Source organism: Novosphingobium sp. YAF33 (genome assembly GCF_052113265.1).
Taxonomy (GTDB): domain Bacteria; phylum Pseudomonadota; class Alphaproteobacteria; order Sphingomonadales; family Sphingomonadaceae; genus Novosphingobium.
This window is the reverse complement of record NZ_JBFRCW010000001.1, coordinates 621,078-676,785: the sequence shown is the minus strand read 5'-3', so window position 1 is coordinate 676,785 and position 55,708 is coordinate 621,078. Positions and strand designations below refer to the sequence as shown.

53 protein-coding genes and 1 tRNA gene (2 of these 54 only partly in view) are annotated in these 55,708 nt (G+C 67.2%); 31 read left to right on the top strand and 23 right to left on the bottom strand.

Features of this window, described 5'->3' with window-relative positions; genetic code table 11:
- Positions 1-276, bottom strand: partial view of an alkyl hydroperoxide reductase subunit C gene (ahpC, locus tag AB4Z00_RS03130; RefSeq protein WP_442044921.1) — the 5' portion only. Its footprint begins 291 nt before the window's first position; the window shows 276 of its 567 coding nt (coding positions 1-276); it begins with the start codon at positions 274-276; its stop codon lies beyond the left edge, outside the window.
- Positions 277-474: 198 nt separating this feature from the next.
- On the opposite strand from ahpC, the gene AB4Z00_RS03125 reads away from it, so the two are divergent.
- The gene (locus AB4Z00_RS03125) at positions 475-849 is read left to right on the top strand and encodes a hypothetical protein (RefSeq protein ID WP_132268277.1); all 375 of its coding nucleotides are present in this window, start codon (positions 475-477) and stop codon (positions 847-849) included.
- Positions 850-923: 74 nt separating this feature from the next.
- Here the strand turns inward: AB4Z00_RS03125 and AB4Z00_RS03120 are convergent, their stop codons facing one another.
- The 13 genes from AB4Z00_RS03120 to flgB form a co-directional block, all read right to left on the bottom strand.
- Positions 924-1,703, bottom strand: coding sequence for a flagellar motor protein MotB (locus AB4Z00_RS03120; RefSeq protein ID WP_132268739.1), 780 nt, complete (start codon positions 1,701-1,703; stop codon positions 924-926).
- Between the two features lie 52 nt (positions 1,704-1,755).
- Positions 1,756-2,619, bottom strand: coding sequence for a flagellar motor stator protein MotA (gene motA, locus AB4Z00_RS03115; protein WP_134093918.1), 864 nt, complete (start codon positions 2,617-2,619; stop codon positions 1,756-1,758).
- A 79-nt stretch (positions 2,620-2,698) separates the two neighbouring features.
- Positions 2,699-3,622 (bottom strand): flagellin N-terminal helical domain-containing protein, encoded by a 924-nt coding sequence (locus tag AB4Z00_RS03110; protein ID WP_442044920.1) that lies wholly within the window; start codon positions 3,620-3,622, stop codon positions 2,699-2,701.
- 7 nt (positions 3,623-3,629) lie between these two features.
- Complete coding sequence (flgK, locus tag AB4Z00_RS03105; RefSeq protein WP_442044919.1) at positions 3,630-4,967, bottom strand: flagellar hook-associated protein FlgK; 1,338 nt, start codon at positions 4,965-4,967, stop codon at positions 3,630-3,632.
- A 3-nt stretch (positions 4,968-4,970) separates the two neighbouring features.
- On the bottom strand, positions 4,971-5,390 hold the full coding sequence (locus tag AB4Z00_RS03100) for a rod-binding protein (RefSeq protein WP_442044918.1): 420 nt from the start codon (positions 5,388-5,390) through the stop codon (positions 4,971-4,973).
- A complete protein-coding gene (locus tag AB4Z00_RS03095; protein WP_134093921.1) occupies positions 5,387-6,541 on the bottom strand; it encodes a flagellar basal body P-ring protein FlgI in 1,155 nt (384 codons plus the stop codon). The genes AB4Z00_RS03100 and AB4Z00_RS03095 overlap by 4 nt, the downstream gene beginning before the upstream one ends.
- Positions 6,541-7,212, bottom strand: a complete 672-nt coding sequence (locus AB4Z00_RS03090; RefSeq protein WP_132268289.1) for a flagellar basal body L-ring protein FlgH — start codon at positions 7,210-7,212, stop codon at positions 6,541-6,543. The genes AB4Z00_RS03095 and AB4Z00_RS03090 overlap by 1 nt, the downstream gene beginning before the upstream one ends.
- Positions 7,213-7,217: 5 nt before the next feature.
- Complete coding sequence (gene flgG / locus AB4Z00_RS03085; RefSeq protein WP_132268291.1) at positions 7,218-8,006, bottom strand: flagellar basal-body rod protein FlgG; 789 nt, start codon at positions 8,004-8,006, stop codon at positions 7,218-7,220.
- Between the two features lie 13 nt (positions 8,007-8,019).
- Complete coding sequence (locus tag AB4Z00_RS03080; RefSeq protein WP_442044917.1) at positions 8,020-8,778, bottom strand: flagellar basal body rod protein FlgF; 759 nt, start codon at positions 8,776-8,778, stop codon at positions 8,020-8,022.
- A gap of 11 nt (positions 8,779-8,789) precedes the next feature.
- Entirely contained in the window at positions 8,790-9,602 is an 813-nt protein-coding gene (locus tag AB4Z00_RS03075; RefSeq protein WP_134093924.1) for a flagellar hook-basal body complex protein, read from the bottom strand.
- A gap of 22 nt (positions 9,603-9,624) precedes the next feature.
- Entirely contained in the window at positions 9,625-10,002 is a 378-nt protein-coding gene (locus AB4Z00_RS03070) for a flagellar hook assembly protein FlgD (protein ID WP_442044916.1), read from the bottom strand.
- The gene (gene flgC / locus AB4Z00_RS03065) at positions 9,999-10,412 is read right to left on the bottom strand and encodes a flagellar basal body rod protein FlgC (protein WP_132268297.1); all 414 of its coding nucleotides are present in this window, start codon (positions 10,410-10,412) and stop codon (positions 9,999-10,001) included. The genes AB4Z00_RS03070 and flgC overlap by 4 nt, the downstream gene beginning before the upstream one ends.
- 2 nt (positions 10,413-10,414) lie before the next feature.
- Positions 10,415-10,777: a flagellar basal body rod protein FlgB gene (gene flgB, locus AB4Z00_RS03060; RefSeq protein ID WP_132268299.1), complete on the bottom strand. Its 363-nt coding sequence runs from the start codon at positions 10,775-10,777 to the stop codon at positions 10,415-10,417.
- A gap of 213 nt (positions 10,778-10,990) precedes the next feature.
- On the opposite strand from flgB, the gene AB4Z00_RS03055 reads away from it, so the two are divergent.
- From AB4Z00_RS03055 to AB4Z00_RS03020, 8 genes are all read left to right on the top strand, one after another.
- Positions 10,991-11,659 carry a MotA/TolQ/ExbB proton channel family protein gene (locus AB4Z00_RS03055; protein WP_132268301.1) on the top strand — a complete coding sequence of 223 codons (669 nt, stop codon included), beginning with the start codon at positions 10,991-10,993 and terminating at the stop codon, positions 11,657-11,659.
- Positions 11,656-12,183 carry a hypothetical protein gene (locus tag AB4Z00_RS03050; protein ID WP_442044915.1) on the top strand — a complete coding sequence of 176 codons (528 nt, stop codon included), beginning with the start codon at positions 11,656-11,658 and terminating at the stop codon, positions 12,181-12,183. The genes AB4Z00_RS03055 and AB4Z00_RS03050 overlap by 4 nt, the downstream gene beginning before the upstream one ends.
- Positions 12,180-12,734, top strand: coding sequence for a flagella basal body P-ring formation protein FlgA (locus AB4Z00_RS03045; protein ID WP_442044914.1), 555 nt, complete (start codon positions 12,180-12,182; stop codon positions 12,732-12,734). Before AB4Z00_RS03050 ends, AB4Z00_RS03045 begins: the two co-directional genes overlap by 4 nt.
- A gap of 111 nt (positions 12,735-12,845) precedes the next feature.
- Positions 12,846-13,145, top strand: coding sequence for a flagellar biosynthesis anti-sigma factor FlgM (locus AB4Z00_RS03040; RefSeq protein WP_132268304.1), 300 nt, complete (start codon positions 12,846-12,848; stop codon positions 13,143-13,145).
- An 8-nt stretch (positions 13,146-13,153) separates the two neighbouring features.
- Positions 13,154-13,579 carry a flagellar protein FlgN gene (locus AB4Z00_RS03035; RefSeq protein ID WP_442044913.1) on the top strand — a complete coding sequence of 142 codons (426 nt, stop codon included), beginning with the start codon at positions 13,154-13,156 and terminating at the stop codon, positions 13,577-13,579.
- A 109-nt stretch (positions 13,580-13,688) separates the two neighbouring features.
- Positions 13,689-14,615, top strand: coding sequence for a lytic transglycosylase domain-containing protein (locus AB4Z00_RS03030; protein WP_442044912.1), 927 nt, complete (start codon positions 13,689-13,691; stop codon positions 14,613-14,615).
- A complete protein-coding gene (locus AB4Z00_RS03025) occupies positions 14,612-16,744 on the top strand; it encodes a flagellar biosynthesis protein FlhA (RefSeq protein WP_442044911.1) in 2,133 nt (710 codons plus the stop codon). Before AB4Z00_RS03030 ends, AB4Z00_RS03025 begins: the two co-directional genes overlap by 4 nt.
- Positions 16,741-17,499: a sigma-70 family RNA polymerase sigma factor gene (locus AB4Z00_RS03020; protein ID WP_442044910.1), complete on the top strand. Its 759-nt coding sequence runs from the start codon at positions 16,741-16,743 to the stop codon at positions 17,497-17,499. The genes AB4Z00_RS03025 and AB4Z00_RS03020 overlap by 4 nt, the downstream gene beginning before the upstream one ends.
- 228 nt (positions 17,500-17,727) lie before the next feature.
- On the opposite strand, the gene AB4Z00_RS03015 is transcribed toward AB4Z00_RS03020, so the two are convergent.
- The 3 genes from AB4Z00_RS03015 to AB4Z00_RS03005 form a co-directional block, all read right to left on the bottom strand.
- The gene (locus AB4Z00_RS03015; protein ID WP_442044909.1) at positions 17,728-18,582 is read right to left on the bottom strand and encodes an SMP-30/gluconolactonase/LRE family protein; all 855 of its coding nucleotides are present in this window, start codon (positions 18,580-18,582) and stop codon (positions 17,728-17,730) included.
- Between the two features lie 128 nt (positions 18,583-18,710).
- A complete protein-coding gene (locus AB4Z00_RS03010; protein ID WP_134093930.1) occupies positions 18,711-20,510 on the bottom strand; it encodes an IlvD/Edd family dehydratase in 1,800 nt (599 codons plus the stop codon).
- A 22-nt stretch (positions 20,511-20,532) separates the two neighbouring features.
- Entirely contained in the window at positions 20,533-21,657 is a 1,125-nt protein-coding gene (locus AB4Z00_RS03005) for an aldose epimerase family protein (protein WP_442045067.1), read from the bottom strand.
- 191 nt (positions 21,658-21,848) lie between these two features.
- Here AB4Z00_RS03005 and AB4Z00_RS03000 point away from each other — a divergent pair, with 191 nt between their 5' ends.
- Positions 21,849-23,165, top strand: a complete 1,317-nt coding sequence (locus tag AB4Z00_RS03000; protein WP_132268314.1) for a sugar MFS transporter — start codon at positions 21,849-21,851, stop codon at positions 23,163-23,165.
- 115 nt (positions 23,166-23,280) lie between these two features.
- Here the strand turns inward: AB4Z00_RS03000 and AB4Z00_RS02995 are convergent, their stop codons facing one another.
- Positions 23,281-24,021, bottom strand: coding sequence for a FadR/GntR family transcriptional regulator (locus AB4Z00_RS02995; RefSeq protein ID WP_442044908.1), 741 nt, complete (start codon positions 24,019-24,021; stop codon positions 23,281-23,283).
- A 130-nt stretch (positions 24,022-24,151) separates the two neighbouring features.
- Here AB4Z00_RS02995 and AB4Z00_RS02990 point away from each other — a divergent pair, with 130 nt between their 5' ends.
- The 11 genes from AB4Z00_RS02990 to AB4Z00_RS02940 all read left to right on the top strand — a co-directional run bounded on the left by AB4Z00_RS02990 (position 24,152) and on the right by AB4Z00_RS02940 (position 38,948).
- Positions 24,152-25,681 (top strand): aldehyde dehydrogenase (NADP(+)), encoded by a 1,530-nt coding sequence (locus AB4Z00_RS02990; RefSeq protein WP_442044907.1) that lies wholly within the window; start codon positions 24,152-24,154, stop codon positions 25,679-25,681.
- Positions 25,682-25,745: 64 nt separating this feature from the next.
- Positions 25,746-26,750 (top strand): AraD1 family protein, encoded by a 1,005-nt coding sequence (gene araD1, locus AB4Z00_RS02985; protein WP_132268320.1) that lies wholly within the window; start codon positions 25,746-25,748, stop codon positions 26,748-26,750.
- A 3-nt stretch (positions 26,751-26,753) separates the two neighbouring features.
- The gene (locus AB4Z00_RS02980; RefSeq protein WP_132268321.1) at positions 26,754-27,680 is read left to right on the top strand and encodes a Gfo/Idh/MocA family protein; all 927 of its coding nucleotides are present in this window, start codon (positions 26,754-26,756) and stop codon (positions 27,678-27,680) included.
- Positions 27,681-27,703: 23 nt separating this feature from the next.
- A complete protein-coding gene (locus AB4Z00_RS02975; RefSeq protein WP_442044906.1) occupies positions 27,704-29,269 on the top strand; it encodes an alpha-N-arabinofuranosidase in 1,566 nt (521 codons plus the stop codon).
- The gene (locus AB4Z00_RS02970; RefSeq protein WP_442044905.1) at positions 29,266-30,177 is read left to right on the top strand and encodes a 2-dehydro-3-deoxygalactonokinase; all 912 of its coding nucleotides are present in this window, start codon (positions 29,266-29,268) and stop codon (positions 30,175-30,177) included. Before AB4Z00_RS02975 ends, AB4Z00_RS02970 begins: the two co-directional genes overlap by 4 nt.
- Positions 30,174-30,806 carry a 2-dehydro-3-deoxy-6-phosphogalactonate aldolase gene (locus tag AB4Z00_RS02965; protein ID WP_442044904.1) on the top strand — a complete coding sequence of 211 codons (633 nt, stop codon included), beginning with the start codon at positions 30,174-30,176 and terminating at the stop codon, positions 30,804-30,806. Before AB4Z00_RS02970 ends, AB4Z00_RS02965 begins: the two co-directional genes overlap by 4 nt.
- Positions 30,807-30,826: 20 nt before the next feature.
- Positions 30,827-31,852, top strand: a complete 1,026-nt coding sequence (locus tag AB4Z00_RS02960; RefSeq protein WP_442044903.1) for an arabinan endo-1,5-alpha-L-arabinosidase — start codon at positions 30,827-30,829, stop codon at positions 31,850-31,852.
- Positions 31,853-31,954: 102 nt separating this feature from the next.
- The gene (locus tag AB4Z00_RS02955; RefSeq protein WP_134093938.1) at positions 31,955-33,385 is read left to right on the top strand and encodes a glycoside hydrolase family 43 protein; all 1,431 of its coding nucleotides are present in this window, start codon (positions 31,955-31,957) and stop codon (positions 33,383-33,385) included.
- A gap of 193 nt (positions 33,386-33,578) precedes the next feature.
- Complete coding sequence (locus AB4Z00_RS02950; protein WP_134093939.1) at positions 33,579-36,407, top strand: TonB-dependent receptor; 2,829 nt, start codon at positions 33,579-33,581, stop codon at positions 36,405-36,407.
- Between the two features lie 288 nt (positions 36,408-36,695).
- Positions 36,696-38,663 carry an MGH1-like glycoside hydrolase domain-containing protein gene (locus AB4Z00_RS02945; RefSeq protein WP_442044902.1) on the top strand — a complete coding sequence of 656 codons (1,968 nt, stop codon included), beginning with the start codon at positions 36,696-36,698 and terminating at the stop codon, positions 38,661-38,663.
- A 129-nt stretch (positions 38,664-38,792) separates the two neighbouring features.
- On the top strand, positions 38,793-38,948 hold the full coding sequence (locus AB4Z00_RS02940; protein ID WP_442044901.1) for a hypothetical protein: 156 nt from the start codon (positions 38,793-38,795) through the stop codon (positions 38,946-38,948).
- 21 nt (positions 38,949-38,969) lie between these two features.
- Here AB4Z00_RS02940 and AB4Z00_RS02935 read toward each other — a convergent pair whose 3' ends face one another.
- Positions 38,970-41,060, bottom strand: a complete 2,091-nt coding sequence (locus AB4Z00_RS02935; protein WP_442044900.1) for a protein-disulfide reductase DsbD family protein — start codon at positions 41,058-41,060, stop codon at positions 38,970-38,972.
- A gap of 97 nt (positions 41,061-41,157) precedes the next feature.
- Here AB4Z00_RS02935 and AB4Z00_RS02930 point away from each other — a divergent pair, with 97 nt between their 5' ends.
- On the top strand, positions 41,158-42,849 hold the full coding sequence (locus AB4Z00_RS02930) for an alkaline phosphatase family protein (RefSeq protein ID WP_442044899.1): 1,692 nt from the start codon (positions 41,158-41,160) through the stop codon (positions 42,847-42,849).
- Positions 42,846-44,090 carry an FAD-dependent monooxygenase gene (locus AB4Z00_RS02925; protein ID WP_132268341.1) on the top strand — a complete coding sequence of 415 codons (1,245 nt, stop codon included), beginning with the start codon at positions 42,846-42,848 and terminating at the stop codon, positions 44,088-44,090. Before AB4Z00_RS02930 ends, AB4Z00_RS02925 begins: the two co-directional genes overlap by 4 nt.
- A gap of 183 nt (positions 44,091-44,273) precedes the next feature.
- Here the strand turns inward: AB4Z00_RS02925 and AB4Z00_RS02920 are convergent, their stop codons facing one another.
- From AB4Z00_RS02920 to hemC, 3 genes are read right to left on the bottom strand one after another with little or no spacing between them, the layout of a single operon-like run.
- The gene (locus tag AB4Z00_RS02920; RefSeq protein WP_132268343.1) at positions 44,274-45,224 is read right to left on the bottom strand and encodes a hypothetical protein; all 951 of its coding nucleotides are present in this window, start codon (positions 45,222-45,224) and stop codon (positions 44,274-44,276) included.
- A 19-nt stretch (positions 45,225-45,243) separates the two neighbouring features.
- Positions 45,244-45,951: a uroporphyrinogen-III synthase gene (locus tag AB4Z00_RS02915; RefSeq protein WP_442044898.1), complete on the bottom strand. Its 708-nt coding sequence runs from the start codon at positions 45,949-45,951 to the stop codon at positions 45,244-45,246.
- A 7-nt stretch (positions 45,952-45,958) separates the two neighbouring features.
- Positions 45,959-46,903, bottom strand: coding sequence for a hydroxymethylbilane synthase (gene hemC / locus AB4Z00_RS02910; protein WP_442044897.1), 945 nt, complete (start codon positions 46,901-46,903; stop codon positions 45,959-45,961).
- A gap of 60 nt (positions 46,904-46,963) precedes the next feature.
- On the opposite strand from hemC, the gene tsaD reads away from it, so the two are divergent.
- The 5 genes from tsaD to AB4Z00_RS02885 all read left to right on the top strand — a co-directional run bounded on the left by tsaD (position 46,964) and on the right by AB4Z00_RS02885 (position 52,174).
- Entirely contained in the window at positions 46,964-47,998 is a 1,035-nt protein-coding gene (tsaD, locus tag AB4Z00_RS02905) for a tRNA (adenosine(37)-N6)-threonylcarbamoyltransferase complex transferase subunit TsaD (protein ID WP_134093945.1), read from the top strand.
- On the top strand, positions 47,995-49,011 hold the full coding sequence (locus tag AB4Z00_RS02900; protein ID WP_442044896.1) for an NAD(P)H-dependent glycerol-3-phosphate dehydrogenase: 1,017 nt from the start codon (positions 47,995-47,997) through the stop codon (positions 49,009-49,011). The genes tsaD and AB4Z00_RS02900 overlap by 4 nt, the downstream gene beginning before the upstream one ends.
- The gene (locus AB4Z00_RS02895) at positions 49,008-50,531 is read left to right on the top strand and encodes a lipopolysaccharide biosynthesis protein (protein WP_243654366.1); all 1,524 of its coding nucleotides are present in this window, start codon (positions 49,008-49,010) and stop codon (positions 50,529-50,531) included. The genes AB4Z00_RS02900 and AB4Z00_RS02895 overlap by 4 nt, the downstream gene beginning before the upstream one ends.
- Before the next feature lie 86 nt (positions 50,532-50,617).
- Complete coding sequence (locus AB4Z00_RS02890; protein ID WP_132268351.1) at positions 50,618-51,340, top strand: OmpA family protein; 723 nt, start codon at positions 50,618-50,620, stop codon at positions 51,338-51,340.
- A 216-nt stretch (positions 51,341-51,556) separates the two neighbouring features.
- Positions 51,557-52,174, top strand: a complete 618-nt coding sequence (locus AB4Z00_RS02885; protein WP_442045066.1) for a hypothetical protein — start codon at positions 51,557-51,559, stop codon at positions 52,172-52,174.
- Between the two features lie 94 nt (positions 52,175-52,268).
- Here AB4Z00_RS02885 and AB4Z00_RS02880 read toward each other — a convergent pair whose 3' ends face one another.
- A complete protein-coding gene (locus AB4Z00_RS02880; RefSeq protein ID WP_442044895.1) occupies positions 52,269-53,213 on the bottom strand; it encodes a complex I NDUFA9 subunit family protein in 945 nt (314 codons plus the stop codon).
- Positions 53,214-53,470: 257 nt separating this feature from the next.
- On the opposite strand from AB4Z00_RS02880, the gene AB4Z00_RS02875 reads away from it, so the two are divergent.
- The 3 genes from AB4Z00_RS02875 to AB4Z00_RS02865 all read left to right on the top strand — a co-directional run.
- Positions 53,471-53,557: transfer RNA gene (locus AB4Z00_RS02875), tRNA-Leu, on the top strand.
- Between the two features lie 419 nt (positions 53,558-53,976).
- Positions 53,977-55,473, top strand: coding sequence for a lipopolysaccharide biosynthesis protein (locus AB4Z00_RS02870; protein ID WP_134093948.1), 1,497 nt, complete (start codon positions 53,977-53,979; stop codon positions 55,471-55,473).
- A 170-nt stretch (positions 55,474-55,643) separates the two neighbouring features.
- Positions 55,644-55,708: the 5' portion of an FdhF/YdeP family oxidoreductase gene (locus AB4Z00_RS02865; RefSeq protein WP_134093949.1), read on the top strand. It continues 2,182 nt past the right edge of the window; 65 of the gene's 2,247 nt are visible here — the first part of the coding sequence; its start codon is at positions 55,644-55,646; the stop codon falls past the right edge of the window.

The window sequence follows — 55,708 nt, the reverse complement described above, 5'->3', positions numbered from 1 at the left end:
CTTGYCGATCTTGTCCGAGGTGTCGTGCCAGGCCTTGTGGCTGAAGTGCGTGTCGGTCGAAACGCCGAAGACTTCGACGCCAAGGCCCTGAAGGGTTTCGTACTGCTCGCCGAGGTCTTCCAGCTCGGTGGGGCAGACGAAGGTGAAGTCAGCGGGGTAGAAGAAGAACACGGCCCACTTGCCGGCGATGTCTGCTTCGGTGACGTCGAAGAAGTCCTTGCCTGCCTGGAAAGCGGTGTTCTTGAACGGCTTGATCTGGCTGCCGACGATACCCATGGATATGATCTCCCTCGATTGGGTGTTGAAGTTCGAGGAGGGAGATAGGGCCCTCGTGTGACGATGTGTAGGGCGTTGATCCGATTGGCTTGATCGGATTGACCGATCAGTGGCGGTGGACTGAACGTTTCTGTCGATAAAACGCGCAAGGTGCCGAAATCTCGTGCGACCGGGCAGCAGATCGGGCAACAGCGGCCCATGAAAACGATACGACTTGCGCTGCTGCTGGCAGCCTGCGCGTCGCTCGCGGGATGTGACGGCTGGCCGACCTCGCTGGACAATCGCGCCTCCGGCAACCTGACGTTCCGCTATCATCACCGCCTTTACGACCAGTGGTCGGGCTGGGCGCCGGTGCTTCGGGGAAATGCCGTGCTGCTCGCCCGCGAGCACCGCATGCGCGACATTTCCGGGCTGGAGATCACTCAGGGCGGGCTGACCTATCGCTACGGCACCCGTGCCCTTGCGCCGGTGCACGGCCTCTGCGCCGGGAGTTCGAGCTGCGCGCTGGTCTATCGCGGCGCCGGCCGGCTGGAGGCGCGCACCGCGCCGCTACCCGACGCGCAGATGCGCTAGGGGGCTCTGCGCTTCGGCCGTCGCTTCTGCGCTTCGCTTCGGCAGGTTCCGACCTCCATCCGGTTTCGAACCCGTCAATCCGCCAGCGTGATGGAAATGCGCCGGTTTCTGGGGTCGTGCGGGTCGGCGGGGATCAGCAGTTCGGTATCGGCCACGCCCTCGATCCGTTTGAACCGCGCGCTTTCCACGCCGTCGCGGATCAGTTGCTGGCGGGTGGTCTCGGCGCGGCCGGCCGAGAGCGACCAGTTGTTGCCCGGAATGCCCTGCCTGTAGGGCAAGGCGTCAGTATGGCCCCGGATCGTCAGCGCGCCCCGATCCGGCCCGATGGCCTCGGCAATGGCCGACAGCAGCTCGCCGGCCTGGGGCGTCAGGATCGTGGTGCCCAACCGGAACATCGAGAAATCGGCATCGTCCACCATGTCGATCCGCACGCCCTGGGTGGTGTCCACCATGCGGACCTGCCGGGCAAGGCGGCGCAGGCGCTCGGAGGAGGCGAGCTTCTTCTGCAGCGCCTCCTTCGCCCGCGCGGTGCGCTTGACCTTGGAGCCGCCCTCCTTGGGGCCGCCGGTCGCATCGCGCGGGATGGTGAGGGTCTTGGTGCCGGTCTGCCCTGACTTGAAGGGATAGTTGTCGACTTCGGTGAGCGACCCGCCCCCCAGCACCCCGCGGCCCGAACCGGCGCTGCCCTGCTTGGTCTTGACGAGCGTGGGCGTGAAATAGTCGGCAATGCCGCGCCGCTGCTTCTCGGTGGTGGCGCCCAGGATCCAGAGCAGCAGGAAGAACGCCATCATCGCCGTCACGAAATCGGCATAGGCGACCTTCCAGGCGCCGCCGTGGTGGCCGGCCGCGACCATCGTGATCTTCTTGACGATGATCGGGCGGGGCGGCTCCGGCTTCTTGGCCACGTCAGCGTCCCCTCATCGCATCGAGCAGTTCGGCTAGCCCGGGGCGGAAGGCATGGCCCAGGCCGGAGCGGGCCGATTCCACCACCAGCGGCTGCGGCCAGCCGTGAAGCGAGGCGATGATCACCTGCTTCACCGCCTGGAAGATCTGCTCGTCCTGCTCCAGCACCTGCTTCAGCCGCCCGGCCAGCGGCGCGACGATGCCATAGGCCAGGAGCACGCCCATGAACGTCCCGACCAGCGCGGAACCGATCATCGCGCCCAGGATCGAGGGCGGCTTGTCGATCGAGCCCATGGTCTTCACCACGCCGAGCACGGCCGCGACGATACCCAGCGCCGGCAGTGCATCGGCAAGGCCCTGAAGCGCGTGTTGCGGCTCGTGAATCTCGTGGAAATGAGTCTTCATGGCATTGTCCATCACGTCCTCCACCGCGTGCACTTCCAGCGTGCCGGACGAAACGACGATCAGTGTCAGCGTGTCGCAGATCAGGTGGACGAGCGGATCGTTTGCCAGAAGGCGCGGAAATTCGGCGAAGAGGGAGGAGGCCTTGGGGTCGTTGACATGGCTTTCCAGCGCCACGGGGCCTTCGGAACGCAGGATCTTCATCAGCCGGGTGGTGAGGATGATCGCGTCGATATGGTCCTGCCGGTTATGGCGCGGGCCCTTGAACACTTTCTTCAGCCCGCCGCCGAGGCCCTTGATCTCGTGCATCGAATTGCCGGTGACGATCGCCCCGACCGCCGCGCCGCCGATGATGAGCATCTCGTGCGGAATGGCCTCCATCACCGGACCGAGTGCGCCGCCGGTGATCGCGAAGCCGCCGAAGACCATCACCAGCAGAATGACGACGCCGATGATCACGAACATCTGGATAGTCCCCCGTATGTCAGGCGGTCCCCGCGGCGCGCGGGTGACGCGGCCTGGGAACCTTGCGTGCCAGGCGTTCTCAGCCGAGCTGGTCGAAGAGGTTCAGCGACGCGAGCCGGGTGAAGCTGGCCTGGCTGGCCTCCAGCACGGTCATCGTTTCCTGCAGCTGGGCGAGGGTGGTCGCCAGGTCGGTGCCGCCCAGGTCGGTCTCTTCCGAGGCGCGCAGTTCCGACAGGTTCACGCGGCGGTCGTCGGTCACCTCGATCCATGCCAGTCGGGTGCCGATCACGGTCTGGCCGGTGGAAAGGGTGTCCAGCCCGGTCTTGAGGTCTGCCAGGGCACTGCCCGCCGCACCGGCCGGATCGGTGGAGGCGCCCTGCAGTGCTTCCGCGAGCGTTTTGACCACCGCCATCAGGTCGGTGGCGCTGCCGTCGGCCGCGTTGAACGACAGGAAGGCGGGGCCGGTCATCGAGCGGGTGACGCTCTGCCCGTTGCCCAGCGGCAGTTCGGCCGCGCCGGGCGTGCCGACGTAGACGGCCTTGCCCGTGGCATCGAGCGAATAGGCGTCTCCCGCGCTTTCGCCGCCGAACAGGGCATGGCCGTTCGAATCCCGTGCATTCGCCAGGGAAACGAGGTTGCCGAAGATCTGGTCCAGTTCCTGCCCGATCGAGGCGCGCTGGGTATCGGTAAGCGTGGCGTTCGATGCCTCGGTGGCCAGTTCCTGCGCGCGTATCAGGGCGTCCGCCATGTCGGTCATCGCCGAATCGGCCAGCGAGAGATCGGCGTTGGCGCGGTTGGCATTGGTCTGGTCGATGCCCGAGAGCTTCTCCTGCCGCGCCAGGGCGCGCAGGCGGGAGGCGGCTACGGGATTGTCCGAGGAACGCTCCAGCTTGCTGCCGCTCGACATCTGCGACTGGTAGGTCTCGGCCTGCGTGCGCAAGTCCTTCATGTCGCGGCGGGCGCGTTCGAAGAAGGCGCTGGTGCTGGTGGATACGATCGACATTGCGTGATTACCTGATGGCGAGGATGGAATCGAAGATATCGGCGGCGACCTGCATGACCCGGCCCGAAGCCTGATAGGCCTGCTGGAAACGGGTGAGGTTGATCGCTTCCTCGTCGAGGTCGACGCCGGCCTGGGCCTGGAGCGCGACTTTGGCGGTGCCGGCGATGGATTCGAGCGCGTCACGGGTCACGGTGCGTCCGGCCACGGCGCTGGAGATGCCGAACAGCAGGGTGTCCATCGCCCCGGCCGGATCGGCACTGTCCAGCGCGCCGCGCATGGCGACGAGATTGGCGGCGTCGCGGCTGTTCGCACCCGATCCGGCGGGAGCGGTGGCGATCTGGCTGCCGCTGGCGAGGGCGACTTTCATCTCGGCGGCGCCGCTGCCCGCGAAGATCGGCTGCCCGTTCGCGCCGGCGAGATCGGCCCCGCCGGCCTGCGCCGCGTTCATCGTCGCGATCACCCCCGAGGCAATGGCGTCAAGCTGCTGGCGCACGCCCGAAAGTTCGGTGAGCGCCTGTCCCTTGCCCGCCAGCGCGCCCGAGGACAGCGTCGCGGCGGCGCTGCCGAGCATGAAGGACATCGTGCCGTCGCCCGCGGTGGCCATCGTCATGGCCGCGGCGTTGCCGCCGCTCACCAGGCTGGGGCCGCCGGATCCTCCGATCCGCACTTGCACAGTGCCGTCCGAGGCGAAGCTGGTGGCGATGTCGACTTGTCCGCTCAGCGTCTCCAGCAGCGAATCGCGCTGGTCGAGCAGGCTGGTCCGGTCGCTCGACGCGTCGGACGCGCGGGCGAGCCGCAAGTTGACGCGGGCGAGTTCCCGGGCCGTGGTGTTGACCGAATCGACGCCGTCCTGCGCCTCGAAGCGAAGCCCATCGCCCACCGCGTCCAGGCTGGAGGCGGCGGTGTTGAAGGTCTGCGCCAGCGTGCGGCCCTGCTCCAGCGCCGCGGCGCGCAGCGACCCGTCGGTGGGATCCGAAAGGAGCTGCTTGAGGGAGGCTTCGAAGCCGACGATGGCATCGTAGACGCCGGTCTGCTCCACGGCGCTTTCGATGTTCTCCAGGCCCTGCACTTCGGCGCCGGCCCGCGCCGCGTCGGAACCGGTGCGGCGCACTTCCGACTGGCGGAACATGTCCGCATTGCGCACGATCCCGCTGACGCGCACGCCCGCAAGGTTGATCGCGCCGGGCGAGGAGGCGACCGAATTGACCGCCAGTTCCGACAGCGAGACGCTGCGCCGGACGTAGCCTTCGGACGAAGCATTGGCGATGTTCTGCGCCGTTACGTCCAGCGCGGCGCGGGCGGCGCGCGTGCCGGAGCGGGCAATGGTGATGAGATCGGCGGCCATGGCTTACTTCGTGTCCTTTCCGGTCCCGTCGCCCCGGGGGGTGTGACTGGCCGTTTGACTGGTCGTTTGACTGGCCGCTTGACTGGTGGTCTTGCCGGTCGTTTCGGAACTCTCGCCCGTGGCCGCCCCGGTGGTTTCGGGCGGCACGAACTGCGCCATCTGCTGCTCGATGATCCTGGCCAGGCCCAGCACGCCGCTTTGCGCGGTGACGTCGGCGAAGTGCTCGTCCTGCATCTGGTTGAAGGTGTCGAGCGCCTGCCCGCCCAGCAACTGTTCGCCGCCGAAGTGGGTCTTGCGGGCCTCGGCCAGCATCTGCCGCACGAAGACGGCCTCGAACTGCCTGGCGGTGACGGCCAGCTTCTCGCGGTCGGTGGCGCCGGGCTTGATGGCCATGCCGGGCAGGTTGCTGAGGATCGTGCTCATATCACTACCATTTCCGCTTTGAGGGCGCCGGCCTGCTTCAGGGCCTCCAGGATCGCCACGAGGTCCGATGGCGTGACGCCGAGCATGTTGAGGGCATCGACCACCCGCGAGAGCGAGGCGCCGCCCTTGAACAGCGCGACCGAGCGCTTTTCCTCGTCCGTGCTGATCGAGGAGTGCTGCTCCACTTCGGTCCGGCCCCGGCTGAAAGGCGCGGGCTGGACCACGCTGGGGTTTTCCTGGATGCGCACGGTCAGCTTGCCGTGGCTGATCGCCGCGGGTGAGAGGCGTACCGCCGAGTTGATGACCACGGTGCCGGTGCGGCTGTTGACGATGACGCGCGCCGGGGTTTCGGCCGGGTCCACGTCGATCATCTCGATCGCGGCCATCATCGAGGCGCGGGTATCCGGATCGGCCGGCAGGCGCAGCGCGACGGTGACGCCGTCTTCCACGGTCGCCGTGCCCGGAAGGCGACCGTTGATGGCGTCGCGCACGCGGGCGGCGGTCAGGAAGTCGGAAGTGAAGAGGTTCCAGCGCAGCGTGTCGCCGCTGTCGAAGCCGGTGGCGACCGCGCGTTCGACGCTGGCTCCCTCGGCGATGCGGCCCACCGTCGGGATGTTGATGGTGACGTTGGAGCCGTCGCGTGCCGAGACGCCCAGCCCGCCGACCGCCAGGTTGCCCTGCGCCATCGCATAGATCTGCCCGTCCGCCCCGTAGAGCGGGGTGAGGATCAGCGCCCCGCCGCGCAGGCTCTTGGCCTTGCCGATGGTCGAGACGGTCACGTCGATGCGCTGGCCCGGCTTGGAGAAGGCGGGCAGGTCCGCAGTGACCATGACGGCGGCGGCGTTCTTGAGCCCCGGCGAGATGCCCGGGGGCAGGGTCAGGCCCATGCGGCCGGAAACGCCCTTCATCGCCTGGGTCGTATACTCCAGATTGTCGTCGCCCGTGCCCGGCAGGCCCACGACGACGCCGTAGCCGGTCAGCTGGTTGCTGCGCACGCCCTGGAACTGGCCCAGATCGCGCACGCGCTCGGCATGGGCATGGATCGGCGCCAGGAACAGGATCAGTGCCCCCAGCGCTGCGGCGAGCAGCGTGGGCAGCCAGCGCGCGGCAGGTGAGGCCGGGGCCGAACGGGAGGCGGGCGGACGAGGCATCAGAACGGCGAGATCATGTTGAAGAACTGGCCGAGCCAGCCTTGGCGGCCGCTGCGCATGATCGCGCCCTTGCCGGTATATTCGATCCTGGCGTCGGCGACGCGGGTCGAGGCGACCTGGTTGTCCTCGTCGATGTCGGCAAGGCGCACGATGCCCGAGAACCGGACCCATTCGTCTCCCTGGCTGACGAGCATCTTCTTTTCTCCTCTTACGAGCGCGGTCCCGTTGGGGCGCAGTTCGGCAATGGTCACGGACAGGGTCGCGCTCAGGGAACTGGTCTGCGACGCGCTGCCCTGACCATTGAACGTCGAGGACGAGCTGGCATTAAGGGCATTGGGGTTGAGGAATGACAGCGGCCCCGATGCGGGCGGGGTGATCGATGCCCCACCGCCCTTCTGGCTCTTGGAGCCGGCGGTCTTGGCGGCGCTGGTCGATTCGACGAGCAGGATCGTCAGGGGATCGCCCACGCGCGCGGCGCGGGTGCCGCCGTAGAGCGGTGCGTAACCGGCGGAAACGCTGAAGATCCCGCCGGTCGCCGGCCCCGGCAGGGCAGCGGGCGGCGCGGGCAGGGTCGGCTCGAAGCCCGAGGGCTTCGGCGGCTTCTTCGCCAGCGCTGCCGGCGCGGCGAGAGCCATGAGCGCCGTTCCGGCCAGGAGGATCTTGCGGATCATGGCCGTCAGAGCGTCTGGTTCGCGTTGCGCAGCATCTCGTCGACGGCGGAGACCATCTTCGAATTGATCTCGTAGGCGCGCTGGGTCTCGATCATGTCGACCAGCTCCTCGACGATATTGACGTTCGAGCCTTCGAGCATGCCTTGCCGGATATGCCCGCGGCCTTCCTCACCCGCGATGCCGAGCTGGACCGGACCGCTGGCGGCGGTTTCCTTGAGGAAGTTATCCGAAGTGGCCTGGAGCGCGGTGGGGTTGGTGAAGCTGGCGATCGTGAGCTGGCCGAGCTGGCTGGGGTCCGACTGGCCGGGCACTTGCGCCGAAACGGTGCCGTCCTCCGAGACGGTGATGGTCGTCGCGCCTTCGGGTACCGTGATCGAGGGCTGCACGGGATAGCCCTGCGACGTCACCAGTTCGCCCTGCGGCGAGCGCGTGAAGTTGCCTGCGCGGGTATAGGCCAGCTCGCCGCCGGGCAGGGAAACCTGGAAGTAGCCGTCGCCGTCCAGCGCAAGGTCGAAGCTGTTGCCGGTGGCCTGGAGCGAGCCCTGCGTCTCCATCCGGGTGGTGGACTGCACGGCCACGCCGGTGCCGAGGTTGAGCCCGGTGGCGTACGTGGTCTCGCTGGAGGACTGGGCGCCGGCCACGCGCGCGTCTTGGTAGGCGAGCGTCGCGAAGTTGGCGCGGTCCTTCTTGAAGGCGGTGGTGCTGACGTTGGCCAGGTTGTTGGCGATCACGCGCATGCGCGTGTCCTGCGCCTCCAGCCCGGTACGGGCGACCTGCAAAGCGGAAGTGGGCATTGTCGGGGTTTCCTCAGCTATCGATGCGCATCAGGCGCACGCTGCCCTCGTCGAGCTGGCGGGCGGTCTCGACGAGCTTGGTTCGCATGTCGAAAAGGCGCTGGGCCGAGATCATCTCGGTCAGCACTTCCGACGGACTGACGTTCGATCCCTCCAGCGCGCCGGGGATCACTTGCGCATTCTCGTCGTCCGGCAGCACGCCGCCGGGCTGCGCGCCGGTTCCCATCACGCGGAACAGGCCGGTGAGATCCTTGGCGATCCGCGATCCGGTGGGATCGACCAGCTTGAGCCGGTCCACCCGCTGCGGCGGTTCGCCCGGCGCGGCGGGATCGGTGACGAGAATGCCGCCGTCCTGCGCGATGGTGACGGCAGCGCCCGGCGGCAGCGTGATCGGGCCGTTCTCGCCCAGCACCGGCCGGCCTTCTCCGTTCTGAAGCAGGCCCGTCACCGTCACCGACAAGTCGCCGCGCCGGGTATAGGCCTCCGCGCCATCGTCCGCCTGGACCGCCAGCATGGCATCGCCCTGCATGGCGACATCGAGCGGCTGGCCGGTGCGGGTCACCGTCCCGGCCTTCATCGAGGCGCCGCTCACTTCGGTGCCCGAAAGCGCGCGCACTTCGAGCTGCGGCCCTTCCAGCGTGTTCGGCGTGGCCTGCAGGATCTCGGCGCGGAAGCCGATGGTCTGGGAATTGGCCATGTTGCTGGCGATGACGCGCTCGCGGTTGAGCGAGGCGTTCATCCCCGAGACGGCGGTGTAGATCAGACGGTCCATGGCGGCTGCGATCAGGTCCGCAGGTTGATGATGGTCTGCGAGATCTGGGAGGCGGTATCCACGGCCTTGGCATTGGCCTGGAAATTGCGCTGGGCGGTGATCAGGCTGACCAGCTCCTCGGAAATATCGACGTTGGACCGTTCTATCGAACCCGAAAGCAGGCTGCCGTAGAGACCGGCGCCCGGCTGGCCGTACGTCGCGTCTCCCGAGCGGCCGGTGGCCGACCACGAGGCGTCGCCCAGCTGCTTGAGCCCGGTGGGGGCCATGAAGGAGGCGAGGGCGACCACGCCGACCACGCCGTTCGAGCCATCGGCATAAGTCGCGACGACCTGGCCCGTGCTTTCGATGGTGACGCCGGCGAATTCCGAACCGGCTGCGTTGGTCGGCGGGATCTGGGCCGACTGCGGCGTGGTGCCGGAGATCGTGCCGCCGGCATCGACCGGGAAGATCTGCAACCGCGCACCTTGCGCGTTATGGATGAAGCCGTCTCCATCCACCGCGAAGGATCCCGCGCGGGTATACTGGACCGCGCCCGAAACCGGCGAAGTGACGGTGAAGAACCCCTCGCCATTGATCGCCACGTCGAGCGCCGAGCCGGTCTGCTCCATCGCGCCCAGGCCGAAATCCTGCTTGATCGAGGCGACGCGCGCGCCGATCCCGGTGGTCAGCGAAGGGTCGGTCAGGATCGACGACGAGACGATGTCGGCGAAGGCGGTGTTGCTCTTCTTGAAGCCCGAGGTCTCGGCATTGGCGATATTGTTCGAGATGACGTTGAGGTCGGTCTGGGCGTTCTTGAGCCCGGTAAGCGAAGTGTAGAAGGACATCGTATTCTCCTGGAAAGGGGGATCAGGCGGCGTTCTGGCCGGTGCCTGTGGGGGTTTCGGTATCCGTGGTGCCTGCGGCGACGGTCCTGGCCGTGCCGCCGGTTCCCAGGGCCGCGATCGCCTCTTGCGTGGCGGTCTGCGCGCTCACGAGCGTGTCGAGCTTGGACGAGATGGTCTTGAGCGTGTCCGCCATCTCGGTCGTCCCGGCGAGCGACGAGAACTGCGCCATCTGCGCAAGCATCTGCGTCTGGTCGACCGGGCTGAAGGGGTCCTGCTGCTTCATCTGGGCCATCATCAGCTTCAGGAAATCGCCCTGATCGAGATCGCCCAGCGAGGTCTTGCCGCTGGCGCCGGTGGTCTTGTTGGCCGAAGTGGCGGCCGCGGTGTTGATAACGGTCATTTCAGCCTCATCGTATCGAGCATCAGCTGCTTCGCGGTGGAGAGGGCCTCGACCAGGTTCTGGTACTGGCGCGAGGCTTCGAGCATTTCGACCATCTCCGCGTTCTCATCGACGGGAGCGGTCCAGACATCGCCGTTGGCATCGGCCAGCGGATGATCGGGTTCATGCCGGCGCACGGCGGCGCCTTGTTCGCGCATCACCCCCTGGACCGAAACCGAGGCCAGGCCGCTGGCCTGGTCGAGGTCTTCGGCGAAGACGGTGCGGATCGGCTTGTAGGCCCCGTCCTCGCTGCCCGAGACGGAGCCTGCATTGGCCAAGTTGGAGGCCGCCGCGTTCATCCGTACGAGCTGCGCGGACATGCCGCGCTGGGCGAGGGTGAACATGGTCATCGGTTCGTGGGCGCCGGGCATCGTCACTCGCCCTTCAGGGCGCGGGTGACGGTATCGACCCGGCCGCGGATGAATTGCAGCGTGGCCGAATAGCCCACCGCGTTCTCGGAAAAGGCGAGCTGCTCGTTCTGCAGCTCCACCGTATTGCCATCGAGCGAAGGCATCACCGGCACGCGGTAGAGCATGGCGCCATTGGCGGCCTCTTCCACGCCGGTGCCATGCTCGCCGCCGTTCCGGGCAGCGTTGCGCAGGGCGGCGGTGAAGTCGATGTCGCGGGCCTTGTATCCGGGCGTCGCGGCATTGGCGATGTTCGAGGCGATCAGGCCCATGCGCTGCGAGCGTAGCTCCAGCGCCGCGGCGTGGATCCCGAACAGGTCTTGTGACATGGTGATCTGGCTCCGGCGAGTGGTTCGCCGCCTTCATCGCAAGGGGTGTGCCAATCGATGTAACCGGCGGATTTCTCTCGTTTCGAGCATCCGGGCCGCGCCCATCGCAGCCAGGCGGGCGGCAAATGCTTGCCGTTTGGGCGGCAAACCGGGTCCGGGGCTGAAACTTGCCGCCGGCTACCGTTCTCCGGGTGCAAAGGAGAAGCGCCCGTCATGCAGCCCGAACATCTACTGGACCCCGCCAGCGCGCTCATCGTGCTCGGCGGGACTTGTCTTGCCACTGTCCTGCGCTGCGGCAGCGGCGATTGCCTCACGGCCTTGACGGCGGTGGGTGCGTTGCTGCTCCACCGCCCCTTCGACCCGGAGCACGCCCGTGCGGAACTGGCCGTGCAAGTGCAGGAAATCCGGCAGGACGGCGTGATCCGCTCCCGCCCCGCGCCCACCGGCGATGCTGAATTCGACGAGGCCACCGCGTTGCTGATCGGCAGCCGCTCGCTCGGCGCGCTCCAGCTGGCCCATGCCGCGCACAAGCGCCGCCGCGTGGAGCGCAGCCAGTCCGCGGTCCGGACGTTCATCCAGGCAGGCGACCTCGCGCCGGTCTTCGGCCTTGCGGGAACGCTGGTCGCGCTCAACCAGCTGCCGCCGCTCGACCAGCCGGGCGGAGACTTTTCCGTGGCCATTTCCATGGCGGTGCTGACGACGCTTTACGGGTTGCTGCTGGGGAACCTGTTCTTCACGCCCCTGGCACGCGTGGTGGCGCGGCGCGCCGCCGATGAGGAGCGGGACCGGCAGACGGTGATCGACTGGCTGGAGGCGCAAGTGGCCGATGCCATGCCGCGCATGGAGCACCCCGTGCGCGAGACGTCGGGCGCCAGGTCTTGAGCGCGCGGGTTGCGGCAAGCTGGCAGACCTCGCTGGCGGACCTTTCGCTGATCCTGTTCATGATCGCGGCTGCGGCGCTCAGCCGTCAGGAGAACGACCGCCGGCAGGACATTGATCGCAGGCAGGCCATTGATCGCGGGCAGGACAGTGACCGCAGACAGGAACTGGTCAAGCCTGCCGACGCACCTGCTCCGGCCGCGCCGCTTGCCGTCTATCTGGCGACGCCCGATGCCCCGCCGCTGGGCGCGTGGCTGGCCCGGCAGGCGGCGGACCCTCGCCAGCGGCTGACCGTGACGACATTCTACGGCCCCACGCCCACCGCGCTTCCTGCCGCGCTGGCCGAAGCCGCGCGCCTTGCGCGGGCAGCGGGCGGCATGGGCCTGCGGGCAAGGGTGGTGGCGGAGCCGGGGCGGGGACCGGCGCGGGTGGCGCTCGCTTTCGACGATCCGGCCCTGCCCGAGCCGGTGGCACGGAGCTTGCTGGAAAGCAGGCCTGTATCTTCCGAAGGAATCTCCGCGCCATGAATCCGACCCCAGCGTTGTCCCGTCTCCTGTTGATGGCCGCCGCTGCCGTTGTCTGTGCCAGTGCCGCGGCGGATCCCGGTGCGGCGGGCGCCTTTGCCGATCTCGATGCGATCGACCGCCAGGTGGCCGCTTTCACCGGCGCTGCCGCGGGCGAGGAAGGCGGCGCGGCGACGCCGGTCGATCGGCGTCTGCGTCTCCAGCCATGCCGCTCGGTCGTCTCTCTGGCCTGGCGCACGGCCACGCAGGACAGCGTGGTGGTCCATTGCGGCGATGCCGGAGGCTGGCGTCTCTTCGTGCCGGTGCGCCGCGCCGGGCCGGTGGCTTCCGCTTCGTCGACCTGGGCGGTGCGGCGCGGGGATGCCGTGGCGATCTCGGTCGAGGGTGAGGGCTTCTCGGTCTCCCAGCCCGGAGAGGCACTGGAAGGCGGTGCGGTCGGCGCCTGGATACGGGTGCGCACCGCGGCGGTCGGCAAGGGTTTCGGCGGGGCGCGGGAGGAGGAGATGCGCGCCCTGATCGTGCGGCCTGGCCTCGTTTCCCTACCGCTGCCTTAACCGAACTGCCCGGCCTTTCAGCCGGGCTTTCGGTAAAATCCCGCCCGAGACCCTTAACGCTTTCCGGTCGGCGCCGTCCTTGAGGGAAAGGACATCGCAAGGAGCCAGACCATGCCCCCCATCGAAATGGGATCCACCAGCGCCCTGGGCGCCATCAACGCCCGGCTCGCGCGCGCCGTCGGCAAGCCGGAAAGCGCTGCGAATGCCGGGGTGACGAGCCTTTCGGCCTGGGCGGAGAGCCCGACCGTGGAAGCGTCTGCGGCGCTCGACCCCGGCACCGCCCCCGTCGATGCCGAGCGCGTCGCCATGATCCGCAAGGCGGTGGAGAACGGCACTTACCCGGTAATCCCCACCCAGATCGCCGATGCCATGATCGCGGCCGGCGTCCTGCTGCGGAGCCACGGCGAATGACCCCCCGGATGACAGCGGAAACGGTGCCGGGGTCGGGACCGGGAACGGGCGGCGCCGAAGAAGTCGACCTGCACGACAGCTTGCGGCAGATGCTTGCCGTTCTCGAAGCGGAGCGGCAAGCGCTTGCCGGGCTCGACCTCGACGCCATCGTCGGTACCACGCGCGACAAGGACCGGCTCTGCGCCGCGCTCGACGTGGCCGGCCAGATCGATCCGCTTGGCGATCTCGACGAGGAATGCCGGGGCATGCTGGAAACGGCACGGCGCCTCAACGAAGTGAACCGGCAGGTCCGCAACATCATCGCGGCCAATGTCGCGCGCCGTCTCAATACCTTGACCGGAGCGCCGCAGCTCTACCGCGCGGGGGGCAACTATGCGCTGGTCGCCCGCACCGGCGGCGGCCGGAGAGCCGAAAGCGCTGTCGGCCGGGTCTGAGCCGTCTGGCTGAGTGCTGCCCGCGTCTGTCCGGTCGGGGCGGATCGGAGCCATCTGGCACGGTGCTTGCTGAACATTCTTCCGAACCAACCGGATCGGGAGCATCAGTTTGAGCGAGGCACGGAGTACGGATATCGGCGCGGGCGTCAATGTCGGCGGCCAGGGTAATGGAGCAGGAGTGCGCGCTGCGATCGCGCGCGCCGCGCAGGCCACGGGCGTCGATTTCCAGTACCTCATGGCGCAGGCGCGGCTGGAATCGAGCCTCGATCCCGGCGCCCATGCCTCCACCTCCAGCGCGGCGGGGCTGTTTCAATTCACCAACGGCACCTGGCTGAACACGCTGGGCCGCCACGCGGCGGACCACGGCATGGCCTGGGTCCAGCAGGCGATCAGCGGCGGCGGTCTCTCCAACCCCGGCACGCGCGCCCAGATCATGGGCCTGCGCTACGATGCCGACGCTTCCGCGCTCATGGCGGCCGAACTGGCCAATGACAACAAGGCCGACCTGACGGCGCGGCTGGGCCGCGAGCCGGACTCCACCGAGCTTTACCTGGCGCACTTCCTCGGTTCGGCAGGGGCCGGGCAGTTTCTCAGCGCGCTTGCGGCCGATCCTTCGCAGAGCGCGGCGGCCATCCTGCCCAGTGCGGCGGCGGCGAACCGCGGGATCTTCTACCAGGGCGGCGCAGCCCGCAGCCTGGGCGGGGTGATGGACCTCATGCGCGGCAAGATGGCCGGCGCGATGGGTGGGGCATTGGAGAACCGGTACGATGCCGGGAGCACCGGCTGGCCGACTTCGCCGCAGCTCGCTTACGAAGCCGTGGCCGAGGACATGCCGATGGGCCCGATCGCCCGCGAATTTCGCGCGGCGGCAGCGGAAGCCCCTGCCGGGCATGGAGGCCGCGCCCCCGCCATCCCGCCATCCCCGCCGCGCACATCGATGGCCGATACGCTGCAAGGCATGTTCGGCGCGGCAGGCACCAGCGCGCCCGCTCATGTCCGCGCGGCCTATGCCCGGCTGGCGGGGCTGGGCCTATGAACCAGCTTCTGCGCCGCTTCGGCGATCTCGGCACGATGGCGCTGCCGGCGGGAATACTCACGCTCATCGTGCTGATGATCGTGCCGGTTCCGGCTTTCGTGCTCGACGTGTCCTTCGTGCTCAACATCGCGCTCTCGCTGGCGATCCTCATGGCGGCGATGAATGCGGAAAAGCCGCTCGACTTCTCGTCCTTCCCCTCGGTCCTGCTCTTCGCCACGCTGCTGCGCCTGGCGCTCAACGTCGCCTCGACCCGCGTGGTGCTGGTCCACGGCCACGAAGGCGAGGCCGCGGCGGGCGTGGTCATCGAATCCTTCGGCAAGTTCCTGATCGGCGGAAACTTCGCCGTCGGCATCTTCGTGTTCCTGATCCTGATGATCATCAACCTGGTGGTCGTGACCAAGGGCGCGGGACGCGTTTCGGAAGTGTCCGCGCGCTTCACGCTCGATGCGCTGCCGGGCAAGCAGATGGCGATCGATGCCGACCTCGCGGCCGGGCTGATGACCGCTGACGAAGCCAAGGCCCGGCGCCGCGAAGTGGCCACCGAGGCGGACTTCTACGGTTCGATGGATGGCTCCAGCAAGTTCGTGAAAGGCGATGCCATCGCCGCGTTGCTGATCCTGGGTGTCAATATCGTCGCGGGCTTCTGCCTCGGCATGATCAGCCACGGCCTGTCCGCCACCGAGGCCGCGCAGACCTACATCACCCTGGCCATCGGCGATGCGCTGGTGGCGCAAGTGCCCTCGCTGCTGCTGTCGATCGCCGCCGCCGTCATCGTCACCCGCGTCTCCGACAGCAGGGACCTGGCCGGGCAGATCGGCGGCCAGTTCGCCAATCCGCGCACATGGCTGCCGGTCGGCGTGGTGCTGGCGGCGATCGGCCTGATCCCCGCCATGCCGCAGACCGTCTTCCTCCCGGCGGCGGCGCTGGCCTTCTGGCTCTGGCACGCGCTGCGCAAGCGGCAGGCCATGCCCGAGCCGGTCCTCGAAGCCCCACCCATGGCGGACCCCTCGCGGATCGCCCTGGAGGACGTTTCCGACCATACCCTCGTCACTATCGAGCTGGGCTACGGGTTGGTCCAGCTGGTGGACGAACGCCGCGGCGCGCCGCTGGTCAGCCGTGTCACCGGCGTGCGCAAGCAGCTCAGCCAGTCGTTCGGCTTCATCGTCCCGCAGTTCCGCGTGCGCGATGCGCTGGACATGCCGCCGCACGACTATCGCATCGCCCTTGGCGGAGTGACGCTGGGCAGCGCCACGATCCGCGCCGACCGGGTGCTGGCCATCGACGCGGGCGAGGCGCGCGCCAACCATGGCCTGCGCGGAGAAGCGACGCGCGATCCCAGCTTCGGCTGCCCGGCGCTCTGGATCGACCCCGCCGCGCGCGACCATGCCACGGCCGAAGGCTTCCTGACCGTCGATGCCGGTACGGTGATCGCCACTCACCTCAACCAGCTCCTGTCCGAGCGGGCGCACGACCTGCTCGGCCCGGACGAGGTGAAGGCGCTGCTCGAAGGCATCAGGGCGCATTCGGCCGGGCTGGTCGAGACTATCCATCCCCAGCCGCTCTCGCTCGCCGCGATCACCCGGCTTCTGCGCGCGCTGCTGGAAGACGGCATCCCCATCGCCCATCCCCTGCCGATCCTCGCCAGCCTGAGCCGCGCGGTGCAGCAGACGGTCGATCACGAACGGCTGGTGGAACTGATGCGGGCCGATCTGGGGGCGCTGATCGTCGGCCGCGTCTGCCCGCCGCATGAGCGCCTGCCGGTAATCACGCTCGATGCCGGGCTGGAGGCGGCGATCGTTCAGGGCATGATCGATCCCGTCACCGGCCAGCCGGTGATCGAGCCGGACCTTGCCCGCATGATCGGCGAGCGGATCGCCATGCTCTGCGAGGAACGCGGGCCGGGCGAAGTGCCGCTGGCGCTGGTGGTCCAGCCCCGCGCCCGCCGTGCGCTCTCCGCGCTGCTGCGCCTGCGCGCGCCGACCTGCCTGGTGCTCTCCATCGCCGAACTGCCCCAGACCCAGCCCATAGAAGTGGTGGACGTGGTCGGCGCCGCCCAGCCCGAGCGCATGGTGCCCGGCCTCCCCCACCCCGATTCCCATCACGATCAAGCTGAAAGCATGGCCGCATGAAGCAGGACCAGACTTCCTTCCACAAGACATCCAGCCGTATCGCCGGGGCCTACCAGGGCGACGTTGGCGACCGCGTCCGCCGGTTTCTGCCGATGGTCCGCCGCCTTGCCTGGCATGTCCATGGCAGCGGGCACGGCGCCGGGCGGCCGGGCATCGAGCTGGAGGACCTGATACAGGCCGGCCTCGTGGCGCTCACCGAATGCGCGCAGAAGCATCAGGGACCGACCGAGGACGGCTTCGCGGCTTATGCCAAGATGCGGGTGCGGGGGGCCATGGTCGACCTGATCCGCCGCGCCGTGCCGATGTCGCGCGGGGCGAGCGAGCGGCGGCGCCAGCTTGCCGCCAAGGAAACCGAGCTGCGCGGCACGCTGGGCCGCGATCCCCGCCCGCACGAGCTGGCCGCGGCCATGGGTATCGACGAGGGCGACCTTGCCGTCCTGCGTGGATCCAGCCAACCGCTTCGCTTCGAGGCCATAGACGAAGTCTATTCGGACCAGAACATGGCTTTCGCCGACGAGCGGCCCGACAGTCACGCGCTCCTGGCCGACGAGGAACTGCGCGGCGCGGTGGTGGAAGCGCTCACCGACCTGCCGGACCGGCTGAAACTGGTGGTGCAGCTCTACTTCGTGGAGGAGCTGAACCTGGCCGAGATCGCGCAAGTGCTGCAAGTCTCGATCCCGCGCGTACACCAGCTGAAGGCGCAGGCGCTGGCGAAGCTGCGCGAAAGCCTGAAGGGTGTGGCAGATCTCGTGTGACGAGGCGCCGGATGCGCTGGTTCCGCTCCAGGCATGCTCTTTCCGTTCGTCGCCCGCGAGGAGGCGAAACTTCCCTCTGTTCGCCGCCCATGAGGAGGCGAACCTCCTTCCCTTCGTCATTGCGAGGAGGCGAAGCCGCCGAAGCAATCCAGAGCGGCTCTGCGCGGCTCTGGATTGCTTCGCTGCGCTCGCAATGACGAACGTATGGGGGCAATCCGCCCCCGTCGGTTATCCGAGATAGATGCCCGAGGGATTGCCGGTAACGCCGGATTCCACCTCGAACAGCGCCCCGTCGAATTCGGATTCCGGCAGGCCCTTGGATGCCGAAGTCACGAACATGCGGTCCAGCTTCTCGCCCGCGAAAGCGATGTTGGTGATACGCTTTGCGGGCAGTTCGATCGAGCGCTCGCGGGTGCCGTCGGGGGCGAAGCGGCTGATCTTGCCGCCGTCCCAATGGGCGGTCCAGAGATAGCCTTCGGCGTCGGTGGTCATGCCGTCGGGATAGCCGTCTTCCTCGGAAAAGCGGATGAATTCCTCGCGCGAGTGAGCGCCGGTTTCATCCAGGGCGAAGCGGTAGATCACGCGCAGCGCCGAGTCCGCGTGGTAGAGCCACTGGCCGCAGGGCGAGAAGGCCGGACCGTTGGGCACGGTGTAGTCGCTGTCGATCACCTGCCATTCGCCCGCGGGCGAGAGGCGGTAGAGCGAGCCGGAGACGTTCTCCTCGGCCATGTCCATCGTGCCGCACCAGATCGCGCCGTGGCGGTCGGCCTTGCCGTCGTTCATGCGGTTGCCGGGCAGGTGCGGTTCGGGATCGTTGCGCTCCGAGATGGTCAGCGGGTCGAGCGTGATATTGGCAACGCCGTCCTGGAAGCCGCCGATCAGGCCGCCTTCGGCACGCGGGGCGACCCAGCCGAGACGGGCGGGCATGTCCCAGCGAGTCACGGTGTTATCGTCCAGCCTGAGACGGTTGAGGGCAGGGGCGAGGATGTCGACCCAGTAGAAGGCATTGTCGCGCGCGCACCAGAGCGCGCCTTCGCCGAGGGTATCGCGCACGTCGCGATCGATCTTGCGCCAAAGCGTCATGAAACTCTCCCTAACAGTAAATCGGCCCCCGCCCCGTCCTTTCCCTTGGGGGGGCAGGCAGGGACGAGGGCCGAAAGGTCATCCGACGGCTAGATCGGACAGGATGTCGATCTTAGTGGCTATCGCCCTTAGTGGTTGTCCCTGGGCAGGCCCATTGTCTGGGCGATGCGCTGGTACTTCTCGGCGCCTTCGAGGATCGCGCCGGTGTCCATCTGGCCGACGACCGAGCGCTGGATTTCCTGCCACGGCGTCTGCGAGGCCGGGTAGGGGTATCCGCCCTTGGCTTCCAGAGCGGCACGGCGCGCGGCCAGTTCCTCGTCGGAGATCAGCACGTCGACGCGGCCCTTCTTGAGGTCCATGCGCACGCGGTCACCCGATTCCAGCAGGGCGAGGCCGCCCATGGCTGCGGCTTCAGGCGAAGCGTTGAGGATCGAGGGGCTGCCCGAGGTGCCCGACTGGCGGCCGTCACCGATGCACGGCAGCGAGTGCACGCCTTCGGTGATGAGGTACGAAGGCGGACGCATGTTCACTACTTCCGCCGCGCCCGGATAGCCGATCGGACCGGCGCCGCGCATGAACAGCAGGGTCTGGGGGGTGATGCCAGTGGCCGGATCGTCGATGCGGTGATGGTAGTCTTCCGGACCGTCGAACACCACGGCCTGGCCTTCGAAGGCGTCGAGGTCGTCGGGGTTCGAGAGATAGCGGTCGCGGAATTCCTTGGAGATCACGCTGGTCTTCATGATCGCGGCGTCGAACAGGTTGCCCGACAGGACCAGGAAGCCGGCTTCCTCGACCAGCGGCTGGTCGAAGGGCTTGATGACCTTCTCGTCCTCGATCGTGGCGTCGCGGCAGTTGTCGCCCATGGTCTGGCCGTTCACCGTCATCGCGCCCTCGTGAATGAGGCCCTGCTTGATCAGCTGCGCGACCACGGCGGGGACGCCGCCGGCACGGTAGTAGTCTTCGCCCAGGTATTCGCCGGCGGGCTGGAGGTTCACCAGCAGCGGGATCTTGTGGCCGATGCGCTCCCAGTCCTTCAGCGGCAGATCGACGCCGATGTGGCGGGCGATCGCGGCAAGGTGGATCGGGGCGTTGGTCGAACCGCCGATGGCGGCGTTGACGGCGATGGCGTTATGGAAGGCGTCCAGCGTCATGATGTCGGAGGGCTTGAGGTCCTCGTGCACCATGTCGACGATGCGCTTGCCGGTGCGCCATGCGCATTCCTGGCGGTCGCGGTAAGGCGCGGGGATCGCGGCCGAGCCGGGCAGCATCATGCCAAGGGCTTCGGCGAGCGAGTTCATCGTCGTCGCCGTGCCCATGGTGTTGCAGTAGCCGGTGGACGGTGCCGACGAGGCGACGAGCTTGATGAAGCCGTCGGCGTCGAGTTCGCCGGCAGCCATCATCTCGCGGCCCTTCCACACGATCGTGCCCGAACCGGTGCGCTCGCCCTTGTGCCAGCCGTTGAGCATCGGGCCGACCGAAAGCGCGATCGCCGGGATGTTCACGGTGGCGGCGGCCATGAGCAGCGCCGGGGTGGTCTTGTCGCAGCCGGTGGTCAGCACCACGCCGTCGAGCGGGTAGCCGTAGATCGCTTCGACCAGGCCGAGGTAGGCCAGGTTGCGGTCGAGACCGGCGGTCGGGCGCTTGCCGGTTTCCTGGATCGGGTGGACCGGGAATTCCAGCGCGATGCCGCCGGCTTCGCGAATGCCTTCGCGAATGCGCTCGGCCAGCACGATGTGGTGGCGGTTGCAGGGCGACAGGTCGCTGCCGGTCTGGGCGATACCGATGATCGGCTTGCCCGAGCGAAGCTCTTCAAGGCTGATGCCGAAGTTCAGGTAGCGCTCCAGATAGAGCGAGGTCATGTCGATGTTGTCGGGATTGTCGAACCAGGCGCGCGAGCGCAGCTTCGGTGCAGTCTTGTTGTCGGTCATGGGCGATCGTTTCTTTTCGAGGTCAGCGCGAAGAAGTGGAAACGCGGTAGATCATGACATGCTTGTAGGGCTTGCCGGGATCGACGCGGGTGGACGGGAAGTTCGCGTGGTTCGGCGAGTCCGGGAACTTCTGCGGTTCCAGTGCGATGCCGTCGCCCATGCGGTAGAGGTGGCCGTTCTTGCCGATGAACGTACCGTCGAGGAAGTTGCCCGCATAGAACTGCACGCCGGGTTCGGTCGTCAGCAGTTCCAGCACGCGGCCGGACGCCGGGTCTTCCAGGCGCGCGGCCAGTTCGGGGGTCTTGGTCACGCCCTTGTCGAGCGCGAAGTTGTGGTCGTAGCCGCGGCCCATGACGATCTGCTCGTCCTTGCCGTCGCGAATGCCTTCACCGACCAGGCGGCCCTTGCGGAAGTCGAACACGGTGCCGGAAACGTCGCGCAGTTCGCCGGTGGGGATCAGCTTGTCGTTGACCGGGGTGTAGTGACCGGCCGGGATCGTCAGCACTTCCTGCATGGCGTCGCGCGGGCTGCCTTCACCGGCCATGTTGAAGATGGCGTGGTTGGTCATGTTGAGCACGGTCGGCTTGTCGGTCGTCGCTTCGAACACGATCTGCAGGTTGCCCTTCTCGTCCAGCGAGTAAGTGACCTTGGTCTTCACCGTGCCGGGGTAGCCCGAATCGCCGTCGGGGCTGACGAGCGAGAACACCACCGTCGCCACGGCGCCGGACTTGACCGATTCGACCTTCCAGTTCTGGACGTCGAAGCCCTTGCCGCCGCCGTGCAGCGACTGGCCGTGGTCGTTCTGGGGGAGCTGGTAGCTCTTGCCGTCGAGCGTGAACTTGCCGTCCGCGATGCGGTTGCCGTAGCGGCCGATGGTGGCGCCCCAGTAGTTCGGGCGCTTCTCGTAGCTGGCAACGTCGTCATAGCCGAGCAGGATGTCGGCCAGCTTGCCGTCCCGGTCGGGGGCCATCATCTTCCACAGCGTCGCGCCGTACGTCAGGATCGTGGCGGAGACGCCATTGGCTGCCTTCAGCGTCACGGCCGAGACTTGCGTGCCGTCCGCCAGCGCACCGGCCGGAGCCTGCGAGGCATCGGCGGCCAGCGCCGGATTGGCCGAAAGGGCAAAGGATGAGGCGGATACCGCCATCGCTACAAACGCCTTGCGCAGTTTCCTCATTGCCCTAGCTCCCATTTCTTAGTGTAAGTCGATTCTGCATATTGGTTTCCGACGCGGCCCATTGACGACGCCGTGTCGCGCATATAGTCCGACAAATAGAAAGAGCGCAAGCCGGTTTGCCGCAGGGCACGGCGCGGTTCTCTGGTAAAGAGAGGATAGTCATGCCCCCAGTGGTTTCATCTGGAGATGCCCCAGTGCTTCACGCGCAGCCAGCGGGCGTCCGCTACGGCCCTGCGCTGACGCTGCTTGCCAGCCTGTTTTTCATGTGGGGCTTCATCACCGTCATCAACAACACGCTGCTGCCGCATCTGCGCAGTGTGTTCGATCTTAGCTACACCCAGACGACACTGATCGAATCGGTGTGGTTCATCGCCTATTTCGTGGCTTCGATCCCCTCGGCCAAGCTGATCGAGCGCGTCGGCTACCAGAAGTCGCTCGTCGTCGGCCTGCTGATCATGGCGGCGGGCGCGCTGGGCATGATGCTGGCCGCCAGCATCCCGTCCTACGGCGTGACGCTGGTCATGCTCTTCGTCATCGCCAGTGGCATCACCCTGCTGCAGGTTGCGGCCAACCCCTATGTCGCCGTCGTCGGCAAGCCCGAGACCGCGTCCTCGCGCCTCAACCTGGTGCAGGCGCTCAACTCGGCCGGTACCATGCTGGCCCCGCTCTTCGGTGCCTACCTGATCCTCGGCCGTTCCAAGAGCGGCACCTCCGCTGCCGGTACCGTGCTGACCGATGCCGAACGCCTGGCGGACGCGCACTCGGTGATCCTGCCTTACGCGCTCGTCGCGGTGGTGCTGGTGATCCTGGCCGTGGTGATCGCCAAGTTCCCGCTGCCCTCGATGGGTTCGGCGAACTCGCGCCTTGCCAAGGACCAGCGCAAGCACTTGTCCTTGTGGAACCACCGCAACCTCGTGTTCGGCATTCCCGCGATCTTCATCTACCTGATCGCCGAGATCGGCGTGGCGAACCTCTTCGTGAACTTCGTCAGCCAGCCGGACATCGCCAACCTGACGCATGAGCAGGCAGGCAAGTACCTGACCTTCCTCTGGGGCGGCATGATGGTCGGCCGCTTCGCCGGTTCCGCGATCATGCAGCGCTTCGATGCGGGCAAGGTTCTGGCGTTCTTCTCGGTTGGCGCCTTCGCGGTGATGGTCGTGACGATCTTCGCGCATGGCCCCGTCGCCATGTGGTCGCTGATCCTCGTCGGCCTGTTCCACTCGATCATGTTCCCGACCATCTTCACGCTCGGCATCAAGGGCCTCGGCCCGCTGACCGAAGAAGGCTCGGGCCTGCTCGTCATGGCGATCGCCGGCGGTGCGCTGGTGATCGTGCAGGGCTGGCTGGCCGACAACTTCGGCCTCCAGAACTCCTTCATCCTGACGGCTGTTTGCGAACTCTACGTGCTGTTCTACGCGCTGTGGGGCAGCAAGGTGACCAACGCGGAGCCGGACCTCGTGCCGGAACCCGCCGAGTAACCGAACGATTCAGTATCAATGAAAAAGGCCCCGGCGAGCAATCGCCGGGGCCTTTTTCTTTTGGAGCGGTAAGGAAAGCCGTCGTCCCGGATCAAGTCCGGGGCGACGGCTTTCCTTATTTTTTCTCCATCGCGCTGCGGGTATCCTCCAGCGCCAGGTCCACCAGCACGTTCATCGCCTCGGCCGCCGCGGCGGCATCGCCGGCGGCAATGGCCTCATAGACGCGGACGTGGTCGGGGATCGGGTTGCGGGGCAGGGCGCGGGCGCGCTGCTTGAACTGGGTGGTCCAGTTCACCGCCGCGCCGATCGAGGCGCTGAGCACCAGCAAGGCGTCATTGCGCGTCGCCTGGAGAATCGCGTTGTGGAAATCGCGGTCCGCCGCGCGGCCGGCCTCGGTGGTGAGCGTATGCCGACGCATCGCCGTCAGCGCGTCCTTCATCGCCTTGAGATCGTGCTTCTCCCGGCGCTGCGCGGCCAGGCGCGCAGCGGCCGGCTCGACGATGGCGCGCAGTTCGAACAGGCTGCGCACGAATTCGATGTCCGGCTCTCCGGCAAAGGCCCAGCCCAGCACTTCGGGATCGAGCAGGTTCCAGCGATCGCGAGGAAGAACCCGCGTTCCCGCCTTGGGGCGGCTGGCGACCAGACCCTTCGCGCTCAGGACCTGGATGGCTTCCCGATAGGCGCTGCGCGAGACCTGGAGTTCCTCGGCAAAGGCGACTTCACCAGAAAGTATGTCTCCCGGTGCATATTTGCCGGACAAGATGGCCGTTCCCAGTTTATGGGCGATAGCGCCGTGCAGGCGGCGGCCCGGACCACGGGCTTCGTCGGCCGGCCTTGCACTTTCTTCATCGTTCACGAAATTGGCTTCTGACACTGTTATTGGCACCTCTCCGATGGAACCTAACAGTCCTTCTCACGCGAAGGAACGACAAACATTGCGTTTCTGATGCGCTGGGAATATGTCGGAGTAAATAGGGAGATCCCAAATGACCGAATTCCGTTCCATCGTGGCCGAAACCGGCGAGCCCCAGGGCGAACCGCTGGCCGTGAACGGCCCTGCCGATGTCGCCGCCGCCTGCGCCGCAGCGGCTGCCGCATTCGATACCTACCGTGCCACCGACCGTGAAACCCGCGCTGCGTTCCTTGAGCGAATCGCAGACGAGATCCTGGCCATCGGCGATTCGCTGATCGACGCCTATGTTGCCGAGAGCGGCCTGCCGCGCGGCCGCGGCGAAGGTGAGCGTGGCCGTACCATGGGCCAGCTGCGCATGTTCGCCGATGTCGTCCGCAAGGGCCAGTGGCAGCAGCTGCGCATCGATCCGGCCCTGCCGGACCGCGCTCCTCTGCCCCGTCCCGACCTGCGCCTGCGCATGATCCCGGTCGGCCCGGTCGCCGTGTTCGGCGCCTCGAACTTCCCGCTCGCCTTCTCGACCGCCGGTGGTGACACCGCCTCGGCGCTGGCCGCCGGTTGCCCGGTCGTGGTCAAGGGCCACCCGGCCCATCCGATCACCGGCGGGCTGATTGCCGCCGCGATCACCAAGGCCGTCAAGGACGCCGGTCTTCCCGAAGGCGTGTTCCAGCACCTGGTCGGTCCGTCGAACGAACTCGGCGCCGCGCTCGTGCAGGATCCGCGCATCATGGCGGTCGGCTTCACCGGCTCGCGCGGTGGCGGTCTCGCTCTCGCCAAGCTGGCCCAGGCCCGCGAAGTGCCGATCCCGGTCTATGCCGAAATGTCGAGCATCAACCCGGTCCTGCTGCTTCCCGAAGCGCTCAAGGCCCGCGGCGCCGCTCTCGGCACCGCTTTCGTCGGTTCGCTGACGATGGGCGCCGGCCAGTTCTGCACCAACCCCGGCCTGATCCTGGCCGTGGACGGTGAAGGCCTGGACGCTTTCGTCGCCGCCGCCACCGGCGGTGTGTCGGAAGCCAAGCCGCAGACCATGCTGACCACCGGCATCGCCGCTGCTTATGCCAAGGGCGTCGAAGCGCTTGAAGGCAATGCCGGCGTCGAGACCATCGCCAAGGGCGAAGAAGGCAGCAAGACCACCGGCGGTGCGATCCTGTTCCAGACCACGGCCGAGCAGTTCCTCGCCGACAAGGCGATCGGCCACGAAGTGTTCGGCGCCGCGTCGATCGTCGTGCGCTGCAAGGACGAAGCCGAACTCGCCAGCCTGCTCGAAGGCCTGGAAGGCCAGCTGACCGCCACCCTGCAAATGGACGCCGCCGACGAAGCCGCTGCTTCGCGCCTGCTGCCGGTGCTGGAGCGCAAGGTCGGCCGCATCCTCGCCAACGGCTGGCCCACCGGCGTCGAAGTGTGCCACGCGATGGTGCACGGCGGCCCGTTCCCCTCGACCTCCGACCCGCGCACCACGTCGGTCGGCAGCATGGCGATCGACCGCTTCCTGCGTCCGGTCAGCTACCAGAACCTCGCTCAGGACGTGCTTCCGGCCGAACTGCGCGACGCAGCCTTCGGTGACGGCGCTCCCCGCCTGATCGACGGCACGCTTACCCTCAACTAACCCCACTCAATCCCCGCAGCGCGCCCCCTCAAGAAGGCGCGCTGCGGACCTGGGAGAGACCTCCATGACCTACCTTCGCCTGCTCCAGCATCGCGCGCCCGACGGCGTGCGCTCCGTCATCCTGGCCGAGGGCGATGCCGCCCACTTCCTTCAGGGCGTCACCACCACGCGCGAACTCGCGTCGCGCGCCATCGCCGAAGGCGTGACGCTGGCCGACGCCGCCAAGGCTGCCGGACAGGGCGAAGCGGTCGACATCAAGGCCGAATTCGCGGCGGGCAACCTGCTCACCCCGATCGACCACGACGATTCCGCCCACCTGCTGATGACCGGCACGGGCCTGACGCACCTCGGTTCGGCCGAAGGCCGCAACAAGATGCACCAGGCTGCCGCCTCGGGTGAGCACGTCACCGATTCCATGCGCATGTTCCTGGAAGGCCTCGAAGGCGGCAAGCCCGCCGCCGGCACCGAAGGCCAGCAGCCGGAATGGTTCTACAAGGGCGACGGCCAGCTGCTCGTCGGCCCCGGCGAAGCGCTGACCATGCCTGCTTTCGCCAAGGACGGCGGCGAAGAGCCCGAACTGGCCGGCATCTACCTGGTCGGTGAAGACGGTAACGTCTACCGCCTCGGCCTCGCGCTCGCCAACGAGTTCTCGGACCACGTGACCGAGCGTCACAACTACCTGTGGCTCGCCCACTCGAAGCTGCGCCAGGCCGCCCTCGGCCCGGAACTGCTGCTCGGCACCCCGCCGGAGAAGATCGAAGGCACCAGCAAGATCGTGCGCGGCGGCGAAACGATCTGGGAAAAGCCCTTCCTCTCGGGCGAAGGCAACATGTCGCACACGTTTGCGAACCTTGAGCACCACCACTTCAAGTACGACCTGTTCCGCCGCGCCGGCGACGTGCACGTCCACTTCTTCGGCACCGCCACCCTGTCGTTCGCGGACGGCGTGACCACGCAGGAAGGCGATGTGTTCGAGATCGACGCCGCGCCCTTCACCCTGCCGGTTTCGAACCCGCTCGCCCGCGCCGCCGCTTCGGCCGAAGCGACCACGACCGTGAAGGCGCTCTGAGCCATGGATCCGATCCGCATCGCCATCGTCGGCGTGGGCAAGATCGCGCGGGACCAGCACATCCCCGCGATCGAGGGCAACCCGAACTTCAGCCTCGGCGCCACCGTCAGCCCGCACCATCGCGGCCCTGAAGGCATCCCGCACTTCTCCAGCCTCGACGACCTGATCGAGAACGGCCCGGCGATCGACGCCGTGGCGCTCTGCACCCCGCCGCAGGTTCGCTACGACCTGGCCGCGCAGGCGCTGGCCAAGGGCATGCACGTCTTCCTCGAAAAGCCGCCGGGCGCGACCCTGGCCGAAGTCGCCGCGCTGGAAAGCCGCGCCGACAAGGTGGGCGTGACTCTCTTCGCATCGTGGCACTCCCGCTACGCCGCGGGCGTCGCCCCGGCTCGGGCCTGGCTGGCCGAGCGCAAGATTCTGAGCGCAAAGATCATCTGGCGCGAGGACGTGCGCGTCTGGCATCCGGGCCAGGCCTGGATCTGGGAGCCGGGCGGCCTCGGCGTGTTCGATCCGGGCATCAATGCCCTGTCGATCGCCACGCACATCCTGCCGCGTCCGTTCTTCCTGAAGGAAGCGACGCTCAGCCTGCCCGCCAACCGCGCCGCGCCGATCGCCGCCGACATCGAGTTCCGCGACACGGCCGGGGCCGAGATCCACATGGACCTGGACTGGCGCCAGACCGGCCCGCAGTCCTGGGACATCATCGTCGAGACCGATGCGGGAACGCTGAAGCTCTCGCACGGCGGCGCCGTGCTCACGCTTCCCAGCGGCACCGAGCACAATGAAGACCTCGAATATCCGGGTCTCTATTCGCGCTTCGCGAACCTGATCCGCGGCGGTCGCAGCGATGTCGACATCGCGCCGCTGCGCCTCGTCGCCGACGCTTTCCTGCGCGGCAAGCGCGATATCGTCGAAGAATTCCACGACTGAATTTCCCAGGGAGGGGACTGACAATGCTGAAGGCGCTTCGCCTTACCACTGCTGCCGTCCTGCTGAGCGCCACCGCGCTCGCAGGCACGGCTCACGCCGATACCGACGGACAGGCCACCACCGCGACGATCGACGCCGCCAAGCCCGGCCCGGTCTATCACAAGGAAGTCTTCACCCAGTTCGCCGAGCACCTCGGCAACGGGATCTACGGCGGCCTGTGGGTCGGCAAGAACAGCAAGATTCCCAACACCAACGGCTTCCGCAACGACGTCGTCAGCGCGCTCAAGGACCTTTCGGTCCCGGTGATCCGCTGGCCCGGCGGCTGCTTCGCCGACGAGTACAACTGGCGTGAAGGCATCGGCCCGCAGAACAAGCGCCCGGTCAAGATCAACACCCATTGGGGCGGCGTGACCGAACCCAACACCGTGGGCACGCACGAGTTCTTCGAACTGATCCGCCAGATCGGCGCAGAGGCCTACATCGCCGGCAACGTCGGTGACGGCACCCCGCGCGAAATGGCCGAGTGGGTTGAATACATGACCTCTCCCGCAGGTTCGCTGGCGGACGAACGCGCCAAAAACGGGCACAAGGAGCCCTGGAAGGTCGCCTACTTCGGCGTCGGCAATGAGCTTTGGGGCTGCGGCGGCAACATGCGGCCCGAATTCGCGGCCGACGAGACCCGTCGCTATGCCACTTTCGTGAAGGCCCCCGCCGGCACCAAGATCCTCAAGGTCGCCGCCGGCGCCAATGTCGACGACTACAACTGGACCGAGACGATGATGCGCGTCGCGGCCCCGCAGCTCGACGGCGTTTCGCTGCACTACTACGTCCACCCGGCCGGTGGCTGGCCGCCGCGTGCGCCTGCCGTCGACTTCGACGAGCATGGCTGGGCCGATGCGCTGAACGGCGCGCGCCACATGGACGAGCTGATCACCAAGCACTCGGCGATCATGGACAAGTACGACCCCGAAAAGCGGGTCTTCCTGGCCGTGGACGAATGGGGTTCGTGGTACGCCCAGGATCCGGGCACGCATCCGGGCTTCCTGCGCCAGCAGAACACCCTGCGCGACGCGCTGATCGCCTCCGTCCACCTGGACATCTTCGCCAAGCACGCCGACCGTGTGCGCATGACCGCCATTGCCCAGATGGTGAACGTGCTCCAGGCGATGATCTTCACTGACGGCAACAAGATGGTGCTCACGCCCACCTACCACGTCTTCGAGATGTACAAGCCGTGGCAGGACGCCACCGTGCTGCCGATCCAGATCAAGTCGCCCTGGTATCACAAGGACGAGTTCTCGATGCCCGCCGTCAGCGGTTCGGCCGTGAAGGCGAAGGACGGCAAGATCCATGTCGGCCTGTCGAACCTCGATCCGAACCAGTCGAACACGGTGACGATCAAGCTCGACGGTGTGAGCGCCTCGGCGGTCACGGGCCGTATCCTGACGGCACCGGCGATCAATTCGCACAACACCTTCGACACTCCGAACGCGGTCAAGCCCGAGGCCTTCTCCGGCGCGACCGTGCAGGGCGGCAACCTCGTCGTCACCCTGCCGGCCAAGTCGGTCGTGGTGCTCGAACTGCAATGAGCGTGAACTACGTCCTCGGCGATTGGGGTACGACCCGCCTGCGGCTGTTCCGCCTTGACGGCGAGGACGTAGTTGCCCGGCTCGATGGGCCGGGCGCGCTCGAAGGCAATGCGCAAGAGGCGCTGGCCGAGAGGCTGGAACTCTGGAAGGCTGCCAATGAGCAGTCCGGTGTCGTGCAGTCCAGTGTTGTGCTGGCCGAAGTCGTGCTTTGCGGCATGGCCGGGGCACCCGGCGCGCTCGTCGCGGCAGGCTATGCGGCCTGTCCGGCGGACGCGGCCAAGTGGCTGTCCTCGCGCACGGAGCTTGAAGTGGCAGGCGTTCCGGTTTCGGTGCTGCCCGGGCTGAGCTGCCATGCGGACGGCGTGCCGGAAGTCATGCGGGGCGAGGAGGCGCAAGTCTTCGGCGCCCTCGCGCTTCACCCGGAACTGGCCGGGGGCGAGCACCTGATCGCGCTGCCGGGCACCCACTGCAAATGGGTCACGGTCAAGGACGGCACGATCACCGGCTTCCGCACGCACCCCACCGGAGAGCTGTTCGCCCTGCTGGCGGGCAAGTCGACGCTGACCGGGCCGGATACTCCGGGCGAGGGCACTGTCGACGAAGGCTTCGCGCGCGGTCTGGAACGCTGCGGAGAGCCGCTGACCGGCGCGCTGTTCGAAGCACGCGGCGCGCGGATGCTCGACGGCCGCTCGAAGGACTGGTCGCGCGGGTACATTTCCGGCCTGCTGATCGGCGGCGAAGTTGCGGCGCGTGTGCAGCCGGGCACTTCGGTGATCTTGATAGGCGACCCGGCGCTGTCGGCGCTCTATGACCGTGCGCTGGAAGGGATCGGCTGCACCGCCCGCCGCATCGACGGCGACGCGGCGGTTCTCGCCGGCCTGCGTATCGCAAAGGAATTGAGAGCATGAAGATCGAACAGGTTCTGGCAGAAGGCGCTGCCCCGGTCGTCGCGATCCTGCGCGGCATCCAGACTCACGAAGCGGTCGAGATCGGCACCGCGCTGGTCGAAGCCGGCGTGCGGATCATCGAAGTGCCGTTCAACTCGCCCGACCCGGCCGGCTCGATCGGCGCCATGGCCGAGGCTCTGGGAGACCGCGCCGCGATCGGCGGCGGCACCGTGATCGGCACCGATCTGGCCGAGACGCTCGCGGGCGTCGGCGGCACTTTCATGGTTTCGCCCAATGTCGATCCCGCCGTCATCAAGCGCGCGATCGAACTCGGCATGGACGTGCTCCCCGGCTTCCTGACCCCGACCGAGGCTTTCGCCGCTGTCGCGGCCGGTGCCAGCGACCTCAAGCTGTTCCCCGGCTCGGTGCTGGGCAGCAGCTACATCAAGGCGATCCGCGAAGTCCTGCCCAAGACCAGCCGCGTCTGGGCCGTGGGCGGCGTGGGCGCTGCCAATGTCGCGGAATACCGCGCGGCCGGCGTGTTCGGCATCGGCGTGGGCGGCAGCCTCTACAAGCCCGGCTTCGATGCCGCGACCGTCGGGGCCAAGGCCGCCGAGATCGTCGCTGCATGGAACGCCTGCGCAGCATAAGACAGATTTGGAGAGTTAACGTGTTCAGGAAATTCCTCGCTGCCGCCAGTCTTGCCGTGCTGGCCGCCTCCGGTGCGGCCGATGCGCAAGTGCAGGTCGGCGAGAAGGGAGCGGGCACGCTCAATTCCCAGCTTACCGGCGACCTCACGGTGCACGATCCGGTCATCATCCGGGAAGGCGATACTTACTACGTCTTCAGCACCGTGGGCCGCTACATCGGCATCAAGACCTCGAAGGATCTCAAGACCTGGAAGGACGCCGGTTCGGTCTTCGCCGAGATCCCGGCCTGGGCGAAGCAGGCGATCCCCGGCACCGAAGGCATCTGGGCGCCGGACATCTCCTATGTGAACGGCGAATACCGGCTCTACTATTCGGTTTCGACCTTCGGTTCCAACCGTTCCGCCATCGGCCTCGCCACGAGCAAGACGCTCGATCCCAAGGCCAAGGGCTACGGCTGGAAGGACCAGGGCCTCGTCGTCATGTCCACGCATGAGGACGACTTCAACGCCATCGACCCCAACTTCGTCGAGGATGCGCAGGGCCGTCAGTGGCTCTCGCTCGGCAGCTTCTGGACCGGGCTGAAGCTCTTCCCGCTCGATCCGAAGACCGGCAAGGTCGCTCCCGGCACCGAGCCTTATTCGATCGCGCGCCGGCTTGCCCCTGCCGGCGGCCCGGCGCCGGTGGAAGCGCCGTTCATCATCCCGCACGGTGGCTTCTACTACCTGCTCGCCAGCTACGATTACTGCTGCAAGGGCGTGAACAGCACCTATTACACCGTGGTCGGCCGCTCGAAGAAGATCACCGGGCCTTACCTCGGCAAGGACGGCAGTTCGATGATGGAAGGCCGCGGCACCATTTTCCTGCGCGCCGACCTGGAAGAACAGCAGCGTTTCCGCGGCCCCGGCCATGCCGGCGCCTTCACGGACAAGGACGGCACCACTTACGTCGTATACCACGCCTACGACAAGCAGGCGAACGGGGCTCCCACCTTGCGCATCGCGCCGCTCCGCTGGGATGCGGACGGGTGGCCCGTCGCCCAATACTGAACCCACCTGACGGCACCCCGGTCCCCCGACCGGGGTGCCCTTTTTTCCTATCGCCGGACAGAGTGACCAGCGCCACGAATCAAGAATCTCGGAGAGGATGACATGAACTTTTCCCTTTCGCGCCGCACCTTCGCGGCCAGCGCCGCCCTTCTGCCCATCGCCTGTTCCAAGGCTGGCGACAGCGCCCTCGGCGGCGATGACAAGGCCGCCGTCACCGACCCGCTCAAGGGCCCGATCAATCCGCTGGTGAAGAACCGCGCGGATTCGCAGGTCTTCCGGCATGAGGACGGCAACTACTACCTCACCGGCTCGGTCCCCGAGTACGACCGCCTGATCCTGCGCCGCTCGAAGACGCTGGCCGGCCTCGCCACGGCCGAGGAACGCGTGCTCTGGCGCCATGAAAAGACCGGCCCGATGTCCGGCTTCCTCTGGGCGCCCGAATTGCACCTCGTCGACGGCAAGTGGGTCATGTACTTCGCTGCGGGCCCGAGCGGCGGCGGCGAGGACGTGTTCCGCATCCGCACTTACGCCATCGTCTGCGACGGGTCCGACCCGATGACCGGCAAGTGGTCGGTCCTGGGCGAATTCAAGATGCCGTGGGACAGCTTCAACCTCGATTCCACCAGCTTCGTGCACAAGGGCCAGCGCTACTTCGCATGGGCCCAGCGCGAAGAGGGCATCGACACCAATTCGAACCTCTACCTCGCGCCGATGAAGGACGCGCTGACCCTCTCGGCCGAGCCCGTGCGCCTCACCGTGCCGACGCTCGACTGGGAAACCCGCGCCTACAAGGTGGCAGAGGCCCCGGCAGTGCTCGTCAAGAACGGCCGCCTGTTCATGACCTACTCGGCCAGCGGCACCGGCGCCGTCTATTGCCTCGGCATGCTGACGATCGACGAGAACGCGAACCTCATGGACCCCAAGGCCTGGACCAAGTCGCAGAAGCCGGTCTTTGCGACCAACGTGGAAACCTCGGTCTACGGCCCCGGCCACAACAGCTTCACGGTGGACGAGCACGGCAACGACATCCTCGTCTACCACGGCCGCGACTACGAGAAGATCGAGGGCGACCCGCTGCTCAACCCCGATCGCCACACCCGCGTCCAGCGCATCTACTACGATGCCAAGGGCGCGCCGGACTTCGGCGTGCCGGTCGGCAACGGCGCTCTGCCCGAACGCTTCACGCCTGCGGTGCGCCGCGACGTGATGCTCAGCCATGACGGCACCAAACTGGCCCTCGCCGCCAATGCGCCGCTGCCGCAGACCCAGTTCCGCGAGATTGCCGGTGCCGACGGCGCCGTCCAGCTCTCGCCGATCCTCCTGCGCGACCACGGCTTCAAGGCCGGCCAGGACGGCACCGTTACCCTGGCCCCGCTCGGCAGCGCGGACCTGTTCCTGCGCGAGGCGGGCGAAGCGAAGGGCACCGTTCGCTTCGTGTCCAAGTCCGATTCGTCAAAGGCGCTCGCCTTCGCCGGCGACACCGTGAAGCTGACCGACAAGAAAGACCCGGCAACGAGCTGGATTGCCGGTTAATCAGACAAGAAAACACACAATCCCGCCCGGAAACAGCAGGTTCCGGGCGGGTCTGCGACCATTCTGCCACACCTCTCCGAGCTTTTTGACGGCCCTCCCGCATTTCCGCTTGCAACGCATTAGTCAGACTAATAATTAGTCCGAGTAATTGAAGGGGCATGGTATGGGCCAGCCCCAATGGGAGGGTTGATCCATGGCCTTGAAGCCATTCGCTTTCTGCACAGCATCCGTTTTCGCTCTGAGCCTCGCCACCGTCGCCCAGGCCCAGGATGTCGCGCCGCAGTCGGCTGACAATTCCGATGCCACCGCCGAAGACATCATCGTCACCGGCGTCCGCGCATCGATCGTCGGCGCCATCAACAGCCGCAAGGACAACATCCAGATCGTTGACTCGATCGTGGCTGAAGACGTCGGCAAGCTGCCCGACAACAACGTGGTCGAAGCGCTCCAGCGCGTCACCGGCATTCAGGTCACCGACCGTGCCGGCGGCGAAACCGCCACGATCACCATTCGTGGTCTGTCCGATCCGGTTACCACCTGGAACGGCCGCAACATCTTCACTGCCGCGGGCACTTCGTTTGCGCTTCAGGACGTCTCCGCCAACCTCGTCAAGAAGATCGACGTCTACAAGACCCGCTCGGCAGATCAGCTGGAGTTCGGCCTTGCCGGCCAGATCGACGTGGCAACGCGTCGTCCGTTCGATTTCGACGGCTTCACCGTCTCCGGCCTTGCGCGCGGCATCTACAGCGAGCTGGCGGACGAGTTCAATCCGAACGTGGCTCTGCTCGTCAGCGATCGCTGGGAAACCGGCATCGGCGAAATCGGCTTCCTTATCAACGGCAGCTATACGCGCTCCAAGTATCGCAACATGAACGTGCAGGCCGGTGCGCTGGTGCCGTTCGCGACCGAGAATCCGCCTTCGGGCACGTTCCTTACGCCGCTTCAGCGGATTTTCCCGAATACTGATCCGGCAAACCCCTACTGGACGCCGGGTCTCAACGCCGGCCTGCCCACCACGCCGGGTTCGACGCTGAACATCGATGGCGTCGACGTGCCCTACTATCTGTCGCGTGACGCTGTCATCAGCTCCGATCTTTACGGCAAGCGCGAGCGTCCGTCGATCAACGCGGCACTGCAGTGGGCGCCCAACGATCGCTCGGTCTATACTGCGGAATTCTATTACTCCGGATTCCGGGGTAACACTTCCAACTCGCTGATGTTCAGCTATGCTGACTGGTGGGGTGACCTTGGCGACAATCCGGGTTCGACCTTCGAACTTTACGATGGCACCAACATCGTCAAGTCGCGCCGGGTTGGCAGCGTCGCGGGCTTCAACAGCGCTGACTACGCCACCAACAAGACCGACAGCTACGTCTATTCGTTGAATGCCGATTGGGATGTCGGCGATCGCGGCAAGATCACGGCTGACCTGACCTACCAGGACAGCAAGAACGAAACCTCGTTCTTTGCCATGCGCACCAATCGCGGTCCTCTGGATCTCGACGTGGACTTCAACGCCGGCGGCGGTATCCCGTCCTACAGCTTCGGTACGCCGGAAGTTCTGACCGATCCTAACGCTTGGACCGTTGGGGATCTCTTCGACAACGGCAACAAGAGCACCGGCAACTCCTGGACCTTCCTGCTCGACGGTCACTACGACTGGGATGAGGGCTTCCTGCGGCGCGTCAAGGCGGGCTTCCGTTACGATAACCGCAAGGCCAGCACTTTCGTGCGCGAACAGAGCGCCGGCGCCCTGGGCGGTACGCTGGCTTCGCTGGGCGACGATTACATCTTCACGAACAGCGGATTCTTCGACGGCCGCGCCGATGTTCCCACCAGCTGGGTGCTGGGCAATGGCGCTGCGCTCTACAAGAACGCCGATGCCATTCGCTCGATGTACCAGGCGGTGAACCCGAACCTGCTGCTGTCCGACCAGATGACCTTCGGTCGCGTCTTCGACATCAACGAAGTCACGCTCTCAGCATACCTGCTGGCGGACGGCGAGGTGGAGATCTTCGGTCGCCCGCTGCTGGTCGAAGGCGGTGTCCGTCTGGTTACGGTCGATACCGACTATAATTACTTTGATCGCTACAATGGCTTTGCGCGTACCGGCGTTTCGACCGGACAGACGAAGTTCCTGCCGAGCTTCACTGCCCGCTACGAGATCACGCCTACCCTGCGTCTGCGCTTCAACTACGGTGAAACCCTGCGTCGTCCGGCATTCGGTGATCTCAATCCGAACGTCAGCCTCACGGGTGACCTGTCGGGCCTGGGCTTCGGCACGGGTTCGGCCGGCAACGCGGCTCTCCGGGCCACGACCTCGAAGAACTACGACCTTGCGCTGGAATGGTACTTCGAACGCAACAGCGCGATCTACGTGACCGGTTTCCGCCGCGAAATCCAGGGCCTCGTCGTTCCGCTCACCACGCTTGAATACATTCCGAACAATACGATCGTTGGCAGCACCGCCACGGATTACTTCCAGGTCACCCGACCGACGAATGCTTCCGACGGCGTGCTGAAGGGCGTGGAAATCGGGCTGACCTATTTCCCGACGTACCTGCCCAGCATCCTCGACGGTCTGGGCTTCCAGGGCAGCGCGACCATCCTGGACTCGGAACAGACGATCCCCGAAACCGACGCAGCGGGCAACACTGTCCTGACCAAGTCGGCATTCTTCGCGGTTTCGAAGTTCTCGTATAACGCAACGCTGGCTTACGAGCGCGGTCCGATCGGTGCACGTCTGTCGTACGTGTGGCGCAAGGGCTTCCTCCAGAGCAACGAGGCGCGTGCCTTCGCCAACCCGATCGGGTTCTGGCGCAAGCCTGAGAAGAGCCTGGACTTCCAGCTCACCTACAACATCACCAAGGACATCGGCCTGACCTTCGACGCGGTGAACATCACCAAGGCGAAGCAGCAGAACTACTACAAGTTCGAAGATGCCGGCGGTCCGACGACGATGAACTCGAGCACGCTGCTGATCGACCGTACGTTCGCAGCGGGCGTTCGCTTCAAGTTCTAACCTGACAAGGCAGGCCGCGGCGCACGCCATTCCGCGTCGCGGTCCGCCATGGGCGGCCGTTCCTCCGGGCTCCTCTCCCAACCAGGCCCGGAGGACGGCCGCCTTATTATTTTCGGCACCTGCTGACGCTCGCCAGACCATGAAGGGGTAACGATGCGCGGAAACTTCCGGACGATCCTCGCCACCGCGGCATTTCTTGCGTGCGGGGCCAGCCCGCCGCCCGCCGCATCTTCCCAAGCTTCTGCTGCTGCTGCCGGTAATTCCCGTCTCGGCGCTTCCGTGGCTCCGGTGGCTTCCCCGAAGCTCGACGCCGCTGCCATCGCCAAGGCCCGCTTCGGCAACGATGCCGCCTGGTACGAGCAGCGCATTCCCTTCTTCGAAAGCGCCGATCCCAAGATCGACGCTGTCTATTACTATCGCTGGGGCCTGTTCCGGGCCCACCAGCGCGACCTGGGCGCGCAGGGCTACGTCACCACCGAATTCGCCGACGACGTGGATTGGCAGCGCGAGCCTTATGCCAGCCTCAACGATGCCAGCGGCTTCCACATCGCCGAGGGACGCTGGCTGAACGACCGCCGGTTCACCGACGACTACGTCAATTTCATGTACGAGGGCGGCAACGACCGCCACTTCACCGACCACATGGCGGACTCGGTCTGGGGCCGCTATCTCGTCGACGGTGACCGCGCGGCGGTGTTGGCCCACCTCAAGACGATGCGCCACATCTACCGCCTGTGGGACGAGAAGTTCGACTTCACCAAGGGCCTCTATTTCGTCGAGCCGCTGCTCGATGCCACCGAGTACACCGTCTCCTCGATCGACGCCTCGGGCGGCAAGGACGGCTTCCGGGGCGGCGATTCCTTCCGGCCCTCGGTCAACAGTTACATGTTCGCCAATGCCCGCGCCTTGTCGCGCATGGCGGAAATGGCGGGCGACACGGCCATGGCCAGGGAATATGCCGACCGCGCCCAGGCCTTGCGCACGCGCGTGCTGGCAGACTTGTGGAGCCCGAAGCTGGGCCACTTCGTCGATCGCTATCAGGTCGATAACGAGCACGTGAAGTACTGGGACCAGATCCGCAATCGCGAGCTGGTGGGCTATCTGCCCTGGATGTTCGACCTGGTGCCGGACGATGCGAAGTATTCCCAGGCCTGGGCGCATCTGCTCGATCCCGCGTCCCTGGCGGGCAAGGCCGGGATGCGGACGGTCGAACAGAATTACGAATACTACATGCGGCAGTACCGCTATCTCGGCACCGCGCCCGAGTGCCAGTGGAACGGGCCGATCTGGCCCTATCAGACGACGCAAGTGCTGACCGGCATGGCCAACCTGCTCGATCACTACGACGAGCATGGCCCGGTGACGCGCAGCGACTACATGCGCCTGCTGCGCCAATATACGCAGATGCACTATCAGGGAGAGGGCCGGAGCGCGCGTCTCGACCTCGAAGAGGACTATCACCCCGAGACCGGCAAGCCGATCGTCGGGCTGGACCGCAGCCATCATTATTTCCATTCCGGCTATCTCGATCTGGTGATGACCGGCCTGGTCGGCATCCGTCCGCGCGCGGACGACGTGCTGGAAGTGAACCCGCTCCTTCCGGCGGCGAACGACGCCCAGGCGCTGGGCTGGTTCCACATCGAGCGCGTGCCCTATCACGGGCACGAGGTCTCGGTGACCTGGGACGCGGATGGCAGGCGTTATGGCCGCAAGGGGCTGACCATCGCCGTGGACGGCGCCGAAGTCGCGCATCGCGGCGACCTCGGCCGGATCGAGGTGCCGCTCACGCGCAAGGCCAACGCGCCGGTCCTGCGTGAGACGAACCTGGCGGTGCAGCTTGTGCGGGGCAACTTCCCCAAGGCCAGCGCGTCTTCCGGAACCGAGGCGGAGAAGCTCCACGACGGCATCGACGGCCGCGCCTGGTTCTATCCCGAACTGCCCAATGGCTGGGATTCCGCCGCCGGCGCGAGCGAGCAGTGGTATGCCGTGGACTTCGGCAAGTCAGTTACGCTGGGTGCCACCGAACTGGCGTTCTTTGCGGACGGCGGAAAGTTCGCGGCGCCGCGCAAGGTCCGGGTCGAGGCGTGGCGCGACGGGCGCTGGCAGGTCGTGGCGGCGCCAGCTGCCGCGCCGCTGGCGAACGGCGTGACGCGGCTGAGCTGGACGCCGGTGACGGCGGAGCGGATTCGCGTGGCCATGACGCCGGCGGGCGGGAAAGCGATCCGGCTTGCGGAACTCAAGGCTTTCGCGCGCTGATTTCGGTTCTGGCGGGGTTTCCGACGAGGACGGCAAGTCCCGGAAAGCCCGCCGGAAATTTCTTTCGTTAACCCGGAAGAAACTGCCCTGCGCAAGCCGGAATTAACCGTCGGAGCGTCCCTTTGGGGCATGTCTCACGGCTATCCCTTCGCTTCGCTCGTCGCCGCCGCTTCGTGCTTCGTCGACTTTTCCCTGATGATGCCGGGCTGGCTGGCCGGGATCGCCGCCGCACACATTGCCTGCGCGGTGCTGTTCATGGGCCTGTCCAAGCACGAGACCGGCTGAAGGCCGTTCCCGTGCCGGTAATCAGGCTCCGGCCTTGCCCGCCAGGAGTTCGGGCGTGAGCACTTGCGGCAGTTGCTCGGCCTTTCCGGCGCCGCCTGCATACCAGACGTAAAGCGGAACCCCGGCTGCGCCTTGCGCCGTCAGATAGCGCGTGATCTCCGGATCGCGCCGGGTCCAGTCACCGCGCAGCACCACCACGCCCGCTTTCTCGAATGCGGCGCGGGTGTCTTCACGCTCGATGGCGACCTGCTCGTTGACCTTGCAGGTGAGGCACCAGTCGGCGGTCATCCACACGAACACCGGTTTGCCGGCGGCGCGTGCTTCAGCAAGGGCCTTTTCGCTGAAGGGCCTGGCTGCGAGCAACGAGTCCGACGTCGCCGCGGGCGGGGCAGGGCGCGGCAGCACGACGAGCGCCAGCACCGCGAGGGCCGCGGCGATCAGGGCGGCGGCCCTGGCGGACTTGCCGCGGTGCTGCGCCCGGCCGGCAACGAAGAGCGCGGCCAGGACGAAGAGCAGGCCGGCCAACGCTGCCAGAGCGAAGCCGGTTCCGCCGACTTTCCATGTCAGCCAGGCCAGCGCCAAGGCGGTCAGGCCCATGGGCAGAGCCATCCAGTAGCGGAATGTCACCATCCAGCGGCCCGGCCTGGGCATGCGCCTGCGCAGCGCCGGAATGAAGGCGACCGCCAGGAAGGGCAGGGCGATGCCGAGGCCGAGTGCGGCGAACAGGGTCATCGCGGACAGCACCGGCAGCAGCAGCGCTGCGCCCATGGCGCTGGCCATGAAGGGGCCGGTGCAGGGCGTCGCGACGAAGGCTGCCAGAAGTCCGGTCGCGAAAGCGCCCCTGAAATGGCCGGGGCGCGCGGAGCCGGAGGAGGAACCGCTGGAAGACGGGCCGCCCGAGGCGAAGCCGGGCACGGTGAACTCGAACAGGCCCAGCAGATTGGCCGTGATGACGGCGGAGAGGAACAGCAGGCCGACGACGACCAGCGGCTCCTGCAGCTGGAAGGCCCAGCCGACCTGTTCGCCCCCTGCGCGCAAGGCTAGCAACACGGCGCCAAGACCCAGGCAGGCGAGGATGACGCCCGCGGCATAGGCAAGCCCTTCGATCCGGGCATGCTGTTCGCTCTCGCCCGCACGGGCGAGACTGAGCGCCTTCAGGCTGAGAATCGGGAAGACGCAGGGCATGACGTTCAGCAGCAGTCCGCCCGCCAGCGCGGCCAGCAGCAGCAGCGGCAGGGACGGCAGTTCTGGTGCCGCGTCGTCGCTGGCCAGCGGCACGCCGCCGACAGGAACCGTGCCCGGGGCGGCGGAGAAGGCGATGCCGTCGCCGGCTGCATTGAGGCGCAGCACTCCGGTCAGCCGGTCCGTTCCGCGCGCATCGAGCTTGGCGCGGGGCAGGGTGACGATCAGCATGTCGCCCTTCCAGGCGAATTGCTGCGCGCCGGCATAATCGATCAGCTTGTCCTCGCCCACGAAGACATGCGGCCCTTCCAGCGGAGTCGCGGCGGGCAGCGGAATGGCCAGGCGCACCGCGCGGTCATCGAGGCTGAAGGTTCCGGCAGCATCGAGCGGCGCGGGAAGGCGGCGCTGCCATTCGGCGAAGCGCGGGTCGGCCGGGGCGGAAGGCCCTGTCGCAACCGGCACTTCCACGGCGAGATCGGCCTGTTCGGGCACGCAGATCTGCTCGGTGCAGGCCAGCCACTGCGCGCGGACATGCACGGGAATCCGGCTTCCCGGCGCTGCCCCGGCCGGCACCGTGAACGGCACCAGGACCGCATAGTCGCTTTCATAGACGTGGTTCATCAGGCCGGAGACCACCAGCGTCTGCGGCACCGGATAGCGCGGCGCGCCCGTCCGGGCGCCGTCCGGCAATGTCCAGTCGAGCTGCATGCCCAGCCCCGCGTCGCCCGGGTTGGACCAGTAACCGTGCCAACCTTTCTCGGGCGTCATGTGAATGGCGATGGTCGTTTCGCCGCCGGGCGCGGCGGCAGGACCCGCCACCAGTTCGGCGGCGATGTGCGGTGCAGCGGCCCGCGCGGCGAGCGGCATGAGTACGAGCGCCAGCATCTGACACATGAGTGCCACAAACAGGCTATAGCGGCGCTTTTCCATGAAACTCCCGTGCGTTGGGCGGCGCTTGCGTCATTCGCGCATTCCAGACATCGCTGCATCTGCGCCGATTGTGCCGACATTTCAAGGAAGACCCCCGATGCGCCTGCTCTCCTCGTCGCTTGCCCCGCTGGCCCTGATCGCGGCTCTGGCCGTTTCGGCCCCCGCCACGGCGCAGGAAGCACCGGCCGCTCCCGCGCCTTCTGCCGCCCCTTCGGCCGTCTCGCCGCAGGGTCAGCCGAAGCTGATCGTCGCAGTTTCGGTGGACCAGTTCTCGGCAGACCTCTTCGCCCAGTACCGCGAGCACTTCACCAAGGGCTTCACCCGGCTGCTGCAAGGCGCTGTCTTCGCCTCGGGCTTCCAGTCGCATGCCGCCACCGAGACCTGCCCCGGCCACTCCACACTGCTGACCGGCGTGCACCCCTCGCGCACGGGCATCACTGCGAATTCCTGGTTCATGCCGGGCATCGGCCGCGCCGAGAAGGAAGTCTACTGCGTCGAGGACGAGACCAACCCGAAATCGACGCCGGACAAGCCGGTGGTCAGCGCCGCGCACCTCAAAGCGCCGACGCTGGGCGACCTCATGAAGAAGCGCAACCCGAAGACCATCAACGCGGCCGTTTCCGCCAAGGACCGTGCCGCCGTGATGATGAGCGGGCATGACACCGATGCCGTCTACTGGATCGGCCCCAAGGGTTTCACCACGTTCGAGAATCGCAAGATCACCAAGGCTGTCGAAGCCGAGAACGCGGTCATGGCCAGGCGCGTTGCCGCGGGTGACGGCGCTCTGCCGGTGCCGGGCTGGTGCGGCAATGTAGACCGCGCGACGCCGATCAAGGACTTCACTATCGGCACCTATCGCTTCCCGCTGGCCGCGGGCGACTTCAATGCCTACTCCAACGGCCCGCGCATCGATACCGCCACTGCCGAAATGGCCGTTCGCATGGTCGACGAACTGGGCATGGGCAAGGATGCCGTGCCCGACGTGCTCTCGGTCAGCTTCTCGGCCACTGACAAGGTCGGCCATGCCTTCGGTACCGAGGGCGTGGAAATGTGCATCCAGATGAACGTGCTGGACGAAGCGCTGGCCACCCTGTTCGATGCCCTCGACGCGCGCGGGATCGACTACGAAGTCGTGCTCAGCGCCGACCATGGCGGCTTCGATGCGCCCGAGCGGCAGAAGCTGCGCGGCAATCCCGATGCCGCCCGCATCGATCCGGCGCTCTCGGCAAAGGAACTGGCCGCTGTCGTTTCGCAGGAAACCGGCATTACCGTGAAGAACGGACCGCTGTTCTACGGTGCGGGCGAGGCGGGCAGCGTCTGGTTCTCGGCCGAACTGACGCCCGATCAGAAGCAGAAGGTCATGGCCGCGCTCGTCGCACGCCTGAAGACCAACCCGCAGATCGCCGCAGTCTACACGCAGGACCAGATCATGCAGTGGCCCGAGCCCAAGGGTAACCCGCAGGACTGGACCATGGAGCAGAAGGTCCGCGCCTCCTTCGTACCCGGCCGCTCGGGCGAAGTGCAGATGCTGACCGTGCGCGGCGTGGTGCCGGGCAAGCCCGCGCCCTTCAAGGTCGCCTCGCACGGCAGCCCCTGGGATTACGACCGCCGGGTGCCGATGCTGTTCTGGCGCAAGGGCATGGTCGGCTTCGAACAGCCCACCCCGGTCGAGACCGTGGACATCGCGCCGACCCTGGCCGCAACCGTGGGCCTGACCGCGCCCGCCGGCACTTGGGACGGAAGGTGTCTCGACATCGACGCCGGAGAGGCCGATAGCTGCCGTCGATGAACGACTCTGCAGCGACGCAAGACCAAAAGGCGGAATACCGCGACCTGATCATCCTGGGCGGCGGCCTCGTCGGCATGACGCTGGCGCTTGCCGCGGCCCGGGCGGGTATCACCAGCCACGTCATCGACCGGGCCGACCCGGCCGACCTGACCGCCGAGGGCGCGGATGGCCGCGCCTCGGCCATCTCGACGGCGAGCTGGAACCTCTTCACGAATATCGGCCTGGCGCCCGCGCTGAAGAATCTCGGCTGCCCGATCGATTCGATCGCGGTCACCGATTCGATGAAGCCTGGCCGGATCGACTTCACGCCCAAGCCCGAGGAAGGCTCGCTGGGCCGCATGTTCGCCAACCGCGACTTGCGCCTCGCCCTCTTCGCCGCCGCGCGCGAGGAAAAGAACATCGCCTGGCACGTCCGCACCGAAGCGGTACGCCGGGATCGCGGCCCGCACGGGGTGGAAGTGGAACTGTCAGACGGCCGCGTGCTGAAGTCCAGCCTGCTGGTCGCCGCCGAGGGCCGCCAGTCGCCCACCCGCGACGAGGCCCGCTTCGCCCTTGCCAAGTGGGACTACAAGCACCGCGCCATGGTGACCGGGCTGTTCCACGAAAAGTCCCACGCCAACACGGCCTGGGAAATCTTCTATCCGGCCGGGCCTTTCGCCCTGCTGCCGCTGCTCGACGACGACCAGGGCCGCCACCGCAGCGCGCTCGTCTGGACGGTCGCGGAGAAGGATGCCGCGGGGATCATCGCGATGCCCGATGCCATGTTCCTCAACGAAGTGGAAAGCCGCATGCACGGCGTGCTCGGCAAGATCACCTTGTCCGCGCCGCGCATGAGCTATCCCTTGCGTTTCCATCACGCCGGTCACGTCATCGACGAGCGGCTTGCGGTGATCGGCGACGCGGCCCACGGCATGCACCCGATCGCCGGGCAGGGCCTCAACCTCGGCCTGCGCGATGTGGGCGCCCTGGTGGAAGTGCTCACCGAGGGCATGCGCCTCGGGTTGGAGCCGGGCGACGCCCAGCTGCTGGCGCGCTATGAGAAGTGGCGCAGCCTCGATACCTTCATGGTCATGTCGGTCACCGATGGGCTGACCCGCCTGTTCGGCATTCCCGGCCGCCTGCCCAGCGCCGCGCGCCGTCTCGGGATGGGCGCGGTACAACGCCTGCCCAGCCTCAAGCGCTTCTTCATGGACGAGGCGCGGGGCATGTCGGGCAAGCTGCCCGAGCTTCTGCAGGCATAGAAAGCGGACCTCCGCTTGCACTGTCGCTTGGACGAAGGGTGCAGCGAGAGGTTCGAGCCCGAAAAAACCACGTCATCCTGAAACAGGTTCGGGATGACGGGCGTGCAGAAGCGTTAGCCGTCCTTGCCGTACGGGTCTTGCCGGCGCCGGATGCACGAGAGCTTTCGCCCTCGCATCCAGACCTTATTCCGAAGGAACCGCTTCCGAGGCATCCGCCGAAGGCAGGTCGGTGGGCAGAACGCCGGGCGTCGCCAGCGGGCTGGGCTGGTCGACGGCCTGGCCTTCCGCGTCGGTGAGGCGGCGCGGTTCGAGCATGGCGGTGGTTTCCAGCAGGTTGAGCGCGTCCTGCACGTCCTGATAGCGGCGGGCGTCGGCGGTCCAGGTCTGCGCGGCCTGGGCATTGGGCAGGCGCTCGACTTCGCTGATGGCATTGGCGATGCGGCGGGCCGAGAGCATCAGACGGGCGCGGTCGATGCGGGCCGTGGGCGTCAGCAGGGTCGAGGATTCGCGGCGCACCACGAAGAGGCTGGACAGTTCGCGGCGGGCCTTCTGCCACAGGCTTTCGTCGCTCTGGCTTTCGCTCAATTCGGGCGAGAGCGCTTCGAGGCGAGCGGAAAGCTCATCGATGGTGACCGGATTCTTCGAGAACTCGATCACCGTCTGGACGGCGCGGGGCTGGGCATTGGTGAAGCGCAGGCGGAGCTGGTCGGCCACGTAGCTGAGCGGTTCCCCGCGATCGACCATGCGGCGCGCGGCGAAGGCGATCAGCAGCCCTTCGGCGCGGGCGGCATTGCCGGAAGCGGCGTCGGTCTGGAAATCGATCCGCGAAATGCGGTCCTCGATCAGCGCAAGGCGGCCTTCCACCGAGCTGAGCGAGGAAAGCTGCTCGGGCGAGGCAGGCGCGGTGGCGGCCGGCAGGGCAGGCACCGGGGCTGCCGTCGGCTGCGTCTCGGGCTGCGGCGCGGCCGGGTCTGCGGCGCGCTGCGGCAGGATCTTGTCCAGCAGCCCGTCCTGCGCGGCCCAGACGACGAGCGCCCCGCCCAGCAGGAAAGCGATGAATGCCACGAAGAACAGGCCCCCGCGCGAACGCGGACGCGAGATTGGAGAAGGCTGCGGCGAGGTGAAGTCCTGCATCAAGTGTGGTTCTGTCAGTTTACGATCCCGAGGGGAAGCCTTGGCACATCTCTTCGGCCAAGGCCAGCAGCGCCGCGTCATTGGCGGCGGCGGCGCAGCGCACGGCAGCCCAGCCCTCGCCGGTCCGCTCGATGAGGCGCGGACCTATGATGGCAAGCGCGATCCGCGTCCGCGGGAGTGAAAGTCGGCGGCATTCGGAGGCGAAATGCGCGGCGGCTTCGCCCGAATGCAGCAGGACGAGCGCCGGGTCCTGCAGCAGGCGCGCCAGTTCGGCGGGCATGGGCAGCGCCTCGCTGGCGTAGACCTCGCGCGTGGCCATGGTGCAGGGCGCGGGAAGCGCGAGGTCCACCCGCTCGCGCCCGGCCAGGCGCAGCAACCTGCGGTGACCGGGATCCAGCTGCGCCATGACCGACTGCAATCCGCCGCGCGCGACCCGCACCACGTCCAATCCGGCCTGCCGCGCGGCTGCGGCCGTCGTTTCGCCCACGGCATAGGCGGGCAGGCCGCGATAGTCCGCCAGCGCCGGTCCGGCCTGCCGCATGGCATTGGCGCTGCCGATCAGTATCGCATCGACCTCTTCGCGCGGGACCGGATGCCACGTCAGCGGGACGATCTCGAACAGCGGAAATCCGCGGGCATCCAGACCCTGCCGGGCTGCCGCCGCGACCGTCGCCGCCCCGCCCGGCTCGGGGCGGATGACGATGACGGGCAGGCGCGGGGCGCTCATGAGGGAGTCAGGCCGGTCCGGCGAAGTGGACGGCGATGGCGGGAACCGCGCGGGCCAGCAGGTCTGCCGCCAGGCGTGCGGGGCCTTCGGGATCGTTCATGGCAAATCGGGCCGCACCCTCCACCCGTTCCGCGCCGTCGGGGCTGTAGAGCGCCGCCCGCATCGCCAGGCCATCGCCGTCAAGCCGGGTGAGCACGGCGATGGGGCTGTGGCAATTGCCGCCGAGACCGGCCAGCAAGGCGCGTTCGGCGAGGACGGAGGCGCGGCTCTCGCCGTGGTCGACCGCCGCAAGAAAGCCGAGCGTGCGCGCATCGTCTGCGCGGCACTCGATCATGATCGCGGCCTGCGCGGGGGCAGGGAGCCAGTCTTCCTCGTCAAGGGGATGGCCGGTGCCGGTTTCGCCCAGGCGCTTGAGCCCGGCGGCGGCCAGGAAGGTGGCATCGGCCTCTCCCGCCGCCAGCTTGGCCAGCCGGGTGGCGACATTGCCGCGGAACGTCACCACCGTGCAGTCGGGCCGGGCGTGGAGGAGCTGGGCGGCGCGGCGCGGCGCGCTCGTGCCCACCACCGCGCCTTGCGGCAGCGCGCGGATGCTCTCGGCGCCCACCAGCACGTCGCGTACATCCTCTCGCGGGAGGATGGCGCCGATGGTGAAGGCTGCGGGGCGAATCGTCTCGACATCCTTGGCCGAATGGACCGCGAAATCGATCTCTCCGGCGGCGAGCCAGGCGTCCAGCTCCTTCGTCCACAGGGCCTTGCCGCCTATTTCCGCCAAAGCGCGGTCCTGGATGCGATCCCCGCTGGCGGTGACGGCAACGATCTCTATATGCGCAGGATCGATTCCGTGTGCCGCGGCCAACCGGTCGCGCGCTTCCTCAGCCTGAGCCATCGCCAGCGGCGACCGACGGGTACCGAGGCGGAAGCCATGTTTTTGCGTGTCTGTTTGCGTCGTCATCGGCGGGTTGTGCTACCCGTCAATGTCGTCCAGTGGAAGGGTCGTTCAGGGAAAGTTGAAATGCGTACGGTACTGGGCATCGAAAGCTCGTGCGACGAGACGGCGGCGGCACTGGTAACCAGCGACCGCACGATCCTCGCCCAGCGCATCGCCTCGCAGGATGAGGCACACCGGCCCTATGGCGGCGTCGTGCCCGAAATCGCCGCGCGCGCGCACTCGGAGCGGATCGCGCCCTTGATCGAGGCGACCCTGGCCGATGCCGGCATGACGCTTGACGACGTGGACGCGATCGCCGCCACCGCAGGCCCCGGCCTGATCGGCGGGGTGATGGTCGGGCTCGTCACGGCCAAGGCCCTGGCGATGGCCACCGGCAAGCCGCTGATCGCGGTCAACCACCTGGAAGGCCACGCACTTTCGCCGCGCCTGGCCGACGGCGCGCTCGAATATCCCTACCTCCTGCTGCTGGTGTCCGGCGGGCACTGCCAGATCCTGCTGGTCGAAGGCGTAGGCAGGTTCCGCCGCCTCGCCACCACCATCGACGACGCGCTGGGCGAGGCTTTCGACAAGTCTGCCAAGTTGCTCGGTCTCGGCTATCCGGGGGGGCCGGCGATGGAACGACTGGCGCTGGAGGGCGACGCGAAGAAGGTGCCGCTGCCGCGTCCGCTCAAGGGGTCGGAGGAACCGCACTTCTCCTTCGCCGGGCTCAAGAGCGCGGTGATGCGCGCCAAGCAGTCCGGTCAATATGCCGATGCCGATATCGCCGCTTCGTTCCAGCAGGCGGCCATCGATTGCCTGATCGACCGGACGCGCCGGGCGCTGGCCTCGGTCGGGCCGCTCAACGCGCTGGTCGTTGCCGGCGGCGTCGCGGCCAACAAGGCGATTCGCGGCGCGCTCGAAGCGCTGGCGGCCGAGCACGATCTCGATTTCGTGGCCCCGCCGCTCGGCCTCTGCACCGACAATGCGGCGATGATCGCCTGGGCGGGCGTAGAGCGCTTCGCCATGGGCCAGTCCGACCCGCTCGATGTTGCCGCGCGCCCGCGCTGGCCGCTCGACCCGGATGCGGAAACCGTGCGCGGCGCCGGAGTGAAGGCATGAGCGGCTTCGAAAAGACGCGCGTCGGCGTGATCGGCGCGGGCGCCTGGGGTACCGCGCTGGCGCAGTCCCTGGCTGGGGACGGCAGCGACGTGCTGCTCTGGGCGCGCGAGCCGGAACTGACTGCGCGCATCAATGCGGAGCGGCTCAACGACCTCTATCTGCCGGGCGCGGCATTGGCCGACAGCGTCCGGGCCACTTCGGACCTTGCCGAACTGGCGGCGCTGCCGGTGCTGCTGGCGGTCGTGCCGGCGCAGTTCCTGGGCGGCGTGCTCTCGCAGCTTCCCGCCCTGGGCTTTTCCGGTGATCTCGTGCTTTGTGCCAAGGGCATCGAGGCAGGCAGCGGCCGCCTCATGGCCGACGTTGCCGCGCAGGCAGTGCCCGGCTCCCCCATCGCCGTGCTGTCCGGCCCGACTTTCGCGCATGAAGTGGCGGCCGGCCTGCCCACCGCGGTCACGCTCGCCTGTTCGGGCGGGCAGGCGCAGTGGCAGCGCCTTTCGCCCGTCATCGCGCGGCCGGCGCTGCGTCCTTACTATTCCGACGATGTCATCGGCGCTGAAATCGGCGGCGCGGTGAAGAACGTGCTGGCGATTGCCTGCGGCGTCGTCGAAGGCCTGAAGCTCGGCCAGAACGCCCGTGCCGCGCTGATCGCGCGCGGCTACGCGGAAATGCTGCGCTTCGGTCTTGCGCGCGGGGCCCGGGCGGAAACGCTGTCGGGTCTCTGCGGCCTTGGAGATCTCGTGCTGACTTGTTCCTCTACCTCCAGTCGCAATTTCTCGCTGGGCCTTGCGCTCGGACAGGGGCTGACCGCGGCCGAGGCGCTTTCCGGCAAGAATTCGGTGGCCGAAGGCGCCGCGACTGCCCCCGTGCTGGCCGACATCGCCCGGCGCGACGGTATCGAGATGCCGATCGCCGAAGCCGTGTGCCGCCTGCTGGAAGGCAAGGCCCCGGCCAGCGACGTGGTGGTGCAGATCCTCGCCCGTCCGCTTCGCGCCGAGCAGGAGCCGCTTTCTTGACCGACGGTATCGTGACCCGCACCGCGGCGGAACAGGCAAGCAAGGAACACGACGATATTGCCGCGCTCGCCAAGGGCGGCCGGACCAATCTCTTCGGATTCTTCCTGCGCCTTGCCGCGCGCATCCCCTTCCTGTTCATCGCCGGTCGCGCCTCGGTCTACGGTCCGGCGGCGCTGGGACGTTTCGCCTCGGCGCTGGTGGTGATCGAGCTGACCTCGATGATCTGCACCATGGGCGAGAAGCGCGGCCTGGCGCAGCGCCTTTCCGATACCGAGGGGCAGGTCCATCCGGCCAATGTGATCGCGGACGGCATGATCATCGCGGTGATCGCCTCTTGCGCGGCATCGCTGTTCTTCTGGCTGGTGCCGGCGCCGATGTTCCCGGGCGGGCACTATACCCAGATCGACCGGCTGATGGTGATCGCCATCCTGCCGCTGACCATGACCGAGATCTGGCTGGCGGCGCTGGCCTACCGCCTGCGGGTGACGCCCACCGTGTGGTCGCGCGCCATCGTCGAGCCCTGGGTCATCTCGATCCTGGCAGGCGCGATGATCTGGATCGCGCCGGAAAGCGGCCTGTCCATCGCCTATATCGGCTCGATCTTCGCGGCGGCGGTGATGGCCTTCATTCCCTTCTTCCGCGAATATGGCCTGCCGCAGGGCTGGCGCCCGCGCCCGCGCCAGATGCAGAAGCTGGCCGTGCGATCGCTGCCGATCGCGCTTGCCGACACGATCGAATGGGGCACGCGCCGCGTGGACCTCTTCCTGCTCGGCTTCCTGGCGCCCGCCGCGGCGGTGGGCGTCTATTATGCGGCGCAGCAGGTCGCCAGCCTGCCGCAAAAGCTGAAGACCAGCTTCGAGCCGGTGCTGGGACCGGTCATCACCCGCAACCTGAAGGAAAAGGACTACGCCGCGATCGCGCGGCAGGTCTGCCAGGTCGGTTTCTGGATCACGGCGGCGCAGGCGGGCATTGCCCTGGCGCTGGGCATACCGGGTGAGGGCGTGATGGGCCTGGTCGGCCGCGAATTCGTGGGCGGCACGGGCGCGCTGGTGTTCCTGCTGGCTGCCGAAGTGGTGGCGGCGACCGCAGTGGTGAGCGAGGCCGCGCTCGTCTACGTCGCCCGCATGCGCAACCTCGTCGTCTCGGTCCTGACCATCGCCCTGCAGGCGGTGCTGACCCTGGGCGGCATTCTGGCCATGCAGAAGCTGGGCTACAACTCGCTGTTCCAGGCGGCCACGGCCGCGGCGGCACTGATGCTGGCGCTGGGCTTCGCGTCGCTGGTCAAGTCGAAGATGCTGGCGGATTTCCTGAAGGAACCGATCAACAACTGGCGCTGGGCGCTGGTCTGGGCGGCGGCGCCGGCGGTGGTGCTGGGCTATCTGGCCACGCAGTTCCTGCCGGAGTGGGCGGAACTGGCCTTCGGCATTCCGGCCATCCTGGGCTCCTACTTCCTGGTGATCTGGAAGAAGGCGTTCGGCCCGGAAGACCGAAAGCTGTTCCAGAAAACCAAGACGGCGTGACGGTCTGCGGCATTTTCCTGGATTTTCGTGTCTTTTCGGCCCGAGAGGCGTTTCCGCCGCGTTCGAAATTGCTCTAGGCTAAGGCCATGAATCCCCGTCGCGCCTCCATCGTTGCCGCCGGTGCCGTCTTTTGCCTGGCGCTGTCCTTTGTCGCTACCCGGGTGCGGGGGCCGGTCTTCATCGGCCAGCTCGAACGCGAGGCGGAAGCCGTGCGTGACCAGGCCGGTGGTCCCGGCGTCGATCTCGCCTTTCGCGACCGCTATGGCTGGCTGACCCGGCACCCGGTGCTGTCGGGCGGCGAAAGCCTCAATTCCGAAACCCGCAAGCGCGTGGCCGCCGCCGTGGCCGGCGTGCCCGGGATCGGCGGCATATCCTGGTCGAGCGAGGGCGACGGTGATGCCACCAAGCTGCGCTGCCAGGACGATGTCGAGGCGATCCTGGCCAGTCGCTCCATCCGCTTCACCGAGGCCAGCGCGCGGATCGACCCGGTCAGTGAGCGTCTGCTGGACGAAGTGGCGAAAGCCCTGCGCCCCTGCGTCGGCAGCATCATCGCCGTGACCGGCCATACCGATGCTTCCGGCAATCCCGCGGCGAACCGGGCGCTCTCGCTGGCGCGGGCGGAATCGGTGCGCTGGGGGCTGGTCGGCCGGGGCATTCCCGCCGACGGCTTGCGCGCCTCGGGCGTGGGATCGAAGACCCCGATCGAGGGGCTGGATCCGCTCGACCCCGCCAATCGCCGCATCGAATTCTCGGTCATCGCTTCCGCGCCGGTCAAGCCGACGCCGATCGACACGCCAGGACCGGAATGAGGACGACCGGAATGAGGACGCCCGGAATGATGAGGTCCGGAATGAATGGCATCGCCATCGGCGCAGGCCGGGCCGCTGCCAGGGTGCAAATTACGATGAAAGGAGCCGCCGATGCCGCTATGGCTTGAAATGGCCGTTTCGGTGCTGCTGACCTACATGGCAGGTTTCGGCATCGGCTGGCTGGTGTGGAACCGGAAGGGATAAGTTGTGGTGGAAATGATTTCGGCCAATTGGCTGATATTCGTCGTCGCGTTGCTGGTCGGCATCGCGATTGCCTACTGGCTGTTTGCGCGTGCCTCCAAGCCCGCGCCGCGCCAGCATCGGCCCGACGTGCTGGACGAAGGCGCTGCGCCCGCCCAGCGTAACCAGGCCCTGATAGACGATGCGCCGCCCGCCGCGCAGTTCACCGCGCCTGTCCACATCGATCCGCCCGCCATGGCCGGGACGATGGCCGGCATCGGCGAAGTGATCGCCGTGGCCGCGCAAGAGGAAGTCGATGCGGCGAAAACGCCGCCGCAGACGATCGCTGCCGAGCCGGAGGCGGCCCCTGCTCCCGCAGCTCCCGCTCCTGTTGCCGCCCAGGGCGCTCCTGCCGAAGGCGATGACTTGCGCAAGATCAAGGGTCTCGGACCCAAGATGCTCACGCTCCTCCATGCCCTGGGCATCACCCGCTTCGCGCAGATCGCCGCCTGGACCGATGCCGACCTGGACGAGCTGGACGGCAAGCTGGGCGCTTTTGCCGGCCGCCCCCGCCGCGACAGCTGGGTGGAACAGGCCCGCATGCTCTCGGCCGGCGATACCGGCGCTTACGAGGAGAAGTTCGGCAAGCTCTGAGCTTGTAGAACGCCACGAAAAAGGGGGCGGGAAGTCTGACTTCCCGCCCCCTTTTTTCTGTCCGGCCGGCGTGTGCCGTTCGGCCTTTGGCCGATCAGGCGGCCTTGACGCCGAAGCGGCCGTGGTTGCGGAACGGCATCATCCAGCGGTCGAGGAACAGCTCCAGCGGGCGCGGCGTGATGCCGAGCTGGGCGAAGCCGGGGAGGGTGCCGCTTGCGACATTGCCGGCCTTGAGCAGCTTGAGCTGGTCGCCGCTGATCGGGGTGCCCGGCAGGGCGGCGATCAGGCCGGAAACGCCGTCGGGCAGCTCCGCGAAGCTGCGGTTGCGGCAGGCGGCCTGGGCGATGCGCTTGTTGAGGTCGATCATCGAGATCACTTCGGGGCCGGCGATCTCGAAGGTCTTGCCACCGTGCACTTGGGGCGCACCCAGCGTTTCCGCGACGGCCAGGGCCACGTCGTCCACGAAGACCGGCTGGAGCTGGGCCTGCGGTGCGAAGATCGGCAGGACCGGCAGGCGCGAGACGAGGTTGCCGAACATCATCACGAAATTGTCGTCCGGGCCGAACATGACCGAGGGACGCAGGATCGTTGCGGCGGGGAAGGCGGCGAGCACGGCCTTTTCGCCTTCGGCCTTGGTGCGGGCATAAGCGACGCTCGAAGAAGCGTCGGCGCCAATGGCCGAGATGTGAACGAAGGCAGCGGCGCCGGCGGCCTTGGCGGCGGCGGCGATGCGGCCTGCGCCTTCACCCTGGACGGCGTCGAGATTGCCGGTGAAGGCGCCCACCAGGTTCACCACCGCGTCCGATCCGGCCAGGACGGCGGCCAGCGATTCGGGCTTGGTCACGTCGACACCCGCGAACTGCACCTGGCCAAGGTTGCCAAGCAGCTTGAGGGCGTAGGACTTCTTGGGGCTGCGGCTGGCGATACGCAGGCGCGCACCGCGTGCGAGCAGTTCCTGGGCGACATGCTTGCCGACGAAGCCGCTGCCGCCCAGCAGCGTGACGATCTTGCCGTAAAGAGGGTCGGTAGCTTGGCTCATGATAAGAACGGGTCCTTCAGCGTGGCGCAGGCGCGGCTGAAGGAAGAGTAAGCCGCCTGCGCCGGTTTCGCGCACGATAAGCGCCCTTGGCACAAGGCCGGTTCCCGAGCAACCGGGCGGAGGCTCCGGAAGGAGATTTCGCCTTTTTTCACGCGATTTGAAAAAAGTTCGAGAACGAGCGTTGACAACAATCCGGCCGCCGCTTAGAGGCGCCCTCCTACCCGGCGAGGACGGCAGATCAGCCCCCTCGCTTCCGTGCCCAGATGGCGGAATTGGTAGACGCACCAGCTTCAGGTGCTGGCGCTCGCAAGGGCGTGGAGGTTCGAGTCCTCTTCTGGGCACCATTTCTCAAGCAATTGAGAAGCGTCAGGGGCCGTCGAAAGACGGCCCCTAGTCGTATCTGCCTCCCCCACATTCCATGGTCCGCGATCGGCCGCCTGCAAGCATCGGGTTCCGGACGGGTTGGCTGGCGTAACGGCACTATTACCGCTTTCGGCGTAACCCATGCGGGTGATTCCCGGTTCTTTGGAAGGGCTGCGGGAACCAAGATCGTTTCCACCAATCGAAGCCATAGCCTGGATCCGGACCTTTCGGGTGATGGTGCCGGCCCGGCGGCGGGATTAGTCTGCGAACGGCGGCAGTGCTGCCGCAACCACTGCAGCTTCGAAAGGTCGCAGGCTTGAAGGCGCCGGCACAGCAGTCGATCCCTGCCGTTATCATCGCCGTCACCATCGGCGTCCTCACCGTCTCCGCGGCCTAGGCCATGGTGAAAACCGACGAGATCGGGCGCAAGGCGACGCGGGGCATGGCCGCGACGGGGATGGCGCAGATCGTGAAGGTCTTCACCACCACGGCGACCACGATCGTCGTCGCCCGCACCCTGTCTCCGTCCGACTACGGCGTATCGGCCATGGTCGCGCCGCTGATGGGGCTGATCATGACGTTCCAGAACCTGGGCTTCACCCAGGCCGTGGTGCAGGCGCGCGAGCTGGATCAGGAGCATTCGAATGCGCTGTTCTGGCTGAGCGTCCTCATTTCCATCTTCGCCGCCCTAGTCATGGCCGCCCTGGCCCCGCTGGTGAGCAGTTTCTACGGCGACGTGCGCGCCGGTTATGTCACTGCCGCGACCGGGCTGACCATTCTCGTCACCGGTCTCAAGCTCCAGCACCAGGCCCTGCTCAACCGCGAGATGCGTTTCCATGCCCTCAGCATCAACGACATCGTCGTCGCCGTCGCGACTTTCGTGCTCACCGCGCTCGCGGCACTGATCCTGAAGAACTACTGGGCGATCTGGCTGGGCATCTTCCTGAACGCGGTGGTGAGCACGGTGATGATGTGGCGCGCCTACCCCTGGCGGCCGCGTCTCGGCGTCTCGTTCCGGGGCGTACGCAAGCTGGTGGTCTTCGGCGCGAACCTGACCGGCTTCAACCTCATCAACTTCTTCGCCCGCAATCTCGACAACGTGATCGTCGCCAAGGCCGAGGGCGCCGAGGCAGTGGGCCTCTACGACCGCAGCTACAAGCTGATGCTGTTCCCGCTGCAGAACTTCAACCAGCCGCTGAGCCGCGTCATGCTGCCCGTGCTGGGCCGGGTGCGCGACGATCCGGCGCGCTATCGGCGAGTCTACGAACTGGTTCTGAGGGCGCTGGCGCTCGTGTCCATGCCGGGGATCCTGGCGGCGGCGATGTGCAGCGAGCAGCTCGTGCCCTTCCTGCTGGGCGAGCGCTGGGCGGCGGCGAGCCCGATCTTCTTCTGGCTCAGCCTCACCGCGATCGTGCAATGCGTGCCCAGCACCACGGGCTGGCTCTATATCAGCACCGGCAACACCCGGAACATGATGTACTGGGGCATGTTTTCCAGCACGATCAGTATCATCAGCTTCTTCATCGGCGTCCGGTGGGGCGCGGTGGGGGTGGCCTGCGCCTATTTCACCGGCCAGCTGGCGACCCTGCCGCTGCAATATCACTATGCGACGAGGCGCACGCCGGTGTCCCAGCGGTTCATGTACCTCGTCCAGCTTCCCTCGCTGGCGGGCGGGCTATTCGCCTGGGGGATCGTGGCGATGGCGCGCGAAACTCTGGTCGCGCGGGGACTGCCAACGGTGCTGCTGCTGGCCCTGGCGGTAGTCGCCAGCTACTTCGGCGCGGTGGCGGCGCAGGCCTGCACGCCGGGCGGGCGGCAGGCGATGGCGGAAATGCTGCGTCTGGCCGGGAACCTCCTGCCGGATCGCTTTCGGCGCGGCAAGGGCCAGCTCGGCTAGGCCAGCCCCGCCCCGCCCGCCCCGCCCCGCCAGCCCAGCCCCGCCAGCCCAGCCAGGACAAACCTGTCCGCCAGGGCAAACCCGCGGCGAAGCGAGCGATCCCCGCCGCCGGCACCCTGTTCCTCCGCGACATCGTCGTCTATGCCAAGGTCTTGAAAGGAACCTGGGTCATGGCCGAAACGCACACCGCGGACGACAATCTCGAAGGCATCAGCGACTACAAGGGCCCCGCCGG

Excerpts from the sequence above, each read along its gene's own strand:
- AB4Z00_RS03045 (WP_442044914.1), top strand. The coding sequence starts at position 12,180 with ATGAATCCGACCCCAGCGTTGTCCCGTCTCCTGTTGATGGCCGCCGCT.
- AB4Z00_RS03090 (WP_132268289.1), bottom strand. The coding sequence starts at position 7,212 with ATGATCCGCAAGATCCTCCTGGCCGGAACGGCGCTCATGGCTCTCGCC.
- hemC (WP_442044897.1), bottom strand. The coding sequence starts at position 46,903 with ATGACGACGCAAACAGACACGCAAAAACATGGCTTCCGCCTCGGTACC.
- AB4Z00_RS03080 (WP_442044917.1), bottom strand. The coding sequence starts at position 8,778 with ATGGACCGTCTGATCTACACCGCCGTCTCGGGGATGAACGCCTCGCTC.
- AB4Z00_RS03015 (WP_442044909.1), bottom strand. The coding sequence starts at position 18,582 with ATGACGCTTTGGCGCAAGATCGATCGCGACGTGCGCGATACCCTCGGC.
- AB4Z00_RS03020 (WP_442044910.1), top strand. The coding sequence starts at position 16,741 with ATGAAGCAGGACCAGACTTCCTTCCACAAGACATCCAGCCGTATCGCC.
- AB4Z00_RS03040 (WP_132268304.1), top strand. The coding sequence starts at position 12,846 with ATGCCCCCCATCGAAATGGGATCCACCAGCGCCCTGGGCGCCATCAAC.
- AB4Z00_RS03095 (WP_134093921.1), bottom strand. The coding sequence starts at position 6,541 with ATGCCTCGTCCGCCCGCCTCCCGTTCGGCCCCGGCCTCACCTGCCGCG.
- AB4Z00_RS02880 (WP_442044895.1), bottom strand. The coding sequence starts at position 53,213 with ATGAGCCAAGCTACCGACCCTCTTTACGGCAAGATCGTCACGCTGCTG.
- tsaD (WP_134093945.1), top strand. The coding sequence starts at position 46,964 with ATGCGTACGGTACTGGGCATCGAAAGCTCGTGCGACGAGACGGCGGCG.
- AB4Z00_RS02915 (WP_442044898.1), bottom strand. The coding sequence starts at position 45,951 with ATGAGCGCCCCGCGCCTGCCCGTCATCGTCATCCGCCCCGAGCCGGGC.
- AB4Z00_RS03125 (WP_132268277.1), top strand. The coding sequence starts at position 475 with ATGAAAACGATACGACTTGCGCTGCTGCTGGCAGCCTGCGCGTCGCTC.
- araD1 (WP_132268320.1), top strand. The coding sequence starts at position 25,746 with ATGACCTACCTTCGCCTGCTCCAGCATCGCGCGCCCGACGGCGTGCGC.
- AB4Z00_RS02890 (WP_132268351.1), top strand. The coding sequence starts at position 50,618 with ATGAATCCCCGTCGCGCCTCCATCGTTGCCGCCGGTGCCGTCTTTTGC.
- AB4Z00_RS03055 (WP_132268301.1), top strand. The coding sequence starts at position 10,991 with ATGCAGCCCGAACATCTACTGGACCCCGCCAGCGCGCTCATCGTGCTC.
- AB4Z00_RS02940 (WP_442044901.1), top strand. The coding sequence starts at position 38,793 with ATGTCTCACGGCTATCCCTTCGCTTCGCTCGTCGCCGCCGCTTCGTGC.
- AB4Z00_RS02870 (WP_134093948.1), top strand. The coding sequence starts at position 53,977 with ATGGTGAAAACCGACGAGATCGGGCGCAAGGCGACGCGGGGCATGGCC.
- AB4Z00_RS02975 (WP_442044906.1), top strand. The coding sequence starts at position 27,704 with ATGCTGAAGGCGCTTCGCCTTACCACTGCTGCCGTCCTGCTGAGCGCC.
- motA (WP_134093918.1), bottom strand. The coding sequence starts at position 2,619 with ATGTTCGTGATCATCGGCGTCGTCATTCTGCTGGTGATGGTCTTCGGC.
- flgG (WP_132268291.1), bottom strand. The coding sequence starts at position 8,006 with ATGCCCACTTCCGCTTTGCAGGTCGCCCGTACCGGGCTGGAGGCGCAG.
- AB4Z00_RS02935 (WP_442044900.1), bottom strand. The coding sequence starts at position 41,060 with ATGGAAAAGCGCCGCTATAGCCTGTTTGTGGCACTCATGTGTCAGATG.
- AB4Z00_RS03035 (WP_442044913.1), top strand. The coding sequence starts at position 13,154 with ATGACAGCGGAAACGGTGCCGGGGTCGGGACCGGGAACGGGCGGCGCC.
- AB4Z00_RS02965 (WP_442044904.1), top strand. The coding sequence starts at position 30,174 with ATGAAGATCGAACAGGTTCTGGCAGAAGGCGCTGCCCCGGTCGTCGCG.
- AB4Z00_RS03070 (WP_442044916.1), bottom strand. The coding sequence starts at position 10,002 with ATGACCGTTATCAACACCGCGGCCGCCACTTCGGCCAACAAGACCACC.
- AB4Z00_RS03010 (WP_134093930.1), bottom strand. The coding sequence starts at position 20,510 with ATGACCGACAACAAGACTGCACCGAAGCTGCGCTCGCGCGCCTGGTTC.
- AB4Z00_RS03025 (WP_442044911.1), top strand. The coding sequence starts at position 14,612 with ATGAACCAGCTTCTGCGCCGCTTCGGCGATCTCGGCACGATGGCGCTG.
- AB4Z00_RS02925 (WP_132268341.1), top strand. The coding sequence starts at position 42,846 with ATGAACGACTCTGCAGCGACGCAAGACCAAAAGGCGGAATACCGCGAC.
- AB4Z00_RS02950 (WP_134093939.1), top strand. The coding sequence starts at position 33,579 with ATGGCCTTGAAGCCATTCGCTTTCTGCACAGCATCCGTTTTCGCTCTG.
- AB4Z00_RS02980 (WP_132268321.1), top strand. The coding sequence starts at position 26,754 with ATGGATCCGATCCGCATCGCCATCGTCGGCGTGGGCAAGATCGCGCGG.
- AB4Z00_RS03000 (WP_132268314.1), top strand. The coding sequence starts at position 21,849 with ATGCCCCCAGTGGTTTCATCTGGAGATGCCCCAGTGCTTCACGCGCAG.
- flgC (WP_132268297.1), bottom strand. The coding sequence starts at position 10,412 with ATGCCCGGCGCCCACGAACCGATGACCATGTTCACCCTCGCCCAGCGC.
- AB4Z00_RS03075 (WP_134093924.1), bottom strand. The coding sequence starts at position 9,602 with ATGTCCTTCTACACTTCGCTTACCGGGCTCAAGAACGCCCAGACCGAC.
- AB4Z00_RS02885 (WP_442045066.1), top strand. The coding sequence starts at position 51,557 with ATGATTTCGGCCAATTGGCTGATATTCGTCGTCGCGTTGCTGGTCGGC.
- AB4Z00_RS02930 (WP_442044899.1), top strand. The coding sequence starts at position 41,158 with ATGCGCCTGCTCTCCTCGTCGCTTGCCCCGCTGGCCCTGATCGCGGCT.
- flgB (WP_132268299.1), bottom strand. The coding sequence starts at position 10,777 with ATGTCACAAGACCTGTTCGGGATCCACGCCGCGGCGCTGGAGCTACGC.
- AB4Z00_RS02900 (WP_442044896.1), top strand. The coding sequence starts at position 47,995 with ATGAGCGGCTTCGAAAAGACGCGCGTCGGCGTGATCGGCGCGGGCGCC.
- AB4Z00_RS03100 (WP_442044918.1), bottom strand. The coding sequence starts at position 5,390 with ATGAGCACGATCCTCAGCAACCTGCCCGGCATGGCCATCAAGCCCGGC.
- AB4Z00_RS03120 (WP_132268739.1), bottom strand. The coding sequence starts at position 1,703 with ATGGTCGCGGCCGGCCACCACGGCGGCGCCTGGAAGGTCGCCTATGCC.
- AB4Z00_RS02990 (WP_442044907.1), top strand. The coding sequence starts at position 24,152 with ATGACCGAATTCCGTTCCATCGTGGCCGAAACCGGCGAGCCCCAGGGC.
- AB4Z00_RS02955 (WP_134093938.1), top strand. The coding sequence starts at position 31,955 with ATGAACTTTTCCCTTTCGCGCCGCACCTTCGCGGCCAGCGCCGCCCTT.
- AB4Z00_RS02970 (WP_442044905.1), top strand. The coding sequence starts at position 29,266 with ATGAGCGTGAACTACGTCCTCGGCGATTGGGGTACGACCCGCCTGCGG.
- AB4Z00_RS03110 (WP_442044920.1), bottom strand. The coding sequence starts at position 3,622 with ATGTCGATCGTATCCACCAGCACCAGCGCCTTCTTCGAACGCGCCCGC.
- flgK (WP_442044919.1), bottom strand. The coding sequence starts at position 4,967 with ATGGCCGCCGATCTCATCACCATTGCCCGCTCCGGCACGCGCGCCGCC.
- AB4Z00_RS03005 (WP_442045067.1), bottom strand. The coding sequence starts at position 21,657 with ATGGCGGTATCCGCCTCATCCTTTGCCCTTTCGGCCAATCCGGCGCTG.
- AB4Z00_RS02920 (WP_132268343.1), bottom strand. The coding sequence starts at position 45,224 with ATGCAGGACTTCACCTCGCCGCAGCCTTCTCCAATCTCGCGTCCGCGT.